Raw genomic sequence first — 57,671 nt, 5'->3', positions numbered from 1 at the left:
TGCTTCTATTTGCGCAATCATTTTCAAAGGTTCATCGTCCGTAATAAACATGTCTTGGTGAAACGAAGAAAAGCCCTTTGACTGTAGTTTATCTATAAACCGATTCTTTAAAGCACATTCCTGTACGAATAAATATATTTCTTGATGTACTTCACTCTCATATAAGATAACCTGAATAAACTCTGAATTTCTTTTGAATATAAACTGTTTAAAGTTCGGCAGCGATACTTTTTCTTCCGCTAAGAAAAAGCCTTTTGATGAAATAACGATTCTCGAAAAATGGACATGCTGTTTGCAGCTAGAAGTGTACCAATATAAGTTACTCATATAAGACTCCTTTTTTAGTTGGTTTTATAATACAATGAGAAAAAAAGATTGAAGATCGAATAGTATGAAGAAATTCTTCATTGGATAGGTTTAGTTAGCAATCATTAATTTGTTTGGAATAATTATAAGTTTATTCACTTCAATGGATTTAGTTAGTTCGTCTAATAGCAGCTTAAATACAAGGAAAATCGATAGAAACATAGAAAAGCTCAGAGAATTAGCATGGTTTAATGAGTTATATATAGATGAACGTCATCACAAAAGTTTTTATGTAAATTTAAAAGTAAGAAAGTATCTTCAAAGTCATATTTTCGTTTCACGTCTACAAAATAGTGAAAAAGGGAAGAAAAAATTTATTCATTTGTTAGAAGAGGTAGCACAATTACGCTAAAAAAATAATTTAAAACCGCATTTACTCACATTGATAAACCGTTATAAAAGTAAGTGCGGTTAACGAAAAAATCTTTAAAATGTTAAGAGAATACGTTTTAAAGGTTTTCCTTATTTTCAAAGATACGCGTAGTGGTAGCATCTAAAATCAATTTTATAGGTTGTCCTTCAAGAAATGTTTCAGCGTTTATGTGAAGTAAATGACCTTCCCAATTATTAAATTGAATATAACCTACAGGTATAGAGTTCTCTATAAGTTTAGAATTCTCTCGTTGAACTAATTCATCTATTGATTTAGTGATTGTAAAAATTGTATAGTAGTCTGAAAATAGCGGCTTTCCATCTGGAGAAAAGGTTACATTGGTAATTGAAAGACCCCTTTCGCAGAAGTCAAGTACTTGATAATTTGATAGGGTTTCACAATTAATCTCATATAAAAATGTATCTGTAAGAACATAACAAAATTTGTTTTTAGGAGAAAGGGCGACAGTGTTAGGTTTGCCTTGAAATTGACCATAAAACTCATTGTAATTCTCATCTTCGAATTTCACCCAAGTCCACTCTGCAGTCGAGAAAGGGGCAACAAAAATTTGTTCTGGATATTTTCCTGAAATGGGCTGTTTAGTAATTGTTGCAGATAAAAGCATTTGAATGTCACCTTCTTATATTTAAATTATTCAATCTGTTTATATGTTTTATTATATAGTATTTCTATAGTTATATATTTTTTATTGGCAACTAGTTAAAAGAGGGGAGGGTTCCTTCTTTTAGTCTACTGTCTACCTCAATCATTCCTTCATGTGCCTCTATTAAACTTTTCACAATTGCTTGCCTAAGCCAGTTACCGTTCTGGTGATATTAAAATTGAGCTACCAAGGTATGATAAGAAAACCCATATTATTTGCGATGGTACTATTATACTTTTAACTGTAACGGAAGATGGTAGCATTGTGATTAAATAGAAACATGGAATATTAATATAAGAAAAAAGTAAATTAAAGAATCCCCACTTCTATGGTAAATATCATATCATCATTAGAATGTGAATATTTGCACAGGAAATATAAAAAGAGCATAGCTATTTCAGCTGTGCTCTTTTTTAGCTTAGATATATATTAATCTCTCAATATATTATTTTTCGCCACTCATCGCAACTAGGATTTTTGATTGAGTTTTGTCGTTCGTTAACGTTACGAATCCATTATCAACAATTTCATCTAGTTTAATTTGACTTGTGATGATACCTTGTGGATTTAGTTGACCAGTACTCATTGCATCAATTGTTCTTTGGAAAATTGATGGTGTGTAGACAATGGAAGATAAGATATTTACACCTGTGTTTGTAAGTTGAATTGGATTCCATTCGATTGGTCTTGCAAAAATTGAGACTATCATCATGTTACCACGTGGTTTAGTTACATCAATTGCTTGTTTAAAAGTAGGAGCAACGCCCGCCACTTCAAAGGATACATCCACCCCGTCAGCAGCAATTGTACGAACTGCTTCTACAGGGTCTTCTTTGCCTGAGTTAATAACATGTGTTGCACCTAATTCTTTTGCTTTTTCTAATCGGCTATCAGATAAATCCAATACGATAATTTTGCTTGCACCTGAAGCTTTAGCAGCAATTACTGTAAATAACCCAATTGGTCCAGCACCGAACACTGCAACTGAATCTCCTAAAGTAACGCTTGCATCTTTCACAGCTTGTACAGCAACAGCCATTGGTTCTACTAATGCGCCATCTTGTAATGTTAGGTTTTCTGGTAAACGATGTAACGATGTGACAGGAACATTGGCATATTCCGCAAATCCACCGTCTCCATGCAATCCAATGAAGTTAAACCCATCATAACGATCGACATCTTCATGTTTTTTTCTATATGTTAATGTAGGGTTAATTACTACACGGTCTCCAGATTTAAAGTCAGTCACTTTAGAGCCGACTTCTTCAATAATACCAGCAAATTCATGACCCATTGTGATTGGGGCCATTTCACCTGTTAAGTCAGCTTTCGCATCAACAGGAATGAAGACAGGTCCTTCTTGATACTCATGTAAGTCACTTCCACAAATGCCTGCCCATGCTACTTTTACTTTCACTTCATCTTCTCTTAAAGTTCTTAATTCAACCTCTTCAACTCTAATATCTTTTACACCGTGCCAAACTGCCGCTTTCATATATATTACCCCCATAAATTAATTAAAATGGTGCCATAATATAACATCTTTAATAGCCATTCGGGCCTTTTCGAAATCCGACAATTCTATACACTTAATAAAGGTATAAATGGATTCATGATAGGATTCAAGTAAATTCATTTTCCATTTTGTTTGAGCTGCTACATTTGTAACAAATATAGTTTCTTTAAAGAACCGCAGCATCGCAATATTTCCTGAAACCTCAAAAAACACTTCTAACAAGTGAGCAAATGAAACAACATATTCATAAATATTCTCAGCTGACTTTTTTTGCTTCATCGATTCAAAACGAAGCATTAATTCATTTTGCAAATCGGAATTCCATTTCGGTTCACAACTGGTAAGAGCAAAATTCAAAAGGGAATAAAGGGCTTCCAAATAATCCTTCAATTCCTGATCTGAAATAGTCTTAACTCTTACACCTTTATGTTGTACTTTCTCAACCACACCATCTTTTTGCAAAAGATAAAGAGCCTCTCGGACAGGCGCATGACTTACTTGCAGCTCTTTTGCTATTTCTGCTTCTATCAATCGCTGACCTTGCTCATAATAGCCTGAAAATATGCGGAATAATAATTGTTCAGCTATTTGTTCTGAAATTGTTTTTTTTGAAATTGGATTTTCATTGAACCCCATCAAACCACTCCAATAAATTTAATCCTTTTATTTTAACATAGTTTAATGTATAGAGTAGCTAACTAAGAGTGTTATTGATTATGGATTATAAATTATAGATTATCGATAATCTATGTGTAATACTTTAATATAAAAATTCATTTGTTACAATAAAAATGTTTTGAGACTATTTTTTTGTTAGTTTCATCAATTAATGAGGGACTGTAAATAATGATATGAATTCATTATAAATTCTCATTTACAGTATTTTAAATCTATCTTGATGTGTTTTATAAGCTAAAGAAGTTCACCTTAATCGGATTTGGTTATAGACTTGATATATCTAATGAAAAAATAAGCAGTTTGAGGTTGTGTGAAGGAGACCAATAAAATTCAACAAGGGGTGTTGGAATGAGTAAAGAAAATTTCGAAATACCTGTACGCTGTAAGGGGATTGCAGTGGTTTTATTGAAGATGTTTGGTGAGGAATATAAAGTGCTTTTGCTAAAACGAGCGACTTCTATTTTGAAAGATGCATGGTGTTATATTGGCGGGAGTATTGAAGAAGGCGAGAGTGCTTGGCAATCTGCTTTTAGGGAAATTGAAGAGGAGACTGGGATCACAGAGGTTTTATTATATACTTCAAATAAATTGGATCAATTTTACTCACCTTATGAAAACTATATTTATATGGCACCGGTGTTTGTAGGGTATGTGAATGACGACCAGAAAGTAAACTTAAACTATGAACATAGTGAGTATAAATGGCTAAGTTTTAATGAAGCAATTGAACAGGTCACCTTACCAGGAAACGATGAAGTTCTTACTTTTATTGAAAAGCATTTTGTGAAAAATACTCCCTCTAAGTTATTACGTGTTAGAAATAAGTAGATTCAGAGCGAGATAAGAGAAATTAAATAGTTACTCAACTCGTGTTATGGCTGAACAAACGGATCTATTGTTGGATAAAAATTTTGAGTGATTTCGCCAATACCTTTGAAGGATGATAAGATTATCAATATATTTCAGAAAATTCATAACTTTATTGAAGTGATACTCAGGAAATGGTAGAATTCAAAGACTTCTAGTTTAACGCATAACAAACGAACAAAAGGGGTGTTATTAATGATTAATAATGTAGGCCAAATCATGTTATATGTAGACGACCAAGACAAGGCGAAGGAGTTTTGGACAGAAAAAGTAGGGTTTAGTGTGATTGCAGAGGAAGATAATGGACAAGGTATGAGATGGATTGAGATTGCTCCAAACAAGGAAGCTGAAACAAGCATTATTCTCCATAATAAGGAGCTTATTGCGACAATATCGCCTGAATTACACCTTGGTACACCTTCTTTGATGTTCTTTTCAAATAACTTTGATGGATTATATAACGATTTATCAAACAAACATGTGACAGTCGGCGAAATTGTAAATATGCCTTCAGGTAGAGTATTTAACTTTGCAGATAGTGAAAATAATTACTTTGCTGTAATGGAAAAAAGATAAAAATAAAAGAGCTAGTACGAAGAGTCTGTTGGATAACTCTTTGGTACTAGCTCTTTGTTTAACCTTCTATAGAGTGTTAGTCAATATAAGGACCATATATAGAAATTTCAATTAAACTGTTCGCCATTTCTTCTGGGCTTGTTTCATAATTTTCTTTGATCCAAAAGACGATGCTTTCAACATAAGCACCGGTTACATAAGAGATAATTAAGTCTATCTTTACACGCAGCTTTTTATCCTGTAGCGCGTAATAAATACCTTCTGTTATATATTGTTTCATAATTTCTTTTACGCCATTGATAAAGATCGCATCGGGTTGATAAACAAAGAATGTCTCATATGCAATATGCTTCGCTTGAATATGTTGAAACAACAGCATTAGGTTTTCGGGAATTTCTTTCTTAGGAATCTCAGATAAACGCCTCGGATTTTTAATTGTTAATGCTTTTTTTAATTCAGCTAAAACACTTTCATGGATATCCAAGCGAAGTTCTTGGATGTCTTTGTATAATTTATAAAAGGTAGGCCTAGTCACTTCAGCTGTATCACACAGTTGCTGAATCGTAAACTGGCCTTGTCCTTTTAATTGCAATGTTAAATACGCTTCATGCAATTTTTCTTTTGATTTCAATTGTCTTGGATCTATACGTTTCATTTATTTATCACCCAATACAATTGTATCACGATTTAATTTGGACTAACCACCTATACATTAAAGAGCAGTCCAGCCACCATCAATCACAAGCTCTGCACCTGTCATAAAGCGTGATTCTTCACTCGCTAAGAATACTACTCCATGTGCCACATCTTCAGGGTCGCCGAAGTAAGGTAATTGTGTATGCATTTTATAATATGGCATTGCATCTTCCATTGATGGAGCAGTCATTGGTGTAACGATAATTCCAGGATGTACAGAGTTTACGCGGATTTTGTCTTTACCGTATTCAACTGCAGCGGATTTTGATAATGAACGTAATGCACCTTTTGCTGCTGTGTATGGGCTTGAGCCTGCCATACCTACGATGCCGCCGATAGAAGAGATGTTAATGACAGAACCGCCACCAACTTTTTGCATTTCAGGAATAGTGTATTTCATGCCTAAAACACAACCGTTTAAGTTAATGTCCATTACCCAGTTCCACTCATCCATTTCCATAGTTGCGAAGTTTTTGCTCATCGCAACGCCTGCATTATTAACAAGTACGTCTACTTTTCCGTATAGCTCAACTGTTTTAGCTACAACAGCTTTCCATTCTTCTTCAGAGGCTACATTTTGTTTTATACCAGTGATTTCTCCACCAGCTGCTTTCACATCTGCAACTACTTCATTTAATTTTTCTTCGTTTAAGTCTGTCGCTACTACTTTTGCGCCTTCCTTCGCAAATAAACGAGCTTCTGCTGCACCCATACCATTTGCTGCCCCTGTGATAATCGCTACTTTTCCTTGTAATCTCATTGTCCATACCCTCTTTATTTATATTTTTTTGGATTGTAATAAAGCTAAAGCTCTATACTTTCCTTTCGAAAACTAATTTACATAGTGTAAATTAGTTTTGATTTATGAGATACATTTTAGTGTATCAAGTATAAAAAGTAAATGGTAAATAAAAACAAGTAATCAATCTTTAAATAAAATATAAATCTATTTATTTTAAGAATTAATGAATTTGGTTGGGAACAATGGATTAAAGAAAGTGCTTTATATATTTCATTTAATATTATTTACATATTGTAAATTATTTTTCAGCTCAGATAACACATAGATATGAGCCAGAACAACTTATTGGAAGTCAAGTAGTTGCAGTAGTAAACTTCCCTCCGAGGCGCATAGCCGGTTTTAAATCTGAAGTATTAGTGATTGGCGGTGTGCCAGGAGAAGGTGACGTTGTTCTTTTAAAACCAGATCAACCTGTTAAAAATGGTACGCCGGTTGCTTAAAAGTTCCAATAGAGTACTGCCTATAATTTGTACACATATGGAGCTTGCTTAGTTGTACACACATTCATGGCGATAGCCGGTGATGTTGGTGGTACAGTAACTATAGTGGAAACCGCTCCTCTACAAGCACAACAGGACTTCCCGAAGCCGCATCATGAACAATAGTTTGGAGGAATGTGCATGGAATATATTCAATTGGCTTTAATAATAATTTTATTTCTTATAGCTTTAAATTTATGGACTAAAGTAGATAGTTTGGAAGGTCGCATAAAAGGATTGCAATATACTCTAAAACAGTTAACTAAACAATCGGGATTGCCTGAAAATCCAGTGAATGCTACGCTACGCAAGTTAATAAAAGAAGGTGAAGACATAAAAGCGATTAAAAAGGCGAGAGAAACTTTAGGCCTTTCGCTGTTAGAAGGAAAAGAATATATTGATAAGCTTAAAGAAGAGAATTAATTAATACTATAGGTAACACAGTAACATATACCATATATCTTTTATTGCTAAGTTAAGCCATTCTTGGGCGCATAACATTCTTATCCTATATTTTTTGCTGAAGAGTAGACGTGGAAAAAATCTACTCTTTAGTATTTGTAGTACATTTATGCAATAAATATTAAAGAAAAAGTATCTTTTAAAGAGTGTTAAGGTGGATTGTTGAAGCTGTTTTAAACTATAAAAAAGGCAGGGTTGGAGGTTACTCTTACTCTGCCTTTACAAGTATATGCATGATTTTATTGTACCAAGCTATCAATCTCTGGTTGCAGCTTATTTCGTAAAACATACAGCATAATGGCGCCAACAAGGAATGCGACGGCTTCTGCAATGACTAGTGACCAGACAACGCCATGAAAGCCGTTTGTTTTATTAGCGATAAATAAAACTGGAATCAGTGTGATTCCTTGAATTATTGACATGATGAAAGCAGCTGTTCCTTGAGCCGTTGCTTGGAAAATCCCCGTAAACAAGGTTGTAATGCCTGTAATGAACAAGGATAAAAATGTCACATGCAAAATATAGCTGCCCATATCAATTAATTGCGGGTCATTTGTAAATAGGCCAATTAAGTGATCGGAAATCAAATAGACAATGATGCCGAACATGACGGCTAACGCGATAATCGCTTTAATAGTAAAACCAATCGTTTGCTTCATGCGTAATTTATTCGCTGTAAAAGAGAAGGCAATCAACGGTACTACACCCTCACATAATCCCATCAGAATAAACTCTGGAAATTGTAATAAGCGCGATGATATACCATAAGCCGCTACGGCCTGATCGCCATATTCAACAAGAAAATGGTTCAGGATGAGTGACATGGCACCTAAAAAGATACTCATTATAAAGACGGGAACCCCAATTTTTAATATGTTACTCAGAATCTCTTTGTTCGCTTTAAACCATTTTACGGAGATAGTTAAAAATTGGCTTTTATTACTCAGATGGAAGGCGTAAAATGCACTTGCAACTATATTCGAAATGACAGTAGCAGACGCGACGCCGATTACACCCCAATGCAACACGAAGATGACGAACGCATCGAGAAAGATATTTACAACAACACTGAGAATCATACCGATCATCGAGGTGATAGCTGCACCCTCTGAGCGCACGATATTTTCTAACGTGAAGAATAAAATGACAAAGGGTGAACCAAGAATCATGATCATGACATAGTCCTTAGTGAATTTGAATGATTCAGATGTTGCCCCAAGGCCATGCACAATAGAATTAATGAACGGGAGACCCGCCATGATTACAACAAGCCCGAGGACTAAACTGCTGTAAAAAGCGAAAGATGATACATGCTTTACAGAGTCATATTTTTTCTCTCCAAGTAAGCGGGAGATGAATGTGCCGCTACCCATGCCAATTAAGTTGCCTAGCGCCATAATGAATGCAAATAATGGCAAAGTTAATGCGAGTGCAGTCAACATGGCCGTATCGTGAAGTGTACCTAGAAAGTAGGCATTTAAGATGGAATAGATCACACTCATCGAAGTGCCAAGCATCATCGGCACCGCAAAATGAGCTACAGCTTTTGCGACTGGTGCTTCTTCGAAATAATAGATATTATCTTTATCCATAGTGGATCACTGCTTTCTGTAAGTATTTTGATATCTTAATCTAACGGTGTAAGGTTGAGCCTTACAGTGTTAGATGTTATCATGGGTTTAATAATCTGTAAAGAAAAAACTTACACTGTTAGATAAAAGGGTGGATGATGATGAAAAAACAGCAGCCTCAAATTTCAGAAGATAAAATTTTAGAAACTTCATGGGAGCTTCTTGGGGAAAACGGCATTGAAAAATTCAGCATGAGACGATTGGCCGATCGCTTAGGAATACAGGCACCCTCACTATACTGGTACTTCAAGAGCAAACAGAATCTCTACCAGCGTTTAGCGAATCAGATATCCAAAATCATTTTAGATGAGTTCCATTCAGAAGGGGATTGGAAGGAGCAGCTAACAGAGCTTGCGGTAACTGTGCGAAGTGTGCTGAGCCGATATCCTTGTTCTACTCAGCTCATGATGATGACGCTGCCTCACGAGCCAGACATCATTCGATTTACGAACCGTATGCTACTTTGCGTGGAATCTACTCCGCTTAAACAAGAGCAAAAAATGCAGGTAGTGACTACGCTTGTGAACTTTGTTTTCTACTTCGTGTTAGATGATTATCAACATGAGCGCAATATCTCCGTTATGCTGAAGGAACAGAGTGAGCTTCCGGGAGAGCAGATGATTAATCTTCTTAATTCAATGAGCGATAGCGATGCAGGACTGTTTCGAAGAATGTTCACGAATGGTTTGTTTGAGCTGATGGGGACGGATGAGGCATTTGATTTTGGGTTAAAGCTCATTCTATACGGTGTAGAACGGGTGATAGAGGAGCAAGTGAAGTAATCAAACTACTCTTTTCAAGCGACAAACCAAACTAATAATGCAGTTCCTACAGAGTGTGAAGGAACTGCATTCATCCTTAAGGAAAATGTACATGGCTAAAGGGGGATGGAGATGAAGAACAAATTTTCAATAGGTGAAATGGCGAAGCTTCATAATACGACCATCAAAACCTTGAGATACTATGATGAAATTGGGTTGTTGAAGCCGATTCAAACTGATTCGCACAACGGGTATAGATATTATTCAACCGAACAATTTGAGCAACTCAACACCATCCATTATTTAAAGCAGTTAGGTTTTTCTTTAAAAGAAATCAGTAAACATTTGGAGCATCGAGATATTGATGGATTTCTGGAATTGCTGCAGAAACAGAAACAACTAACGGAAATGAAAATAAAAGAGTTAGAACGAATAAACCGTAAATTTGAAACCCGAATAGAAGAGATCTATTCAGCAAGAGAGGTAAAGGAAATGGAAGTTGCTTCGATAAAGCATATAAAAGAGAGAAAAGTCGTAAGGTTAATGGAGAAGATTCAGTCGGAGCCAGAGTTAGAAGTATCCTTACGCCAATTAGAGAACATAGCCAATATGAATTCTTCTATATTTATCGGCGGTGTAGGGCTCACAGTGAGTCTCGATCATATTAAAAATAACAAATTCGATGTATATAACTCCATATTTATTCTTAGGGAAGAAGATAAGCAAAATTTATTAGAGACCACACTCCCTGAAGGGCAGTATGCATGCATCTATTACAGGGGGAATCACAGCGATTCTCCCCATTATTACAACATCCTGTTGAATTACATACAAGACCAGCGTTTTCCTATTATAGGTGATGCAATAGAAAGAACTATCATTGACCATTTTATTTCGGGAAGTAAAGAGGACTACCTGACAGAAATTCAAATTCCAATAAAGTATTGACCCTTCCCTTACAGGAGGGTTTATATTTTGGGTAAGAACATAGAGATAAGGAGAAGGAATATGTACGGTACAATCTTTAATACACTCATGATAATCATCGGAAGCTTTGTGGGAAGTGTCTTTAAGAAGGGAATCAAGGATGAATATCATACGATTCTGATGCAGGCCATGGGGTTAGTTGCCATGGGATTAGGCATCAATGCCATCGTGCAACATTTGCCTTCCAGCCAATACCCCGTGCTTTTTATTGTTAGTTTAGCGATAGGGGGATTGCTCGGCCAAAGACTTGATTTAGAAGGGAGATTCAATGCTTTAGTAAATAAATATTCTAAGGGCAATTTAGCTGAAGGGTTATCAACTGCCATCTTATTATTTTGTATTGGTACATTGTCTATAATTGGCCCTATAGAGGCTGCATTAAAGGGCAATTATACATACCTGCTTGCGAATGGAATGCTGGATGGGATCACGTCGATTGTTTTAGCCTCTACATTTGGAATAGGGATCGCTTTTGCAGGGATTGTTTTATTTCTATGGCAAGGATCTATTTATTTCATCGCGTTGTTAATGGAAAGCACCATTAATAATAGTCTTCTGAATGAAGTAACAATTGTAGGTGGTTTCTTAATTTTGGCTTCTGGTTTAAGCATTTTGGGCATTAAGAAATTTAATACGTTAAATCTGTTGCCATCACTACTGATTCCACCGTTTCTATTTTTAATTATACATTTTGTGCATTTGTAATAAGATTAATCGACGTAGTAAACTTTCGAATTTAAAACGTCTAGACAATTCAACCTTCCACCATATGCACAGCCACCATCAATTCCAATAATGCGATTATCTCCAAAATAAACATCGTTGCTTTCGTGCAAATAATTGGTTGGTGTATGTCCAAACACAACAGTCTTGTCGCCGTTATATCCGTTATGGAATTCCTCGCGAATCCATACTAATGTATAAGGTTCTGTTGACTCTATTGGTGTTTCAGGGTGAACCCCTGCATGAACAAAAATATGGGTGTCTGTTTCATAGTAGTATGGAAATTCTTTTAATATTTCAATGTGTTTGCGGATGTCATCGTTTAATTTAATGGGCTCAGGCATTTCAGTAGTCGTATACCAATATTCTGCATTGTCTTTTTCAATCGTATATCCATAGTTTTGAAGGGTTTTTATGCCACCGTTATAAAGCCATCTTTTCAAATGCATCGGATTACCATCAAAAGCATCCATCATCATCATTTCATGATTGCCAATTAAAGCAATGGCGCCCTCGCTCTTTAACTGAATCACTTTATCCAAAACGGCTCTCGAATGAGGGCCTCGATCTACATAATCACCTAATAACAGCAATTGATCTAGGTTTTTGTCATATTGTACAAGCTCTAAGAGTCGCTCGAATTTCTCTAAATCCCCATGAATATCACTTATAGCTAGGATTCTTTTCAAAACACACATCTCCTTTTAACTGTTAAAATGGTTTATTTTAATAGTAACAAATCTATTTTTACTTTTATACTAGTTTTGTAAAAATTCAATCAATATGGTTCTAAAATGAAATAGCTTTATAATCCTGCTAATTTTTAACGAATAAAGTAGACGCCCAATATGATGGACGTCTACTTTATTCACTATTCTACTGGATTATTTAAATGAGCTGCAACGATTACTGCATTGAAAGGTATATGGCACCATGTTGTTGGCTAGGGTTTTTGTGTGATAGCCATTGTTATTCAGATAGGTTAATAGCTTTGGCAAATGGCGGATGGTCTCTGGTTTATCATGCATCAGAACAATGGGGGCCTGGCCCGATTTGTCCCATGATTGGATATCGCGGATTGTTTTTTGAACGTAGCGCTGGTCTTTCAATGACCAATCTTCCGAATCCACAGTCCAGTCCCAAATTTTAAAGTGTTGTTCCCCCAATAAAAGTCGCATATCGATTGTTAGATACGGGATGCTTCCATATGGCAAACGGATGAGTTGAGAATGTACTGCCGCAACATTTTGTAGGATTTCTTGGGCTTTCACCATTTCGTTTAGCGGTGCACGGGCTGCGCCGTATAGTTTATTGGCGTCGTGTGACATACTGTGCAATCCTACCCCAAACCCTTCATTCACCATTCTTTTAATTACTTTAGGATGGGCCTTAATATTAGAGCCAATCATGAAGAAAGTTGCTTTAGCATGATAGCGGTCAAGTATATCAAGCAAATGGCCGGTTTCAAGAGTAGGGCCGTCATCAAAAGTCAGATAAACGGTTTTTCTCTTGTGTTCTTTTTTAAGGTGATTGATTGCTTTTTTATGTACAACTTCCTCATGTGCGGTTTCCTTTTTCCTTTCTTTTTGCGTTATTTTCCGGTTTTTATCCGAATTCTTCTTTCCAGCTTGTCCGGTTAGATTTGAAGAGGCAGTCGGCGATTTCTGGCTTTTCTTTTCTTGTGGTGTTGCGACCTGTTTTTTTAAAACCGCAAGATTATCATTATCTGCTGAGGATCCAATAGGGCCAATCAAATAAACGCCCAGCAGGATTACTGCGAGTATAACTCCAAAGCCTATGCTGACTTTCCCTTTCGCTCTCTTTTTTCCTTGTCGTTTCATCTTTCGAGCAACCTCTCTTTCTTAGTGTGTTTTGTATGATGGTTTGAACCTGATTTTTGAGCTATTATTCATTTACCTTTATTAATATGACTTACCAGCACTATGAAAAGTTTTGAGGAAAACAAAATGTTTGTATTTGGTGGTTTCTTTTAAAAAAGAGTTTAAGAAAAAATGGATTAAAGATAAAATAGAAAAGCTAGGTTATACTCTAGAAATAGAATGTGTTAAATTCATAAACAATGTAAATAGGATATACAGGATATAGATGAAAGGATTTGTATGAATATGAAAGAAAACTTTTGGCGTGACTTGCCACGACCATTCTTTGTGCTGGCTCCAATGGAAGATGTGACTGATGTTGTATTTCGCCATGTCGTGACCAAAGCAGGACGTCCGGATGTATTTTTCACCGAGTTTACAAACACGGATAGCTATTGCCACCCAGAAGGAAAGAACAGTCTGCGTGGGCGTTTGACTTTTACAGAAGACGAACAGCCAATGGTGGCGCATATTTGGGGAGACAAGCCCGAGTATTTCCGTGAAATGAGTATCGGAATGGCGAAAATGGGTTACAAAGGCGTCGATATTAATATGGGCTGTCCTGTACCTAATGTAGCCTCTAGAGGAAAGGGAAGCGGTCTTATTCTTCGACCAGATGCAGCTGCAGAAATTATCCAAGCTGCAAAAGCAGGAGGACTGCCTGTTAGTGTTAAAACAAGGCTAGGCTACTCAGATCTAAATGAGTGGGAGGACTGGCTAACGCATATATTGAAGCAGGATATTGCCAACCTTTCGATTCATTTGCGAACAAGAAAAGAAATGAGTAAAGTAGATGCCCATTGGGAGATGATTCCGGCAATCAAGGAATTACGTGACCGTATTGCACCTGACACAATGCTTACCATCAATGGAGACATTCCTGACCGACAAAAAGGTCTTGAGCTTGCTGAACAATATGGAATAGACGGCATCATGATTGGTCGCGGTATCTTTAAAAATCCGTTTGCGTTTGAAAAAGAACCAAGAGAGCATAGCAGCCAGGAGCTTCTAAATCTTTTAAGATATCAGCTAGATTTGCACGATCAATATCAAGAACTAGTGCCACGTTCCATTTCGGGACTTCATCGTTTCTTCAAGATCTATGTCAAAGGATTTCCTGGTGCTGGCGAATTGCGAAATCAATTGATGCACACGAAATCTACGGATGAAGTGCGTGCGCTGATTGATGGTTTTGAAGTAAAGAATGTTGATTAGAAAGCAATAGCCAAACCTAAAAAAGGAAAAAGATTATCTCAGCCCGTGATTGAGATAATCTTTTTTAGTTATTAACGTTGCCTAGAGAATCTATACTATATTAGGAATAAGGGGTGTTACATATGGATGAAAATGTATGGAAAGAATTTAAAGAAGCCATTGAAGAGGGACAAGAATTATCATTTGATTATAAGAATGAAGAATGGTGGATTAGTAGGGTACCTGAAGAAAAGAGTTTTCTTCTTACACGTTCGAAAGATTCTTTTACCCAAGCATTTCATTCAGCAGAAGAGTTATTCCTACATGGTTTAATTGATGGAAAGCCATTTATTGAAAGAGTAAAAGACTTATAAGAACTATGATAAAACGAATGTTTTTGAAAACTTCCTTACTAGATTAGGTAGCCCAACAGCAATCAATTCTGGGGAAAGGGATGTTACTAAATTTCACCATATATGTTCTTGACAATCCATTCAATAATGTTAAGATAATATCGAATGTTGCTAAAACTTCATATGATTTACCACTAGGGGTGCCATTAGAATGGCTGAGATCAAAGTGTGACTTTGAGACTCTTGGAACCTGATTTGGTTTATACCAACGTAGGGAAGTGGCACGGCAGAAATTTTATTTTTTGTACATATAATTTCTAATACCCACTTTCTTTGCGTAAAGGAAAGTGGGATTTTTTTATTCCATTTTCCTAACACTATTTTTGGAGGGATTATGATGAAATTTTCAGAGCAGTTACGACAAGAGGCAGATTCTATTTGGGAAGCAAGTTTTCAGCATCCTTTTGTGACAGGTATAGCTGATGGCAGCTTGCCATTAGAAAGCTTCCGCTATTACGTGTTGCAGGATTCTTATTATCTTTCTCATTTTGCCAGAGTGCAGGCATTGGCGGGAGCAAAGGCACCCGATTTGCACACAACGGCCCGCATGGCTATTCACGTACAGGGTACAGCTGAAGCAGAATTGAGTCTGCATGCTAATTTTTCAAAGCAATTAGGAATTACTGAAGCTGAAATCGCTGAGTTTAAGCCTGCTCCCACTGCCTATGCGTACACATCTCATCTATATCGAGCGGCATTTACTGGTCATATTGGTGATATTATTGCAGCGCTTCTTCCATGTTATTGGTTATACGATGAAATCGGTCAGCGTTTAAAGGGAAATACGCCAAATCAACCAATTTATCAAGAGTGGATTGCTGCATACGGTGGCGATTGGTTTCATGAAAAAGTGGTGGAGCAAATTCAGCGAATCGATGAGATTGCTGAGAGGGTAACAGAATCAGATCGCATGCAAATGCTCGAGCATTTTATGATCAGCAGCCAGTACGAATATTCATTTTGGGAGATGGCTTATCAGCATGAAGAATGGCCAATCGTGAATAAGGATTCGATGGTGAGAGGCTAATGAATCGAGAGCTACACATTGTTTCGACAGGCAGACAGCCCATTCCTGAAATGATTGGAATCGCCAAGGAAATTCATCCATACATCGACGCTTTCCATATCCGTGAAAAACAAAAAACTGCGAGAGAACTAATGGAAATCGTAAATCAATTAAAGGCTGAAGGGGTTCCTTTGGATAAAATCCTCATCAATGATCGACTGGATGTCGGAGCGGTCACTAAGGTGAAGGGGGTTCAACTAGCTAATCATAGCTTGGATATCGCAGTTGTGAAGGATGTATTTCCAGGATTGCGGCTAGGATGTTCCGTTCATACCGTAGAAGAAGCGATATATGCGAGTGAATGCGGTGCAGATTATGTGATATATGGACATATTTTCCATTCACAATCCAAGCCGGACAAAGAACCGCGAGGCCTAGAAAAATTAAAGGAATTAACTATGAACGTAAAAATTCCAGTGATTGCGATTGGCGGAATCCAATTGGAGAATGTAGAACAAGTTTTGGAAGCAGGCGCACAAGGGATTGCGGTCTTGTCAGGAGTAATGCTGGTAAACGATCCTGTACAGGCAGTGAAAAAGTATACTGCAAAATTGAGGTTAAGGGAAAGTCCTTTATCAAAATAAATTGATTAGCACACGTAAAAGGAAGTGAGTGGATGAAGCTTCAAATAAATGGCGAGCTTCTTGAAGTTCCCGCACACATAAGGGTTGCGTCAGATGTGATTCATCACTTTGGGTTAGAATCTAAGGTTTTCATTATGGAATTAAATCATAACATTTTAGACAAAAGTCGCTATTTCGAAACAGTTATATCAGATGGCGACAAAATAGAGATTGTACACTTTGTTGGAGGTGGATGAAATGTTGAAAATTGGGCCATATGAATTTCAATCAAGACTTTTATTAGGAACAGGAAAGTACCCAAACTTTGATATTCAGAAAGAAGCCGTTGAAGCTTCAGGAACGGACATCCTTACTTTTGCCGTTAGAAGAATGAATATTTTTGAGGCGAGCCAGCCGAATTTCTTGGAAAAAATAGATTTAGCGAAGTATAAACTGCTACCCAATACTGCAGGAGCCACTACGGCTGAAGAAGCGGTTCGCATCGCCAAGCTGGCAAAGGCATCTGGCTTATGTGACATGATTAAAGTCGAAGTCATCGGTTGCCCAAAAACACTGTTGCCTGACCCGTTCGAAACATATAAGGCATCTGAAGAATTATTGAAAGAAGGATTTATTGTCCTTCCTTATATCTCGGATGATGTATTGCTAGCTAAAAGATTGCAAGAATTAGGCGTCCATGCAATCATGCCTGGCGCTTCTCCAATAGGCTCTGGTCAAGGCATTATCAACCCGCTTAATTTAAGCTTTATTATTGAGCAGGCAACTGTACCTGTTATTGTAGATGCAGGTATTGGTGCGCCATCTGATGCGGCTATTGCTATGGAGGCAGGAGCGGATGGCGTCCTCTTGAATACTGCTGTTTCTGGTGCTGGTGATCCCGTGAAAATGGCGAAAGCAATGAAGCTTGCCATTGAAGCAGGTCGCTTAGGCTATGAAGCAGGTAGAATAGCGAAAAAAACCTATGCAACGGCTAGCAGTCCAACCGAAGGAATGAGTATCGGGTGAGTGAGCGTTATTCAAGGCAAGAATTATTTACGCCTATCGGCAAAGAAGGCCAGAAGAAAATCAGGCAAAAGCATGTACTTGTAATTGGTGCAGGGGCGCTCGGAACGGGAAGTGCAGAAAGTCTCGTACGTATGGGGGTTGGTAAGCTGACCATAGTTGATCGAGATTACGTAGAGTGGAGTAATCTTCAAAGGCAACAATTATACGATGAGGAAGATGCCAAGCAACGCGTACCTAAAGCTATTGCAGCTCATAAACGATTATCACAGTTAAATAGTGAAGTAGAAATCCATGGCCTTGTTCAAGATGTTTCAGCAACTGAAGCAGAGCATCTTATAAGGGATGTGGATCTTATAATGGATGCCACAGATAATTTTGACACGCGCATGATCCTAAATGATGTAGCACAAAAATATATCATTCCATGGATTTATGGTGCTTGTGTCGGAAGCTATGGCATAAGCTATTCCATTATCCCGGGGAAAACGCCTTGTTTAAATTGTTTGCTGGAGACGGTGCCGATTGGTGGATTAACGTGTGATACGGCAGGTATAATCAGTCCCGCTGTCCAAATGGTAGTGGCTTATCAAATCACTGAAGCGCTAAAGATTTTGGTTGAGGATGATTGTTCTTTAAGGAATCAGCTTATATCCTTTGATTTATGGAAGAATCAACATACTTCTATCAAGGTCGATCAGTTAAAGAAACAGAGTTGTCCATCCTGTGGCGATCATCCAACTTATCCTTACCTAGAACATCAAAGCCAATCAAAAGTAGCTGTATTGTGTGGACGCGACACGGTTCAAATTCGACCGTCTCATAGAATCACAGTGGACTTAGAAAATGTAGCAAACCTACTATCTAAGCAAGCGGACTCAGTCGTACGAAATCCATATCTTGTTTCATTTAAAATGGGCGATTTTCGTCTCGTCCTATTTAAAGACGGACGGGCGTTGATACATGGCACGAAGAATATTGAGGAAGCTAAATCATTTTATTATCGTTATTTAGGATAGCTAAGGAATATGTTTGTGGGGTATAGATGCCTAATCAACAGTTATACTAATCAAAACTGTAACAGGGAAATTCTTAAGAAAAGGGCGATAGAATGGTGGCAATATGTGAGTTATGTGGGCGAGATGGAGTGGAAGTGACCATCCATCATTTACTTCCGAAAGAGATGGGCGGTACTTTTGGTGATACTGCCAAACTCTGCATACCATGTCACAAACAAATACATGCCCTTTATACAAATAGCGAAATTGCAGCTCGATTATCCACATTATCAGAATTACGTGCAGATCCAGCGATAAGACGTTTCATCAAATGGATTCGAAAGCAGCCCTCTAGCAAGATGGTGAGGAATAAAAAGGTGAACCGGAGAAAATAGAGGAGCATGCTGTTTTGAGTAGAACAGCATGCTTTTGTTATGACTTGATGTGGTATCAAAGTTCGACATCTTCTGGATCAACCCATTCACCAGTAAGCAAATCAAGTGCATTTCCTGCATCAGGGATTTCAAAATATGAAGGAATGCCAATTTCTTTACCGTTCGCTTGGTTGAAGCATTGATAAACCCAACGACCGATTTCTACAATACAGGATTCCTCCACCCCCTCTTTTTCATAGAACTCTTCTAATGTATCTGACCACTCTTCCTCCAACCATTCATCTACTAAAAATTCATCAAGTAAATCGATAGAACCCGCGAAACCTTCATCTACCTCTTCTTCAAAAACCTCATCAAACATATCTTCTCGAGTAGATAATCTGAAGTAGAGAGTAGGTTCACCTATACTACTTTCAATAAATATAGCGTTTACCTCTTCCGCAAAACTCATCTCTACTAAACTGCCTATTTTCTCCACCAATTCATTTGTCTTTTTAGACAAATTGGAACGAATCATCTCTAAATAGTTTTCTACAATGTATGGCATATAATCACCCCTTAAACAAATATACAATTAGTATAACATTCCATTTATGGATGTAAAATGTATGATGCTAGGAATCTTTATAAACAAGTTATAATACCTTATGATTTAGTGCATTAATATACCTCTTATAGCAGTATTAATAGTGTTTTTACGGTGATTTAAATTATCTTTTCTTTTACCTTTGTCTGTTTCAAGCAGACGAAACCACCACAAGTAAGTCTTCTTTAAAATAATTGCTCACTGTGTCTCAGATCGTTATTTTCTAATAAAAAAATAGCGACAAACACTAGATTAACAGTGTTTGTCGCTGTTTGAAATATTTCCAAGCTTACATTTTAAAAGATTTAGTAGATTTGCTTTGTAAAAATTACTTACCCTTTTCCACATGCTCTCGCTTCACAAAAAGCGATAAAATAAGCCCCATGATTGAAAGGCCAAGGATAAAGATGTACGCATGTTTTGTTCCTTCTGCCATTAATTCACCTGGTGTAGCGTTTGGAAATTTCTCCATATGCAATGTTTGGCCATTTACCAATAATGTAATTGCCAACGCTGTTCCGATACCACCAGCAATTTGTTGTAATGTACTCATTACTGCGGCACCATCACCATATAATTTGCGCGGTAATTGGTTTAATCCATTTGTTTGCGCAGGCATGATAATCATGGAAATACCGATGAAAAAGATAGAATGTGCCAAAATTACTTGCCAAATTGGTGTATCTGCAGAGATCGTAAAAACAAAAAGTAAGCTTGAAATAAACGCTAAAAGATACCCAAGTGGCAAAAATTTCTTTGCACCATACTTATCAAATAGCTTTCCTACAAAAGGAGAACAAAAAGCGTTCAGTGCACTACCAGGTAAAAGAATCATCCCAGCTACTGTCGCACTAAATAGTAAAGATCCTTTTAAATACATCGGTAATAAAATGGCTGATGATAATATGAGAAGCATACCGCTGAATAGTAACAGCGCTCCTAATGTAAACATCGGGAATTTAAACACTCTCAAATTAATCATTGGCTGCTTCATTTTCATTTGACGAATACTAAATAATATAATGGACACGGCACCTACAATAAATGGTGCATATACCGAAACGGAGTTAAATGATTTTTCCGCAATATTACTTAAACTATACATTAAACCGCCAAATCCAAGTGTGGATAACAGGATAGAAAGCAAATCAATAGCAGGTTTTGTAATCTTGGATACATTATCAATCTGTTTAAGCCCGATAATAATTAAAGCTACATAAAAGATAAGACTAATCCAGAAGATATAAGCCCAATCCAACGAATCAACAATAAGACCAGCTAAAACAGGGCCAACAGCAGGTGCTGTTGTAATGACAAGTCCCATTAATCCCATCACAGCTCCACGTTTGTAGATAGGGAAAATAAGTAAAATAACATTCATCATTAATGGTAAAATAATGCCTGTTCCAAGAGCTTGCACGATACGACCAATTAGTAAAACTGTAAAACTAGGTGCTACTGCAGCTAAAATGGTTCCTACAATAGAGAAGGTTAATGAACCAACAACTAATTGTTTTGTTGTAAACCATTGAATGAGTAGGGATGAAACAGGTACGAGAATACCAATTGTTAATAGATAGCCCGTCGTAAGCCACTGGGCAGTTGCTGGTGACACACTAAAATCTGACATAATATTAGTTAGTGCCATATTCAAGGCGGTCTCACTAAAGAGTCCGATAAATGCGGCAAACATAAGTACAGAAGCCATAGCTTTAGGGCTACGTACTGGCACAACTTGAGATGAAGACATAAAATACTCCTTTCTTTCATAAAAAAATAATTAGACCGGTCTATATAATTTTACGATAAATAAAGTCCCTTTTTACTGAGACAGTAGTAAAGGGATCATCTTATTCACGTGATGTAATGGCTCACTTGATTTTTTTGTAAAACATAGCGTAACGCCCCCTTCAATTAAGGCACTAATTGTTTCACTAATCAAACAAGCACGATCTTCACTATAGCCACTCATTCTTAATTTATCGTAAAAAAGTTTTTCCCAAATTATAAAGGTTTCTTCACAGGCCTGGCGTAAATTCTCATTGACAAATACAGTTTCCATCGCGAGTAATCCGAGTGGGACGTTTTTAAATTGTGTTTTTCGTTCTATGTCTTTAAATCTTTCCGCAATAGTTCCAATATGATATTGAAATGCTTCGACTGGGTCATCGTAAGTGGCAAGATTTTCTTTAATGGCTGTTGAAATCGTCTTTGCAGATAAGTTAATCGCTTCAATCGCTAATTGCTCCTTACCATTAGGGAAATGATAATATAACGAACCTTTTGGAGCTCCACTCTCTTTAAGTATTTCACTTAACCCCGTAGCATGATAACCTTTCAAATGAAAAAGCAAGGTAGCTGCTTCTAAGATTTTCTCACGGGATGTTTCTTTACTAGACATAGATCATACCTCCATCAAATTATAACGAACGGTCTATATAATAATAAAAGTGTCGTTTGGTGTTGTCAATCTAAATTTATTACTACGTAAAAAGCAATCTAAAGGTGAACTTCTCTCACTTAACGAGTATGTGCATTGCTATTTTTATGTCAAATAGCTAATATAGAAAACCAAAAGCAGAACAGATTAACAGAACTAAAAATAACAAGGAGGAAATGTATGAGAGAAATAACTTTATCAAACGGAAAAACCGTAAAAGTTGAATGTCTAAGCTGTGCAACTGTGGACTTATTGAGCCAGATGGTGGTGTCGTAATTGAAACCGAATATTTTCATGCCCATCAAGATGTTGCATATCCAATAAAAGGATTAATCATATTAGCGTCTAAACGCCATATTAAATGCTTTGATGAATTAACTGAAGCAGAAAAATTGGATTACATAAACTTACTGACAAAAATAAGAAAAGCTCAAAGGGAAGTGTTAGGTATAGAAAATGTTTATTACTTTTACAATGAAGACACAACTCACCATTTTCATACCTGGATGGTTCCGCGGTATGAATGGATGTATCAATTTGGGCGTTCAGTAGAATCTGTCAGACCTGTGCTACTTCATGCTCGCAACAACATGAATAGCGGAGAAAATATTAAGGAAGTAATGAATGCAATTAATGCTTTGGGTAAAGAATTGAATAAATAGTATGATACAAAAAATTATCTAAAGATTGTTATCCAGGTAAGTGATAACAATCTCTTTTGATTTCTATAGAAATCCCATTCTAACCTCACTTCCATTCCGACTCTCCTCCTCATAAAACTCCATCACTTCCACCGTAAACCGTTCCAGCTTTCTATCTAGCTTTTTATACATATAGCCAAAGGGGTTGCGGATGAATTGCTTCTTGGTCTGCTGAATGGTTTCTTTGAAGGCTGTAAAGCTGATGTCTTCGAGCTGTTGTTTGCGGACTTGGTAGATTTCCCATTCCAGCAACGGTTTTAGTTGCTTGTACACGACATCTACAAACTTCTTTGTTTCTGAGGTGTTGCCAGTTGTTGATGAAAGATAATGAAAAATTCTATTACGCAGAGATGTATTTAACATCGGGTATGTGTGTTTACCGTATTGATGTTTAGGATTAGAAGAAAAAGATGGTTCCTGTTCCAGTTGCACTGCTTCTACCTTACTCTCGCAAGGGGTTTCAGCTTCTTCTTGATGTGCCACGACCAATGTGTCATCACAAGGTAAAATAGAAAAGATGTTGGCGCCTTTGATGCCATTCATCTTTTTTGTTTGGATGCGTTGGATAATTTGAAACTCTTCTAAACGTTTGAGCGTGCGGAACACAGTTCTTACAGAAATGCCTAAAGCACTTGAAATTGTTTGTGCCTTTAAGTGGCAGGCACCTGGATAATCCAATGCATGCGAAGCCATTTTATAGAGAACGGCCTTATCGGATGGGGTCAAATTGTAGTAATGCTTGCGGATGTGTTGTTCTACTTGCTCGTCCATTTCTTGTACAGTTGTAAAAGATGTATAAGGTGCTAAATATTCAAAACGTGCCATGTTTTTTCCTTCTTTCTGCTTTTATAAAGTAAATAGAAGAAAGTAGGGAAAAGGGGACATAAAATAAAAAATATTTTTGTTTACAATATAAAGAAGAATGTACAACAATTTGTTGTACATTCCTCAATTTAATGTGTGAGATGCGAATTTATTTTACATAAGATGATAATCTGAATGGGATGAGATGGTATTTGAATGAATGGGTTGACATTGTTTATACATTTTTTTAAATGTTTTGTGCAAGAGCGTTATCACGACCACGTATTTTATTAGATACTGCTTTAATTCTTACAAAATCATTTACTACGTATTGAATGTGATTAGATAATGCTTCTCCAGTAGTAACTATTTTTGTTTTCGCTAGAGCATCTTGTTTGTCGTGCTGTTTACCGCTCTTTTGTTATTGTGTATCTCACACATTAGTATTCTATGAAGTAAACGGTTTTCGATCTGTACTCATGTCCGTGATTCTTAAAATAATTTGAAGGATTGGTTTACCAATGGTACAGAAAAAAACTCGCCGATTGTGGCGAGTTTTTTTATTCAAGCATGTTATTCAATTGTATGTTTCATGGCATTGTACATATTGGCTACATGCTCATCTGACTTATCTCGTGGCATGCGGAGTCGTTCAACGGAAGAGCCGTACCCGATTTCTTGTTTGCCTTCTCGTAAGCCCTTGAAAATGCCATCTGCGAATTCATCTAATGGCTCACCATTTGTATGCAGTCCGGCACCGCCTAGATCTGTGTTGACTGCTGGGGGGGCAACTTCAATCACTTCTATACCTGTTTCGGCAAGCTGGTGACGCAAGCTCATCGTAAAGGAGTGGAATGCTGCCTTCGTAGCTGAATAGATTGGCGCGATGACCATCGGGGTAAAAGCTAACCCAGATGTAATGTTGATAAAAGTAGCTTCTTCTTTTTTAGCGAAATAGGGTACAAAAAGCATGGTCATATGGAATGGCGCTTCAATGTTGGTGGTGATTTCTTGATTGAAATAAGCCCAATCGTTCTTTGCATCTGCTTTTAATATGTTAAAGCGTTGTTGCATTCCTGCGTTGTTCACTAACACATTCACTTCGGGATAGTTTTCTGTTACCCATTCGAATAGGGAAATGCGCTCAGATTCCATGCTTACATCGCTTTGATGAATGATCAGCTCTGGGTACTTTTCTTTTGCCTGCTGAAGAACATTTTCTCTCCGTCCTGTAACGATGACTTTGTTTCCTGCTTTTAAAAATCGTTCTGCAAAAGCTAAGCCAATTCCAGAACTTCCGCCTGTGATAAGGATTGTATTTCCTGAAAGTTTCAATGTAATTCCTCTTTTCTAATAGCATGTGATTCTGATAAAAATACAGGATCCTGTACTGACGATTTTTCAGTAGCCCATGGTAGTATATCCTAATACTACCCACTTACTATAGGGATTAACATCGTTCAAAGGCTAAGAAATTTAATAAACCTCCTTTTCTTATTAACTTAGTAAGAATTAATGGCATATTCTATTGACAATGGTTCATATTATGGGTAATATTCATTTTAAGTTGAAATTTCAAAAATCAAATAATTCGATCTATCCAGAGAGGTGGAGGGACATGGCCCTTTGAAACCTCAGCAACAGGTTCTACTAATGTAGTAGAATACTGTGCTAATTCCATCAGGCATATAGCTTGGAAGATAGGAGAAGACAAACTTGTTTTGTTAAAAGTCTCTTTCCCTATCTCGGGAGGAGACTTTTTTATTTGTATAATTAGCTTTGGGAAAAGGAGTGGAGAAATGAAGTACGGATTTTGGTTGCCTATTTTTGGTGGTTGGTTGAGAAATGTAGAGGAAGAAAATATGCCGCCCACGTATGAGTATGCGAAAACAGTAATTCAATCAGCAGAAAAATGGGGATATGATACAACATTAATCGCAGAACTATATTTAAATGATATTAAAGGCACTGACCAAGATTCGTTAGAGGCATGGTCTACGGCGGCAGCTTTGGCAGCAGTAACAGAAAAAATTGAAATCATGGCAGCCGTTCGCCCCGTATTTCATAATCCTGCTGTAACTGCAAAAATGGCGGCAACTATTGATCATATTAGCAAGGGACGTTTCACATTAAATGTAGTTTCGGGCTGGTGGGCAGAAGAGGCGAAGCAATATGGCGGCGTTTTTACCGAACATGACGAGCGCTATGATAGAACGGCCGAGTTTATTGAAATATTGAAAGGCTTATGGACGGAAGATACATTTTCTTATCAGGGGAAGTTTTATCAAATAGAGCAAGCAAAGCTTTCGCCTAAACCAGTGCAATGTCCTCATCCAATTTTATATGCTGGCGGGGAAAGTGAAAAAGGTAAACAAATCATTTCATCGCTATGTGATGCCTATGTCATTCATGGTCATACAGTGGAGGAAGCGAAGGCTAAGATTTCTGATATGAAAACGCGTAGAGAAGAAGCTGGTCGTGAGCCCTTTAAAACTCTTGGAATGGCAGCCTATGTGATTTGCCGTGATACGGAAGAAGAAGCGCAAGAAGAATTAAAGCGAATTACAACGGTGAACAATCTAAGTGGATATGCAGGCTTTAAAGACTTTACATCTAAGTCAGAGCTTGAACATCAAATTCAGTTACAGGATTATTCAGTATCTAATCGCGGAATCCGACCAAATTTAGTTGGCACACCTGAGCACATTGCGAATCAAATCATAGCCTTTGAGGGAGCAGGAGTTAACTTGCTACTATTACAATGTTCTCCACAGCTAGAGGAACTGGAGCGCTTTTCGAAACAGGTTATGCCGAAAGTGGAAGAATTAAGGTCCACAATCCTAGAAAACAAAAGCAGGGGGCAGGAATATCATGTCTAAAATATACGTAATTCATGAGAATAGTGAATGGACAGAGCATCTATTTAAAAGATTAGAAGAGTTAGAACTTCCTTATGAAGATTGGAATCTTGTAAAAGGGACAGTTGATCTTACATCTACTCCACCTGAAGGGATTTTTTACAATCGCATGAGTGCTTCATCTCATACACGAGGCAACCGATTTGCTCCAGAGTTAACAAGTGCTGTTCTCTCTTGGTTGGAGCACCATGGCAGAGTAGTGATCAATGGAAGCCGTGCCCTTCAGCTAGAGGTAAGTAAGGTCTTACAGTACTTAGAACTAGAGAAGTACGGCATCAAAACACCGAAAACAATTGCTGCAGTAGGAAGAGAAGAAATTCTGAAAGCAGCGAAGGAATTTGGCACAAAGAAATTTATAACAAAGCATAACCGAGCTGGAAAAGGGCTTGGGGTACAGCTTTTTACGTCTGTAGATGCCCTGCAAAACTATATTGATGGGGATAGCTTTGAGGAACCAGTCGATGGAATTACATTGCTGCAGGAATATATCGAGTCTCCTGAGTCTTTTATTACACGTAGTGAATTTATTGGTGGAAAGTATTTTTATGCTGTTCGGGTGGACACTTCTGAAGGCTTTGAATTATGTCCTGCCGATGCATGTGCAATTGATGATCTTTTCTGCCCTGTTGGAGAAGAAAGCGCCAAACCTGCAAAATTCCAGATTAGAGAAGGCTTTGAACATCCTATTTTTGAGAAATATGAACTTCTGCTAGCAGCCAATGATATAAAAATCGCAGGTATAGAGTTTATCCAAGATAAAGAAGGCCATATTTACACATATGATATTAACACGAATACCAATTATAACAGTGAAGCGGAAGCCAACAAAGGTATTTATGGAATGCTTGAAATAGCTAAGTATTTAGGTGGAGAGCTTAAAAAATTGGAAGTGACTGTATAGGCTAGCGAGTTAATATTTGATCCGTATGATCAAATCAATTGGACAATAAAAACGGCTGAGGCCGTTTTTTTTGCCTTTTCAAAGAAAATAATCGTATTACAAGTTTTAAACGGCACTAATTTAGTCGCTTTGCGAGGACTAACGCTTTTTCTAGGGGTTTATCTGAAGTCAACGTTTTTAGAAGAAGTTAAATATAAAATTGCAAGTTTCTTAAACTGATTTTGATTATATGATGTTTTAGTATATTTTCAATGGATTTATAAACTATTGTTTGAATATCTTGCGCATGTTATGAAAATAACCGGGTTTTTTCCATAGCTGACATTGTATAATGAACGTATTATTATTCCAACTCACAGTATGACAGGGAGGAGTTGCTATGCGAAAGATAACCGAGCTACTCAAAAAACCGTGGTTTTTAGGGAGTATAGTTGTTCTGTTCGTGGGTGCAATATGCTGGAACATCCCTATTGAGAAAAGAAAGTATGGGATTTCCCAAAGCGGTTTAGTAACAGACTACACGGGCCTTCTTCCTGAACGTGTTGAAAAGGTCGTAATTGCAAAAAACCGAAATGATTTGCAAAGGATTGTAAAAAAAGCAAATAAGAACGGCCAGAAGATCTCAATTGCTGGGTTGCAGCATTCGCAAGGGGGTCATACATATTATAAAGATGGTGTTGTTCTCGACATGCGGACTTTGAACAGGATACTAGAAATTAACAAGCAGGAAAAAAAGATTCGAGTAGAAGCAGGAGCTACTTGGGAAAATGTCCAAGAGGCAATACTCCCATATGGTTTAGCCTTGAAAGTGACACAGTCTCAGTCCATTTTTACAATTGGAGGTTCCCTTTCAGTAAATGCGCATGGGCGGGATATCCGCTTCGGTCCTTTAGCAGAAACAGTCAAAGAAATGACGTTATTAACCCCAAAAGGTGAAATAAAGAAAATTACTCGGGATGATCCAGGTGAATGGATGAAGTACGTATTTGGCGGATATGGATTATTCGGTGTAATTTTAGATGTGACATTAGAATTGACGGAAGATGATCTATATACCATCCATACACAAAAGTTGAAGACTAGCGAGTATGAATCCTATTTCAATCGATTAATGAATCAAAGTAATACAGCAATGCATTATGCCCGAGTGAGTGTGGCGCCAAGCTCCTTTTTAGACGAAATGTATGTCATCGATTATAACTACACTGGTAAACAGGCGCAGAAAACTTTACTCAAAAAAGAACAAGGTGTCCGTCTATCCAAACTCGCCCTTGATTTGGGACGAAGAGGCGGTACTTTAGAGGATTTATTTTGGAAATCACAAAAAATATATATCAGTTCACTTGATGGAAAAGAGATTACGCGGAATAACGCCATGCGCTCGGAATCTACATTCATGGAATATACGAAGCCTGGTCGGGTGGAAGTGCTTCAAGAATTCTTTGTACCAGTTCAAGCCTACGAAGACTATATAAATGAGTTAAAGCAGGTTATTCCAATGAACGACAAAAAAGAGGATTTCAAAGTTCATAACATTACGGTTCGATATGCGGCGAATGACAACTTAACGTCGTTGAATTACGCCAAAGAAGATATGTTTGGTCTTGTAGTACTAATACAGCATGGATTAAAGGAAAAAGAAATAGAAAACGCCACATCGCTCATCCAGAAGTGGACAAACTTAACGCTCAAATATGGAGGGACCTATTACCTGCCTTATTACCGGTATCAAACAAAGAAACAATTTAGGAAGTCTTATCCTAAGTGGCAAAAGTTTGCTGACGAAAAGCAGAAGAGGGATCCAAATCACGTCTTCCAGAATTTGTTTTATGAACACTACGTAAAGTGAAGGAGTAGAACATGAATCATAAAAATGCAGGCGTAATCCCGCTTGTGGCAACAGTAGGACAGGCCATTATTTTTCCTTATTATATTGTTTGGCTGAAGGAAGTATCGTTGACATTCACTTTATTTGCCTGGTTCTTTGCTGCATTTTCGTTTGCGGCTGCTTGGGGGTACCAAATCTTTCAGTCGAAAAAGAATAAGGACCAGTCTTATATCATTTTGGTGTATGCAGGAATGGGCGTTGTGTACCTTCTAGTGGGCAGTATCAATCAGTGGTCTGAAAGCCTTCCTTACGCGGTAGTGCTGTTGCAAGTTTTTCTTGGTGTATTACAAGGTTACTTTCGTGCATGGCATTCTGAACAAGAAACATATCATTTACATGCTGTTCACCATTATTTAATCGTCGGGTTCATGATGATCGGTTTTACCTTTATTAAAATAATTTCTCCCGTTGTATATATTACAATTTTTGGTTTTTTGTTGTGTTTGTGCAGCTTGTGGGAGCTTATTTGTAAAAGAAAATTTCGCTTATCTAAAAAGGTTTAATCGGGTCAATCGTCTTTGCTTTAAAAGTAAATGAAATGGTTACGAATGGGGAATTGAGCTCAGATCCTGGCATAGGCGTTGTTCGCTACGCAGATGCGGGTTACGATATCTCCATCCAAACAGCGAAAGAAAAAAATGTACACATCCCGATACTGATTAAAAAGGGATAAAAACATAGCTAGATAATAAAAGGTATGCAAGAAAAAATCTGCACTGCCTTTTTTGATGAAATAAATTACCTAATGAATGAAATATATGTTTGACTATATGGTTACTATACACCTTAGGATATAAGTAAGGAGAATAATAAGTAACTAGGAAAATGGCTTGGCTATTTTAAAAGCAACAAACATTTTAGAAATTGAATGAAAAAGGAGATAGAAGAGGAAATTTTATGGTGAAATCAATGAAAGATCAAAAAATGGTTATTGTTATATTGTTAAGTAATATTTTTATAGCATTTCTCGGAGTTGGATTGATTATTCCAGTCATGCCATCATTCATGAATTATATGCATTTGTCGGGTGGTTCTATGGGGACCCTCGTAGCTGTATTTGCGGTGTCGCAATTGATTGTTTCGCCTTTTGCAGGTAGGTGGGTTGATAATCTGGGAAGAAAAGTCATGATTGTCTCAGGGTTATTTATTTTCAGTTTATCAGAGCTTATTTTTGGATTAGGTACGAACATTTTCATTTTATATATATCAAGAGCATTGGGCGGGATTAGCGCGGCATTTATTATGCCTGCTGTTACAGCATATATAGCGGATATTACAAGTCTTGAGGAAAGACCAAAAGCAATGGGCTATGTGTCGGCTGCGATTAGCACTGGATTTATTATTGGACCGGGTATCGGTGGGTTTATTGCTGATATGGGCATTCGTATGCCATTCTTCTTTGCTGCAGCGATCGCACTCCTTGCAGCCGTTTCTTCAACCTTCATATTAAAGGAACCCATATCTAAAGAAGAACGCAAAATAAATTTATCAAAGGGTAAAGAGACTACATTCTTTAAAGATTTAAAGGAATCAGTCAAGCCTATCTACTTAGTTGCATTTATTATTGTCTTCGTTTTGGCGTTTGGCTTATCTGCCTATGAAACCATTTTTAGCTTGTTCTCAGATCATAAATTTGGTTTTACAGCTAAGGATATTGCAACGATTATTACGCTTAGCTCAATTGTCGCTGTCATCGTTCAAATTATGCTATTTGGAAAACTGGTTGAGAAACTCGGAGAAAAAGGGCTGATCCAGCTTTGTTTAATCGTATGTGCTATTTTAGCCTTCGTTTCTACTATGATTTCTGGATTTATAACCGTCCTGATTGTCACTTGTATCATATTCCTAGCCTTTGATTTATTGCGTCCAGCACTAACTACATCTTTATCTAAAGCAGCGGGCAATCAACAAGGGTTTGTCGCTGGGATGAACTCGACGTATACAAGTCTAGGAAATATATTTGGCCCCGCTCTAGGTGGTTTCTTATTCGACATCAACATCAACTTTCCATATATTATTGCCGGAATATTTATGCTGATAGGCTTAGGCTTTACGTTGATATGGAAAAGCAAGAGCGGCGAAGATGTATCAAATGAGTCTCGGTTGAAAGAAGCCAATTAATAACCAAAATCAATTCGACTATACGTAGTGCCTTTGCCAATTACGAAGGTTAATATACCAAATTCCACACTCAAATAATTATTCTGTAGCCCCCAATTCGAATGGGGGCTTTTTTGTATAGTATAATTATGAAATTTTAATCCTTTTTAAGCCTAGTAGACAAAACGTTAAAATAGTCTTTCACAAATTCTCTAAATTGCTGTGCAGTCTCTGACAGATAGTTGCTTTTAGACCAAGCTAGCCCGATTGTCCGTAGACAATGTGGCTCTGTAATGCGAAGGCTATGTGGGAATTGACCAAATTGATGAAGCAAAGTCATTTCTGGAATAAAGGCAATGCCTAATCCTTGTTTCACCAAGTCACCAATGACCGTAGGATCATCACCTTCAAAGGCGATATGAGGAGTGAACCCTGCTTCGTAGCAAAACTGGTCCGTTAAATTACGAAAACCATAGCCAGTATGCATTTGTATAAAGGATTCATTTTTTGCTTCCTCTAGTTTAATCGTATCTCGATTTGAAAAAGGATGCCCAGGTGGTACGATGAGATAGACTTCTTCCGTGATCAGCGGTTCCCATACGATATCTGGGGCGTCGATAGGAATGGAAGATAGGCAATAATCGATTTTCCCTTCCACTAATTGTCCCTTTACGAAAGAGGAGGGCTGTAGAAACTGCTGGAATTTTACATTCGGATACTGAGATAAAAAGCTCTTTAGAAGATCAGGTAGAACGCGTGGAATGGTAACAGCCAGTGTAATCTTGCTTTCCTGCTGATTGGAGAGCTCTAAAATTTCCTTCCTCCCTTCATTTAACTCCAAAAATACTCTATCAACCCGTTTTAAAAACAACTTACCAAACTCATTTAATTTGATCTGACGATGTTCTCTGTTAAATAGAGGTGCACCCAAATCTTCTTCCAATCTTGATATCGTTTTACTGAGGGAGGGCTGGGCAATCTGCAGCTTTTTAGCCGCTTTTGTCATATGCTCTAACCTTGCAACAGTCTGGAAATAATGTAGCTGTAATAGTTCCAAAGATGGTAGTCCTTCCATATATAGATTTAAAGCTATCATTTGATAATTAATAATGTATTATACAACATGCATAAAAGTAATTACTATAAGTAAGGTGAAAAAAATTGAGGATGTGATAATACTTGAAGGGCTTACAATTGATTAAGCGCGATTTTATGGCAATGTGGAAGCATTCTCATGGACGTATTGCATTAATTTTTCTTCTAATTGTACCTTTAATCTATGCCGGATTCTTCTTAGCAGGATATTGGAATCCCTATGGCAAATTAGATAACTTGCCCGTAGCGGTAGTAAACAAAGATACTGGTGCTATGATGGGCAAAGAACATATCAAAGCAGGTAAAGACTTTGTAAAGGAATTAAAAGAGAACAAGGAATTGGACTTCCACTTTATGTCGGAGGAGAAGGCCAATAAGGGGCTGAAAGATGGGGATTATTATATGGTGATTACCGTTCCCGAAGATTTTTCAAAACACATTAGTACCCTAATGGACAAACATCCAGTTCCTGCACAACTTCTGTCAAAGACAAATCCAGGCGGAAATTTTGTAGCTTCGCAGATCAGTACAACTGCAATAGAAAAAATAAACGAGAAGATTTCAAACAGTATTACCAAAACATATGCAAAAGGTGTGTTTGATAAATTCCAAACACTCGGCAAAGGTTTAAAGAAAGCTGGAGACGGAGCAGATGAACTTCACACAGGCATAACGAATGCTAAAGATGCCGTTGCAAAATTGAATAATGGATTTGGCCAGCTTGACCAAGGCATGAATCAATTGTCCACAGGTAGCCATAAGCTTCTCAATGGGGAAGAGACACTTTCAGCTGGTGCAGACAACTTGGAAAAGGGTTCACTTTCATTAGCAGATGGCACCAAAAAACTGTCGGCAGGCATGAATACGCTGAAGACTGGTGAGCAGCAGGTTGCTAACGGGGCAAAACAATGGTCCTCTAGCAATGAAAAACTGCTTCAAGGACAAACAAAAGCAAATGACACGGCAAAGCTTTTGCAACAGCAAATGGATGCCTATACAAAATCGCATCCTGATGCGAAGAAGGATCCAGCATTTCTAAAGATGCAAGCAATGGCAACTGGACTTGCACAGGCAACTGGCCAGCTTGAGGTAGGACAAACTCAGCTTGCACAGGGGGCTGAAAAGATAACTGCTGGACAGGAAAATGTTCATGCAGGAATGCAAAGTTTTTCTGCTAATTTGGACAAAGCAGCATCTGGAGCGAGTGAATTAGCAGCAGGCACAACTAAATTTAGCAATGGCTTCGAAGAATGGAGCAAAGGCTATACGACATTAAATAGTGCGATCGATAAAGCGGCCGAGGGAACAAAACCGTTTAAAGAAGGCACAGCTAAACTAATGGATGGAATGGGCCAATTATCTGATGGCTCTAGTACCCTTTCCTCTAAATTGAAAGTCGCTGCTTCCAAAACAAGTGGCATCTCTAATAATGATGCGTTAACGGATATGTTTTCTGAGCCAGTAATATTGAAGGAAACAAGTCTTTCCAACGTGCCTAACTATGGATCGGGCATTGCGCCTTACTTCCTATCACTTGCTTTCTATGTGGGCGGTATTATGGCATCAAACATCCTACCGCTTGGCAGAAGAAAAGAACGAATTGTAAATGGTACGCATCATTTAATCAACAAATTGGGGCTTGTCTATACGATTGGTTTTATACAGGCAATGATTGTGGACGCCATTGTATTAGGCATCATTAAGCTAGAGGTGGCAAGTGTTCCACTGTTTATACTTTCTAGTGTAATTGTTTCCTTTACCTTTATGACATTTATTTTAATGCTGGTTACTGTATTTGGTTTAGTAGGGAAATTCCTAGCCGTGACTTTCCTTGTTTTCCAACTAGCAACCTGTGGTGGTACATTCCCAATGGAACTTGGAACGCCAATATTAAGTAAAGTAGGGCAATGGATGCCTATGGCTCATTCGCTCAAGAGTATGCAGGAGGTCATTTCTCTAGGAAATTGGCATGAACTGCAATCTCAATTACTTTACTTAGTCATTTACCTTGCTGCAGCTATTTTGATTGCATGGGTGGCAAGCCATATTCAACATCGTGAAAAACCGGCTGAGGAAGTCGTAACTTCATAAGGAAAAGGGAGGGCATATGCCTTCTCTTTTTTGTTATATTGAAACAATCGTGAGATTATATGAGAGGAGTGATGTATAGTAATTTAAGATTTAAAGTTAAATCCTATCATAACGTCAGCAATAAACAATCGACTAACTTCTCAATAAACTGATTCATCTACTCTACAAAATATTTAGTTTTGGATTATAAGTATTTATGTATATTATCTATAGAGTGAAAGCTTATAAATGAGTAAGTAATCGCCATTCTGCACTAATATAATGTTGAATTATAAAAATAAAAACGAAAAAAAGCTATAATAGAAGTGATGTACCAATTTAACGGGGGGCAGGCAATGAACAAAGAAAAACAGCTCTTAATGAATTTCAATGATGTATACAACAAAATCGTGATGCTTAATAAGCCAAAGATGGAAGAGAGCCTGAAGGGGCATAAGCCTTCTGAAGTGCATTGTATTGAATCAATTGGAAAAAACGGCAGTGCAAATGTAACGCAGCTTGCAGAATCCCTTTATATGACGAGAGGTGCCATAAGCAAATTAACGAAGAAGCTATTAGAAAAGGGCCTAATCGAAAGCTACCAAAAGCTTGATAATAAAAAAGAAATTTATTTTAGACTTACTGAATCTGGGAAAGAAATTTTTACAATACATGAAGAGTTACACAATGAATTTCGAGAGCGAGATAAAGTTGTATTTGAACAACTAACCGAGACGCAATTTGATAGCATGCTCGGTTTTTTGGAAACCTATAGCAGGCATTTGGACGAAGAAATAAAGAAACAAGACGTACCTCATCACTAAATGCTTATTCATAAATCTTATTGTAACAGTCTGATCCATCGATCAAGACTGTTTTTTTAAATTATATTTTTGTTGACTAGGAAACAAAATAATGTTATTTTTGTTTCTGTGGAAACTAAAATAATTTAAAGGGGCTTAATATATGAACAAAAACATATCACAGAAAGCAGGAATACCTAGAGAAATTCTTACAGCTGCTTGGGCAATTGCGCTTGGTGCGATTGCTCCAATGCTTGACTCTACCATGGTAAACATTGCAATTGACAAACTAACAAATGATTTTCATACAACACTTGATACTATCCAGTGGGGGATTACAGGATATATACTGGCTCTTGCAATTGCCGTTCCCGTATCTGGCTGGCTTATGAATAAATTTAACGGAAAGAAAATCTTCATCGGGGCAGTTATTGCCTTTGGTCTTATTTCTGTTTGTGCAGGGCTGAGTTGGAATATTTCCAGCTTTATCATCTTTCGATTACTGCAAGGGTTCAGTGCAGGGATTATTACAACGCTTATGTCAACATTATTGGTCAAAACAGCCGGCACAGAAAATTTAGGGAAAGTAATGGCCATCGTCAGTGCACCAATGATTTTAGGTCCAATTTTAGGTCCTGTGATTGGCGGTTTTATAGTCCAAGGAGCATCATGGCATTGGATTTTCTTTATTAATGTGTTTATCATTTTGATTTCTGTTCCGTTTATGCTAAAAACAATTCCCGATTTCGAGCCATTCAATAAAGAGAGCAAACTGGATGCATGGGGGATTGTCAATTTGTCTGTCATGAGTGCGACATTGATTTACGGTGTAACAAAAGCAGCAGCCTATGCATCATTCTCCAATGAGAAAACTATCTTTTGGATTGGGATAGGTTTTGTTTTTGGTGGAATTTATCTCTTATATAATCGAATGAATAAAAATCAAACTGTGCTTCCGCTGAATTTATTTACACATAAGAGTTTCTTAGCCTCAAGCACTGGTTTGTTTTTGGCGAATATTGCTATTATGGGACCCATGTTAATACTGCCGTTGTTTTTTCAACGAATATTGCATTTTACAGCAATGGAAGCAGCGCTTGCATTAATCCCACAAGGAGTGGGAATGCTTGTTGCGCGTCCAATAATCGGGAAAATGATTGATAGGATTGGAGCTAGAAACGTTGTTATCGTTAGTCTTGTTCTTTCTCTATTTGGAACCTTTCCGCTTCTCTCTATTACGGGTCAAACAAGCCTGGTTTGGATTTCTATTATATTATTTATTCGTGGAACTAGCGTTGGTGGAATAATGCTTCCATTAATGAGTGACGCTTATACGGGTCTCGACGATAAGGAACTTCCAGAAGCAGGCGTTGGCATCAATATGATTGAAAATATTGGTTCAAGCTTTGGTTCGGCATTAATTGCAACAGTTGTGGCAACGACCGTACAAGGTTTGCAACCAACACTCAATAATGAATTAAAAGGATATCATGCTGGTTTTTTGGTTTCCGCACTAGTCCTTATAGTCATTTTTATTCCAAGCATCTTCCTTACACATAAAAGGAAAGGATGATTAGAAAGAGCTCAGGTGGAGACACAGAAATTCATGTGCATAGTGAACTCGGAAAAAGGATTGAAATTACCGTTATTCTGATACAATAGTTTATGAAAAAGCAACTGAATGATTCAGTTGCTTTCTTTGTATATTCACTTAGAGAAAAGGATGATAAACCAACAGATAGCTGATTAAAGTCATGGCGCCGATAGTTGCTATATACATAAGTTTATTGTTTGCTTTTTGATAAAACCAGCTGCCTATTAGGATTAAACTAATGAGATCGAAAATCAGCTGAAATAAAAAAGTATGATGATTGTATAGATAGATGCCCACAGCTAATGTTTCCGCAACTAACCCACTAACAGGCAATGCATATAAAAAACTGCTGATCCTATTCTCTTTGTTCCAATAGTAGAGTACGTAACTAATAGCACTACATACTAAAGCAAAAATGCTATACAGTATAAAAAGATTCCATTGAAATTCTTCTTCGTAGAACCTTGGAGTGAAAAAGCCGAGTATATATATTAAAAGGTAAAAGCTTACATTCATACCCATTAAGTATACGAATACATTAATAGCCGCATTTATATTTGAGACACTAAAGTAGATGACCAACGTTACTGTGACCATCCAGAAGCCATATAAAGTGGCGATTGAACTTAGACTCCAAAGATTATTATAAGGAAAGAAGTCTGTTAACCTAGTGATAATCCCTGTAGCTAGTCCTATACAGACAAAAAGAATGTAGGATTTTAAATGATGTTGGTTATTTGTAGAATGTATCGCTACTGCCATTCAATTGCTCCTTCTTGTGTAATAAGCTGTATTCATTCCTTATATGACATAGGCTGCTTTACTTTCCCACTCAACTGAAAAGTCAGCAAATACGCGAATGCACCGATGAGGGTAGAAAAAGCCAATAGATTAAAAGTCCATGTGTAGCCAATCCAAGCAGACAGCGGAATAGCAATAGGTGCAAGCGCTCGACCAATCGTGAAGCGAAGGCTGCCTGCCGCAAAGTATTGACCTCTCATATGCTCCGGTGAGATTTTGGCGATAAAGCTATCTTGAATACCTACGACAATTAGTTCCGCAGTTGTGAAAACAAACATGCCTAAAATGATCACCCAAATACTGGCCGTATATCCGAAGATCAGCATAGCAACGCCGTATAAGCAGGAAGACATGATAAATACATTGCGTTCCTTATATTTCGTCATCCATTTTGAAATAAATACGGTAAAGAGGGCAACGAGCAGTCCATTTTCGGCAACAACCCAACCGAATGCCTTCTCTCCTGAAGCTTTAAGGGACCAATCACCGAAAGAAAACAGATTCTGTACTGGAACCATTTCTTTCATATAAACGGCGAGCAATAGATCCATTTGCATAAAAGCTTGCGCTGCGAATATGCCGCCTATGATAAATAACAAAAAGACCTTATCCTTAATAATGACCTGATAATCCTTCAATTGCTCTTTTATCACAGTGAGCCAATTACTAGCTTGCTCATTGGATGTGGATGCCCCTTCTAGAGATGCCGGCGTTGTTTCTCTGATGAATGCATAAATTAAAAAAGCGACAAAAAAGCTGGCTGCGGCACTTGTGATTAAGAGTCCAAATCGATGATCGAAGAAAAAGATGCCGCCTAGTATGGGGCCGATTACCACGGAGATATTGATAGCTGTATAGAAGACAGCGAACACCTCGCTGCGATGCTTTTCAGGAACCACATCGGCTACCATCGCATGGCTGGCCGGCATATAAAAGGAACCGAAGAAACCAAGTATGGAGAAGCAAATAAAGCTGAGCATAGCCGATTGAAGCCATGGTGAATTGGCTAAAGCAAAGGCAATGAAAGCAAGCCCTTGGCCGAACATCGAGATGAACATCATTCTTTTTCGGCCAAATTTATCGGCGCAATAGCCGCCAATCAAATTGGTGAAGACGCCTACAAGCTGAGAGACGATAAGTAAGATGCCTGCGAGCCCTTTTCCCAGTCGGTCTGAAAAATAAATGGCCATATACGGCAAGAACATCCAAAGCAACATGTTAGTTAGAAATTCACCGTAAAGCCGGACCTTCAAATTGCGGTCCCAATCCTTCCATTTCATATGTAATTCCCTCAATTCTATGATGTTTACAAATAGGGATTCCTTTCATTATTTCTATTAATTAAAAATTTTCCCACTTTTAAAAGTTACCATTTCCTTTCCCTACATACAACCGTTTTTAAAGAGGTCAGATTTCTCTACATGCTAAAGAAGGGGAAAACAAAACCCCTTCTTTCTATTATTATCCTTAGTACTCAGAGTGAGTGCATAGGAGATTTCATATGAACTGGGACAACCTAAAGCAATTTGTAAAAATTAGCTTCATAGCTTTCTTACTTACTCTATTCTTATTAAAGTTGCATGTTTATCTTAAATGCCAACGTTATAGTATTGCGAAAAATAAAGAGTAGGGTATGATGTGAGTACTTATTAAGTATGGACACCAAAAACCCAATTCATTATAATTACAAGACAACACTAACACTGTTAGCAATGAAGAGTAGACGCGGAAACGTCTACTCTTTTTTATCACTGTTTTCGTAAATATTGTTCCTTTAAAGAATATTTAACTTTACACTAAAAGGAAATTTAAGATATATGTGTTATAAGTATTGAGGTGATAAAATTGTTTAACATTTTTTTAATAACTCATATACTTACAGGGATGATTTGTTTAATAAGCGGGATATTTGCAATGTCTTCTAAAAAGAAGAGGGGGAAACATTCTGTATCTGGTGAGATATATCACTGGTCTTATGTTCTTGTATTTATAACAGCTTTGATTATGTCGATAATTCATTGGGAAAAAAGCCAATATTTATTCTACATCGCTCTGTTTTCTTATGGGCTTGCTTTATTGGGCTATTTAGCGGTCAAGAAGAAGTGGGAAAATTGGATAGGTGCTCATATTGGAGCAATGCTAGGTTCTTATATAGGTATTGTAACTGCAACTTTAGTAGTTAATATTCCTAGTATACCAGTTTTAAATGAACTGCCTATTTTGTTATTCTGGTTTCTACCTACAATAATAGGAACTCCGCTCATATTTAAAGTAGGTAATAAATACGCTCCAAAAATTAGAAGATAATTGTTAAGTACTCCTTATTAACTAACGCTTAATAGCGGTACCTGCTTCCGCTGTTTCCGTGTATGAAGCCGCACGTAGAACTGCTCCAGAGCAGTATGAATGATTTTATTATTGAATCAGCTTTTAACCCAAAAGGGACAAAATTCACTTTCATTTTTGAGTGATTTTTATCTTTTTATATACTCATTTTCTTGATATGCTCTGGGCAATTGCTTTGACCAGATTGCTGATATATATGCACAGGCCAGGCGTATTGCAAGCAAAGCAGTTATTTGGGATTGTATGGCTGAAGATAGGGAAGAATAGGAGTTCTTTCTAGAAAAGCATTGGGAATTAAAGTGCCTAAAAAACCATTCTAAGGTTCAGAGGAAACGAAGAGAGCATTTTATTTAGAATGCCAAGGGATAACTTACGTTGCAGTAAACCTATTCATCCTAGTACAAGAATGAGCGTTGTTTAATATGTTATACTTTTAAAAAAACTAGAAGTGAGGAACTTATGGAGACAAGCAAGAAACAAAGGACCAATAAACTAAAAATATTTTTTCGAGGATTATTAGTTATTTTAGGGGGATTTATAGCTGCCTATGGACTAGAAACAGTATTAATTCCAAACCACGTATCAGATGGAGGGGTGACTGGGCTAAGCATCGTGGGTTCTGAGCTTTTTGGACTACCATTGGGAGCTCTCATTGCAATCATAAATATCCCTTTTATTTGGTTGGGTTATAAACAAATCGGAAAAACTTTTGCCCTATTTTCGATTATTGGCATTGTTTCATTATCGTTTGGCACCATCCTATTTCACCATACGCCGGCAATTATTCAAGGGGATACTTTGTTAATTACGGTTGTTGGTGGTATTATTCTTGGTTTTGGGATGGGACTAGCCTTACGTAATGGCGGTGCATTAGATGGAATTGACATGCTTGCCGTACTTCTATCGCGAAAATTACCATTTGGGACAAGTGATTTCATTCTCTTCTTAAACGTGTTTGTATTTATAGTCGTTTCAACCGTATTTGGTTTACAAGGAGCGATTCTTTCGGCTATTGCATACTTTATAGCTTCTAAAGTAGTTCACATTGTGGAGGAAGGTTTGAGTGGTTCTAAAACCTTTAAAATTATCACAAGCCAACCTGAATTAATGGTAGAAACTATACGCGACCGCTTAGGTAGAAGTGCAACGTTTAACGAGGTTTATGGAGGGTTTTCCCACGAAAAATTTAAAGAAATCAGCTGTGTCATTAATCGCTTAGAAGAAACCAAACTAAAGGAAATTATAAATGAAATTGATCCAAAATCTTTTGTTACTGTTTATGAGGTATCAGAAGTGAAGGGCGGTAATTTTAGAAAGAATGATATTCATTAGAAAAAAATTTCTCAACATTACACTTAGACTGTAAAGGGCAGTATCTTTGAATGAATTATTCCATAATTGACGCGATTGTGGACGAATAAGAATAGAAAATGGACAACCTTTCTCGCAAAAAGGGTTCTCTTAATGTAAGGTAAAATCCAGGTCTGCAAGCTGTTTTTAAGATAACTTTATTTTAAAACTACAAAAAAGACAAAATTCACTTTCAGCTACGAGTGAATTTTGTCTTTTTATATTATCATTTTCTTGATATGCCTTGTGCGATAGCCTTTCCTTTTAAATAGCCACACGAAGAACTTGCTGTCCCATGATAAAGTAGCGATCTAATTCGAGTCACCAGATTACCACAATCACATTTACACATAAGGTTTTATCTTCAGTTAATAGAGTCAGATGGCCAATTTTTTGTTGCAACTTTACTCATATTGCTTCATTGTCCAGTATTTAATAACGTTAAACAATTCCGTGTTTTTCTCTTTTGAATTTCCTAAATAACGAAATCTGACAGAAGATAGAACCGATTATGCATTGTAAAATCGTTAAATAATATATTAATGTGGCGATACCTGCTGACTCATAATCAGAAGGATTATCAGGCATGCCATGTTTTAAGGTTATTCCTGTATTTAAAAAGTAAAAAAACAAGCCTACAGCATTTCCTGAAACAATAAAAATTATATTCATCCACCAGAACTGAGCATTTTCTTCTTCAACTTTTATTGAATAATTAATTATAAATAAAATGAGAGGTGTTATTAAAATTAAATCAAATTCTAGACTTTTTAACTCTGCCGAATTTGTTGCTTTAGAAAAGATAAATAATAATAAGTGTAGAACAAATAAGGGTAATACATTCACTAAAAATAATTGTTTTATATACATATCTTTTATCCTTTCTATTTATTTCTTATATTTTCTATTTGAACCTTAGTTAAGGCATTAGATTTTAATATAACATTCGAAGACATTTGCATACAATTAGTAGTCAGTACATTGTATTTTAACTTACTTTTTTAACTAATTTTTTTTGCGTAACGATATGATGCAGAAAAGTCTCCTTTAATAACTTTTTTCTTAGTTTTAAATTTTATAAGGTCATAGTAGTAATGTTTGCTATAATTAAGAATATACTGACTTTTGTGAATAAAATAATGAGGAGTGTGTTTAATAATGATTTCTTTTCCGAAACCAGATGTTTCTCAGTTTTTAAGAACGTTTTCGATTGAAGATTTTGCGGTCAGCCCTGATGAAAAGCAGATTGTTTTCAGTACCAACTTGAGTGGAAAGTACAATTTATGGGCGATGGACTTGCCTAATACATTTCCTTATCCTCTGACAACGATTGATCAAAGCTGCCAGGCACTCTTGTATGATAAACAAAGCCAATTCATTATTGCTGGATTTGATTATGACGGGAATGAAAATACTCAATTCTATGGGATTCCTCTAAAAGGCGGGGTAATGAAAGAAATCGTTCATGAAGAAAATACGCGTAATTTCCAACCGTTGTTATCTGAAGATGGGAAAAAACTTTTTTATACATCATCTAAAGAAAACCCTTCTTACTTGAATTCCTATTGTCTACATTTAGAAACAGGGGAAGAAACGAAGGTTTTAGAAGGGAATGGAGGAGCGACCTATCTGATTAGTCAAAGTCCAGATGAGTCTTCGTATCTTTATTTAAAAATGTTTGCGAATACTTATATGTTGATGTATGCAAAACGTGGTGATGAGGATATCTTGCTCACGCCTCCAACGGATAAGCAACATACTGTAAGTGATGGCGTGTTTGTATCAGATTCAGTGGTCTATTTGTTGACGGATTATGAAGCGGACTTCACATACCTGGCTTCTTATAATCTAGATACGCACGAATTTAAAAAAATAAAAGAAATAGAAAACGAAGGATTTAACAGCTTGCAATATGATAAGGAACGAAAGCTTTTGTATATTGCTAGCGAAAAAGGTGTAGAAGATCATCTGTATGAATACAATTTGGAAAATGGAGAATGGAATCAGCTCGAGGCTCCTGCTAGTGTCATTGAAAAGCTAGTTGTAGCGAAATCCGGGACATTGTATTTGTTAGGAAGAGGCGCAACAAATCCTCGCAATATTTATAAAAAAGTAGAGGACGAGTGGGTATCTTTAACAAACTACACTGTGCCGGGTGTAGAAAAGGATGATATGCTCGAGCCTGACGTGATTACATACCCGTCCTATGATGGGCTTGAAATCGAAGCATTATTTTTCAAGGCGAAAAAAGAAAATGACAATGGTGAAATTATCTTCTGGCCGCATGGCGGGCCGCAAGCATCAGAACGGAAATTTTTCAGAGCTTCTTTCCAATTCATGTTGAATCAAGGATTTAGTATATTTGCGCCAAACTTCCGCGGTTCTTCAGGTTACGGATTAGAATTCATGAAGATGGTGGAAGGAGATTGGGGTTACGGGCCACGCCTCGATAATGTCGCAGGTTTGGATTGGCTTATCAACAATGGGTATACAGAAAAAGGGAATATCTTATTGATGGGCGGAAGCTACGGCGGTTATATGGCATTGCTTTTACATGGACGCCATGCGGACTACTTTAAGGCTGTTGTCGACATTTTTGGTCCTTCTGATTTATTCTCGTTTATTCAATCAGTGCCGGAAGACTGGAAGCCAATTATGGATCAATGGGTAGGGAATCCAGAGAAAGATAGAGAAAAGCTAATTGAATACTCGCCAATCACCTATCTAGACACGATGACCAAGCCGATGCTTGTCATCCAAGGTGCAAACGATCCTCGCGTCGTAAAAGAAGAATCCGATCAAATCGTCAAAGCCTTACAGGAAAAAGGCCGCGATGTGGAATATATGTTGTTAGAGGATGAAGGACACGGCTTCTCGAAAAAAGAAAATGAAATTGCCGTATACCAAAAGATTCTCTCGTTCTTTAATCAGTTTATTGGGGTGAAAGTTTAACATTTACAGGTTAAGAGAAGTGCTATAGCACTTCTCTTTTTATGTGAATAATTTCAAAAGGTGTAATTAGCTTCATTACCTATTTAACAAATATGCTTTTGTATGTTAATTTTTGTATGATGTATAGTACTGTTAATATAAATAACAAAGCAGTTATTGAAAGTATAAGCAGTAGAGGAGTGATTTTATTGAATTTATTATCTAAAAAATTTTTGGGAAACTCTATGTTTGAATGGTTAATATTCATTCTTGTTTTTCCTATCGGTGTGTATATTATATTTATCAAGCATAGTCCTCTCGGCTTTATCTTTTTGGTAGCAGGCACGACCTTAATTGTTCTTTTTGAGGCTGCAGTGAAAAGAAAAAAAGCCAAAAGCAAGATTAATTAAGTAAAACCTAATACATGACCTCTTTGACTTCAGATGGCAAAGTACTAAATGATCTATTTTTTGCTATGCCTATTTACCAAAAGAAGCAGAAGGAGTAATTAGATATATACCAATAAACTTATGATGCAATTTCAAATACAGGGCTTATTTAGTGGGAGAAAGCGAACCCTTTTATCTTTATTTCATAATTTTAATAACTTTATATTTTTTATTAAAAAAATGAGGTATTTTGCTTAGGTCCTGTATAACCTATAATGCTCATTGACGCCTATATGCCCCTTTTTTAAAATTAATTTATAAATTTTTTACAATTGAGGAATTAATCTTAAGTTGTTTTATAAGGTGGTGTAGCAGGTGAAGATTCTCTATGAAGAGTCAAAGTGGAAGAGTATAGCTTCGGCACTTGAAAAAGTGAATGAAGCACACAAATATGACAATAAGTATGAGCATGCAGATGACCTATTTAAGGACTCGAAGAGCGAAATAGCAGACAAAGATATCGATAGAGCCATTTCTTTTAGCCCCCAGACATACCAACCAGAAGCGAAACCCATACGCGAGAAGTACAAAAAATTATATAATTATGCCAAGGGAATTGGTAAAATTATAGATGAAAAAGTAGACGAACCTTTCTATAAAAGCATCGATGAATATATGCAAAAGATGGCGGATATGAATGTTTCTGCATACTCAACAGCGAATACGATTAACGTTCAGACAGGTCCCTTTTTTAATAGACACGATAAAAAGGAAATCAAGCTAACGGATTTATATGAAGCCGACACGGAGTATTCTGATCATCTGAAAGCTGAATATAAGGCATGGAAGCTACAAAATCCAGATGTCAAAGCTTCACAGGAGGATTATGAAGCAGCCGCTTTAAATAGTGGGGCCTTTGAATATGAAGGAATCCGTGCGGGTCAAGAGAAAAAGGAATTTTGGTTTAATTTAATTGCTACAGGAGTGGTGGTGGGCTTAACGATTGTCTGCCCACCCGCTGGGCTCGTGGCAGGCGCTGCCTATACGGCTATTGATGTCGGAGGAGCCATCACGGGAGAAGATCTCATATCCGGAAGAAAACTCTCTGATAACGAACGGCTAGTAAGGGGGGCATTTGCGATTGTACCGGGTGCCGGCGCAGTTGCGGGAAAAGCCTTATTAAAAAATATGCCAGCTCTTGCGAATGTAATGAAATCAGCCTATAAAACAGTTGAGAATGCAGGGGGATCTGCATTAAAGTCGACGCTGGAACATGCGAGGAATCTAGGAAAAGCCCATGGCGATCAGCTGAAATTTACCCTGAAGCATCCAGTTCTCGCTGCAGTCACATCAAAGACAGGCCAACAAACAGTCCGCCAATCCGCCAAATTTATAGACAATGCCCTTCGCCCAATTGAAGTCCGTGCGGTTCAAACAAACGCTGGGAATGTAGTTACTGGTGTAGAGCGAGGACTTCCATCTGGTAAACTCCCTGCGAAAGCGGATGAGTATTTAGCGATCAAGCAGGCGGAGAAGGATGGGGTATTGGCTGGTAAGGGTGCGGGTAGGGATATAAGTAAAATAGAAATCGGGAGGGCCGATTTAGATATTCTACGTAAAAAATTAAATGTACCTGAGACACATACAATAGCTGTGGGAAAAACTGATATATCAGAATTAAAAGGCAAGCTTTTTGAGGGGAGTTCAATTAAGGTTCGAAGAGAAGCTGGATTACCCGATTTAGATGTGATAATGCCCAATAGAGATATAAGAGCTCCATATGATGGAAGTAATCCGCGTCATATACAATTTATGAAGCACGCTGAAGAAGGAGTTATTAATGAATTTGATATTGAAATCAAAAAATTAGGCATTGATCCAAATAAGGTAGAAGGAACTCTTGCGATACATCAATCAAATCCAAGAGGTGTTTGCTCGATATGTACTCAAGGAATGACTAATCCAAAAAAAGAAGCAGGAATATTTATGCAGTTGACTAAAAAATATCCCAATTTAACAATTGAAGTAACAACTGAAGTTAAAGAAGGTATAAGGGTATCTGGAAAGGAAAGTTTTATTCTTAAGAATGGAAAATTAATTAATTAAATGAGGGATTTCATGTTAGAAAAATTTGTAAAGTTAGAAGCAGATAAGCAAGTTGCATTTTTATTAGGATTAAGTGAAACAATTGTTGATTTGTTAAATACTTCACCAGCGTATAAGGATATAAGTAAAGCTTTGGAAGTTTGTTGGGGATGGCTTGAAAATAAGGAGTACTCTGGAGATGATATATATTTTTTATTAGACGATGGTACAGAATTTACAGGGTTATTTATGCAAATGCAAGATGAAGATAATGCTTTAAAAGGATTAGTTTGGGGTTGTATTGTAGATGCAATATCTTTTACAAATTGGAGAGCTTATCAGTTTGATAATGAAGAATATTTACCTGCACCCATAGAAAATGTAGACGAAAGTATATTACAACAGTTTCTAGATGGTTTTTATGAGATAAAAACTATAAATATAAGAGTTGTTCAAGAATTCATTAATTATTTAAAGGATATTAATACGTCGCTAAAAAAAGATGATATTCTAAAATTTTTCGAAAAGCAACAATAAATTTTAAAGCACATGATTATCTAAGATAATCATGTGCTTTTTTGCTTTTATTCCTAAGAATTCTTTCTTGTCAGAATCTCATATCTAAAATAAGAGGAATGAAAAAATTTTTACAATTGGTATTAAAGAATATTTAGTTATTTATTACCTAATTTCAAAAAGTATTTAAGTAAATTATCATTGAAATAGAGCGAAAGAATATAATCCTTATTATTCATTTTATCTATCTCTCTTCTTGCTCTTTAAATAATCGAAGAAACCTTTACCATAACTTAATTAGGATTATTATATTATGGTGAGATAGTGAAGAAGTAAATATTTGCGGTGAAAATAATTGTGATGGCTAGTTTAGAAACTTAAATTACGGCTTGTTGTATAAGGGATTACAGTATAAAAATTGTCTATTCTCGAAAGAATGAGTCATTATTTGTCTAATCATAGAAAGAAAAAGTATAAGTCTAAAGAATTAAAGCCTTCAGGAGTACTCATCTGTCATCATCCTTATTCCATTAATGCTAAAATTTAGCTTTTTATTTGTTATAATAGAAATATATTAGGAGGTAGACTGATGAAAAAAGTATTTAGCATGATTGGTTTATTGTTATTAATCAGTATTTTAATGGTAGGATGTGGAGCGGCACAACCAAAAGATACGGTAAAGGATTTTTTCACTGCTTTTAAAGATGGAGATTTAAAGAAAGCTAGTACATATGTGAAGGGCGATATAGATCTTACTAGAAACGGAGATGCGGCTGAGAATAAGAAAGTGTTAGAAGCGATCTCCAAAAGATTTTCTTTTGAAGAGCCGAAAGAGGTTTCGAACGAAAAAGATAAAGCTGTTGTATCTGTCAAAGTAAAATCAGTTGATGTAAGTGAAGTCTTTAAAAAGGTGATAGAAGAAATGAAACCTCAACTTAGCAGCGGCAAAATTACGGATCAAGAAGAAATGAATAAAATGGTGAGTGAACTATTAATTAAGCATATGCAAGATAAGGACATAGATTTAGTATCAAGAACAGAGAAACTGAATCTTAAAAAGAACAAAGACGGAGAATATAAAATCTTGAGTGATGATAATTTCCGTAACGCATTTTTTGCTAATCAAGATAAGGTACAAGGTATATTGCAAGGCATGGAGTAAAAATTTTATGCTCCATTAAAAAAACGGCTATAAACGCCGTTTTTTTTTAATGGAAAATTGTAGTTTACTTCGATCTATTTGGATACATAGGGATTCCCAGTTATCCAAAAACGCCATGGATAATCCTTGGCTTCGCCAGAATTCCCGATGCCGATACGTGGGCCAGAGGAGATATCCTCTGGTAATATTCCTGCTGCAATATAGAGAGGTGGTTCAGTAAAGAGGCCGCCATAGTCATTCATAGTTATGCCAAGAGCTTTTGTTAATTTGCCTGGGCCGCTCGTCAATTTTCTTAAATCTGTCATTCCTCTCCGTTCTTTCATTAATTCAATTCCCGTATGAGGTTCTACTGCCCGAATGAGGATGGCTTCGGGCTTATCCGTGCCGGAGCTTACGACGTTTACCAGTGTATGGGTATGCATTTGGTACGTATAAATATGGCCGGCTTCTGAATACATGATTTCAGTTCGTTTGGTGCGTCTACCGCCAAAGCTATGGGCTGCACGATCACCGGGTCCCATATAGGCTTCGGTCTCAACAATATAGCCGGCAGTGGTTCCTTCATTTGTTTCCTTTACAAGTAAGCAGCCAAGCAAATCTCGGGCGAGCTCCAGAGTGTTTTTTTGGTAAAATTCAATAGGTAGGATCAACTTGTCCGCCTCCTTTCTTTATATTTTTTCCCTTTGCACAATAAAAATAACAGGTTACGTACATACCAATTTAATAATAAATAAGGAGAAAATCCAAATGATTAAAAACAAAAAATCTTTCATCGCTGCCTGTATTCTTTTAGTAATTTGTATGAGTTTATTTTTTCCATTTCCAAATAACAAAAAGCTTGGAGCTCGTTCGGTCTTTATGTCTTTTCCTATTCAGAATGAAAATGGTTATGTTTTGATGGGCATTGTAGGGACAATTTTATTCGTTATAGCTATGATTTTGTTCGCCCGGTCTCTGAGAAAATATCATATACGAACAATTCTAGTAGTTGTTATTATATATTCTCTTTTGCCGTTGCCTTTGATTGCAGTCTATCAGAAGACAATCGCAAGCGGAATTGCTGCAGTTTCATACGATGGAAAGGGTACCTGTAATTTTGAATCCCCGATTAATGAGCTATTGAAAGGGAAGTGTGATCTCTCACTGTATAATCACAGCAGTAAAAGAGTCATCATTGAATTAGAGTTTTTAGATGAAAGTACAGAACCGATGGAGTCATCAGTAATGAATATAAACGGGCCTTTTAGGATTGTACTAGAACCCAACCATAAAAAAAGAGTTCATCTTAAAGAGTTGCTTGATGTTTCCGACTTGTCCGAGTACATAGAAAGTGGGACTTCAAATGAAGTTCACTTTAAGATAAGTGACAAACATAAAACACGTATTTTTTAGTTAAAGGCCATAAAGATGAAATGTTATTTTTGTGAAAATAGTCTCTATGATGGTTATTTAAAATAGTAATAAAGTTATTTGTTTACATTTAAAATTAGGTCATTGTATAATTATATATACTTATAAAAAATAGAGGATTTTAAATATCATGGTAAATTCTTCGTTCTACTTTTTTAATGTTTATAGTGTATTATTGACCATTTGCCTTTCTTTTTTAGGCTGCTACCTTGCCGTTGAATTTAGCAGAAAACTAAGAATCACTATATATAAATTTAAAAAAATGATTCTTTACTCATTTATTTTAGGCTTTACTTTTTGGTTTGCGAACCTGTTAATAGTCTTTTCGGTTGGTGCTCCGGTAGCTAATCAATACGGCTACTTTTTGTTGAATTTTTTGTTTAGCTGTATCGGTGCCTTTGTGTCTTTATATGGGGCTCAAAGGGAAATGGAGACAGAGATACAATACATTGCTACAAGTCTGTCATTAGGATTGTTTATTATATTTGCAGACTATGGTGCATTTACTGTTTTATATCATCAATACATAGAAATGAAGCCTGTTTTTGTAGCAATGGCCTGTTTGCTGATTTTCGGTATGTCCTTTTCTTTAGTACGTTTTTTAATTCAGATTACGAGAGAAGAGATATATAGTCTATACACAAAATGGAAGTATATCGGTTGTTTAATGGCTGGTATATCCTTAGGGATTATTCCATATCTCACATTGATATCATTTTTTGATTTTTCAAGTGTACATGCAGGACAGCAAGAGCAACAGTTCATTCTTTTGCCTTTTATCTTATTAATTGGAGCTAACATCTTTTTAACGCTTATTCCAGATTTATTTGGTGAAGTAATTCTCAAAAAAAATGTGGAGTCATATAAATCGCTGTTCAATCATAATCCGGATGCTGTTTTTTCGGTTGATTTAGCAGGCAATATTCAAGATGTGAATGAAGAGGCATCTCGTTTGTCTGGATACAGTATTGAGGAATTATCAGGTATGTCCATTCAAGCGCTCATCAATGAGCCTGAAAAAAACATGTCCAAATTATTTAAAGAAGTGATTAATGGCAAAGTGACGCTGACAGAATCAAAGCTCTTACGTAAGGATGGCAGCTATGCAGATGTCTCCATAACGGCGGTCAGAATGATTATTGATCATATGACCATTGGCGCCTATGGCATTGTACAGGATATTACAGAGCAGAAAAGGGCACAGGAGAAGCTTACATATATTGCTTATCATGATGATCTAACAGATCTTCCGAATAAACGAAGCATGGAAAAAAGAGTAGGTCAGACAATTGAAGAAAATGCGCACTTTGGTTTAATCTATATTGATTTTGATCGATTTAAACGAATTAATGATAATTATGGACATAAGTACGGAGATATGGCATTAAAAAAAATGTCTGCTCGTTTAAATGAGTTAATGCCTTCAGATAGCCTACTTGCAAGAATAGGGGGAGATGAGTTTTTAGCTTTTATTCCCCAAAAGCATGATATAGAAGAGCTTGCAAAAGAAATTCTATCGGCTTTTTCTTCGCCTATTAAGGTACATGACAATGAATTCCAGATTACCTGTAGCATTGGCATTTCCTGCTACCCAGAAGATGCAACTACGCTAAAGGATTTATTCATTTTCGCAGATTTAGCCATGTATCAGGCGAAAGAAAATGGTGCTAACAACTATATTCGATACAGCAAAGAAATGACTGGGCATGTGTTAAATAGGCTCGAGCTTGAGAATGATTTGAGAGATGCGTTAACAAATCATTCGATTATGGTCTATTATCAGCCGAAATTTAATAGCCAAAGCAATCGTATGATTGGAGCAGAAGCCCTAGCAAGATGGCAGCATCCGAAATACGGCTATATTCCACCGAATATATTTATAAGAATAGCGGAGGAGTCGCAGCTCATCATTGAATTGGAAAGAGAAATTATCAAGATAGTCTTCGGACAAATTCGTAGATGGCTTGATGAAGGAAACCAAGTGCCGAGAACGTCAATTAACTTATCATCAGTGCAATTTTATCGTGATGATTTAATTCCTTTTTTGCAACAAGCATTGGAAACATATCAAATAAGCAGTGAGTATATTGAGTTTGAATTAACAGAATCGATTATTCTAAGAGACAGGGTTAATGTAAATGAACGTTTTGATGAACTCATTGACATGGGCTTTGAACTATCGATTGATGATTTTGGCACAGGCTACAGTTCACTCAGCTACTTGCATAAATTGGCGATCAACCGTTTAAAAATTGATAAAAGTTTTATCGATGATTACCAAGAAAATGCGGAGGTTATTGCGACGATTATCTCCCTGGCAAAACAACTGAAGCTGAATGTGATTGCAGAAGGAGTCGAAACGAGGGAACAAATTGATTTCTTAAGCGACCTATCCTGCTATGACATCCAAGGGTATTACTTCTCACCACCACTTCCAGTCTGTGAATATGAAGGGAAGTTGCAAACTCTTAAACAATCTATAAACGAATGAAATATTTGAAAAATGAAACACCTTATTGTTTAGCTTTTGAAGCAAAACAATAAGGTGTTTTTAAAACTCAGCTCATGGCAACTTGAGTATTCTTTTTTGTAAAAGCTTTTAATACAAAAAAGAAATATAGAGTTGCGATGAAATAGATAAAGGATGTAATACTGAAAACAGCTGCATAGCCCCAGTAAGAGCCATAAGTGACAACCAGTGTTGTGGAAACAGGGCCCATAAAAGCCCATCCTAGGTTGAAGGCCATCTGGTTTGCAGAATTAGCAACGCCTTTAGAACGATCGTTCACTAACGACATCATCAAAGACATTTGAATGGGATTACCTGCATTCATAAGGGCTTGCCGAAATAGAAAAGCAATCGATGCTACAAATAGGTTTCCGGTGAAAGCTGTGATGAGTAAAAAAGGTAGAGATAGCATTTGCAAAAGCACAACTGCTTTCACCTCGCCGAACCTCTTGACCACTGCGGGTCCTACAAACATAGCGATGGCGGTTCCTGCTTGGCCAATGGATAAAATTAGGCCAATCGCTGAGTTGGATGCATGGAAACGGTCCGCAAAATATAGATTCAAATAGGGAATGACAAGACCAGAACCTGTTCCAATCAATAGTTGGGAAAGGAAAAAAATTAAGATTATCTTGCGATTTCCGGCACCTATCGGTTCCCTTAATAAAGGCGGCTGTTCAGCATCCTTTAAAGGCTCTGCTAATTTAGTGAAAGGAATCATGGCACTTGCAAAAATGATGGAGCCAATCAACAATGCCAAGCGAATAGCGGTAATATCTTCAACAAGTAGTTTGAATACATCTGTTAAAAAACCGCCTAACAAGTTGCCGATAACATTCGCCGCTGTGGTAATGGCAAAGTGAAAGCTGAATAAATGTACCCGCTGATCTACTGTTGAATTTTCTGCAAGCATGGGAATCACCATAACCTGAAAAAATGCCGTAGCTCCACCTAATAAAAAGGCGATGCTTAATAAAAGGCTCGCAGATTCTAAAACGGATCGTAGCAGCATAAATATACCTGCTGCGGCAAGGCCAAAGAGCAGTATTTTTTTTCTGCCTTTACGATCGCCCATTATGCCGGCTGGCAAAAGAAATAAAGCCGTGGCAAGTGATGTGAGAGAGATAACCTGCCCGTTCATCGTATCTTCATAGCCTAGTGACCGAATATAGAAATTATAAATAATCGCTGTAATGCCTAAACCAATTTGGATAAAGATATTTCCTAACAATAGTAATTTAATATTTCGGTTATACGACTTGAAAAAAGTAATGGATTCACGCAACATAATATAATTCGCCTTTCTAATAATTCGTTAATCTAAATATAATGCGGCTGATAAAAATTGTAAATACAAAAATTTTAAAATAGACTGAAAAATCAATGGACGTTAGACTGAATGTGTATAACAAAATTAGTAAAGTGGTAAGGGGAGCGGATGGGAATGGAATTATTGGTCATAAGGCATGGACAATCAGAGGCGGATATTCTGGAGGTGCACGAAGGAAGAGCTGATTATAACTTGACCGAACTGGGAGAAGATCAGGCTCGAAAAATGGCTAGTCATGTACAGGAACATTTTCCACCGGACATTATCTTGGCAAGCACGTTGAAAAGAGCCAGTCGTACAGCTGAAATTTTACAAGAAGCGATTGGTTGTGAGATTAGTTATTTTGATGAATTAAGAGAGTTTGATAATGGCGTTTTAGCAGGACTTTTAAGGAAGGAAGCAGCCGTGAAATATCCATTGCCATCAGGGGGAAGGCCAGCCCATATTCCAATACAAGATGGGGAATCAGCAATCGAGTTACGTTATCGGGCTGAGAAGATATTTCACCAAATCACACACGACTTTAAGGAATCAGAAAGAATTGCATTCGTATCCCATGGGATGCTGATTTCGAATTTCCTGGAGGCCTATCTCAATCTGCCAGTTCAGTCGAAATTTCAATTCCACACGGGGGATACAGGAATTCATTTGCTTGAATTAAAGGGAGATACACGTGCAGTAAAGTTCATGAATAATCTGGAGCACCTATATAAGGGGGATATACATTGTTAAAAACAGGAGACATCATCCATTTTGAACGGACTTTTACGAAGAGAGATGTAGAGATGTTCACAGCATTATCCATTGATGAGGGCGACCATCATACACAGCCTGATGAACTTGGAAGAGTGGTGGTTCAAGGTTTGCTGACTGCTACTATGCCCACAAAAATAGGTGGAGAATATAATGTACTGGCACGCACGATGAACTTTGAGTTTTACAGGCCTGTCTTTACTGAGGATACGATTCAGTGCCAGGTAAAGATTGAGAAAGCAGAGCCGGATCATGCAAACAGGATCGCTATATTGGCGAGTTTTCTTTGCACCAATCAGTTGGAGAAACAAGTTTTGAGTGGCAGCTTTTCTGGTGTTATTTTAACAGAATAATGAGCAAGCCTAGTGTCCCAGACGTGATTACGCAGGGACACTTTTCTTTATTCATTCGTTTGGTAGAGTCCTCCTGTATAAACAGCCGTGATAGTTTTCGCGATCTCTTCCACTGTACCTTGCTGTTCATTGCGGACAATTTCCCACAGGTACATTTCATTTGTATAGAACCAGCTGCGGGCTACAAGCTTGTGGTTGAGTTCTGCTTTGGCTAGTCCGTATTTTTGAGCGTATGCAATATCCTCTGAAATTCGTTGGATGAACTTTTCGCGGATAGCATTCCACTTTGTTGAAATGGAGGACGAAATGCCAATGGCTTGCTCGAACAATTGCAGCATGTTACGTTCCGTTTCAGCCATTTTCAAAAAATCCATTGCCTGTGAAAGGATAATATCGCGTGCTTCTTCCTTTGAATTGGGTGAAAATGAAACTTCCGCTATTTGATAGAACTTTTCCATTACATGGTCCATTAAGACGATGAGAATTTCTTCTTTCCCGCTGAAATGGACGTAGGCAGTGCCATAGCCGACCTCTGCTTTTTTTATAATTTGGGAAATGGTTGCATTTTGAAAGCCTACTGTTAGAAATATTTCGCGAGCAGCTTGGAGGAGCTTTTGTTTTGTTTTGATAGAACGTAAATGGCGTTTGTCTTGAACCTCTTCTTTGTTAGTCATCAGATATGCCTCCTCATATTCTTTCACATTAGCATATAAAGAAATACTTTAAAAGGAAAGATGTATAATAGTATAAATTTTCAGAATATAATATTGACGTGATGTCATATTTATTGGTATAGTCTTTTAAAAAGATGACAAGAGGGAGGATTTACAATGACAAAGTCAACTTTAGAATACGCGAAACAACTAGATGAAAGAGATACATTAAGAAGATTCCGAGAAGAATTCTATCTTCAACCAGGTACTATTTATATGGATGGGAACTCTTTGGGTTTACTTTCAAAAAGGGCGGAGCGTACGCTTTTCGAGTCAGTGGAGGATTGGAAAAAATACGGTATCGACGGATGGACACAAGGCCAACATCCGTGGTTTGAACTATCTGAGAGATTAGCAGAAATGCTGGCGCCGCTAGTAGGGGCGAGAGCAGATGAAGTGATTGTCACCGGTTCAACAACGGTCAATCTGCATCAATTAGTAGCAACTTTTTATCAGCCTGAGGGGAAACGCACAAAAATTATTGCGGATGAACTGAATTTCCCAACAGACATATATGCCCTGAAAAGCCAGCTTCGCATTCATGGCTTTGATGCTGAACATCATTTAATCGAAGTGAAAAGTAGGGATGGCCGTACAATTGAAGAGGAAGATATTATTGCTGCAATGAGCGAGGAAGTGGCATTAGTGATTCTTCCAACTGTGCAGTATCGCAGCGGTCAACTTTTGGATATGAAAAGATTGACAGAAGAAGCGCATAAACGAGGAATTTTAATTGGCTTTGACGGTTGTCATTCAGTTGGCTCGATTCCGCATGCTTTTAGTGACTGGGATGTGGATTTTGCCTACTGGTGTAACTATAAATACTTGAATGGAGGCCCGGGGGGTGTGGGCGGTTTGTATGTAAACCGGAAGCATTTTGGTGCAGAGCCTGGCTTGGCTGGATGGTTTGGTTCGAGAAAAGATGTTCAATTTGACCTTTTGCATACCTTTACTCCTGCAGACACTGCCGGCGCCTATCAAATCGGGACACCGCATGTGTTGAGCATGGCACCGCTTTTAGGCTCACTCGAAATGTTTGCAGAAGCGGGGATGGAACAGATCCGAAAGAAATCACTCGAAATTAATGAATACTTCATGGAGGTAATTGATGCAGAACTAGCTGATTTTGGTTTTGAAATCGGAAATCTCCGTGATGATGTCCGTCGCGGCGGCCATGTTTGTCTCGAGCATCCGGAAGCTGCCCGTATTTGCAAATCTCTGAAGGAACATGGGGTTATTCCAGATTTTCGTGCTCCGAATGTGATTCGCCTTGCACCGATTGCCCTTTATACATCATTCGAGGATGTGTGGAATGTAGTGCAGATTTTAAAAGAGATTATGGATGAGAAGCAATATGAGAAGTTTACCAATGAGCGAGAAACAGTTGCATAGATTGTCAGATTTATATATGTTGGAATGAATAAGGAATACCACAGTGTTATGACTAACCTGTAAAGGAAAGGCGGATTCATATGGAAAAAGGTTTAAAGAGGGAGCTGAAAACCAGGCAACTGACAATGATTGCGATGGGATGTGCAATTGGGACGGGGCTATTTCTAGGGAGTGGGCTCGCCATTAGTACGGCAGGTCCCGGCGTCCTTCTCAGTTATGCATTGGGCGCGTTTATCATTTTGTTGCTTATGGGGTGCTTAGCTGAAATGACTGTCGCCCATCCTTCATCAGGTTCGTTTGGGTTGATTGCAGAGAAATACATTCATCCTTTCGTAGGCTATCTTGTCCGGTATTCCTACTGGATCGCAAATGTGCTGGCTGTTGGAGTAGAAGTAAGTGCCATTGCTGTTTATATGAAGTACTGGTTTCCCCACGTGCCGGGCATGGTCTGGATTCTGCTTTTTGGTGTAGTGCTGATTTATGTAAATGCAACGAGCGTAAATACATTCGCAACGTTTGAATACTGGTTTTCCATGATTAAAATTAGCGCAATCATCGGTTTTATTTTATTGGGGGCGTACATCTTGCTCGGGCCATCTGGCGGCTCTTCGACAATAG

The 57,671-nt window shown here is 37.3% G+C and carries 57 protein-coding genes, 3 pseudogenes and 2 riboswitches (2 of these 62 running past the window's edge); of the genes and pseudogenes, 39 read left to right on the top strand and 21 right to left on the bottom strand.

Annotated features, from left to right (window positions below):
- The 4 genes from F0527_RS13465 to F0527_RS13445 form a co-directional block, all read right to left on the bottom strand.
- Nucleotides 1-327, bottom strand: partial view of a hypothetical protein gene (locus tag F0527_RS13465; RefSeq protein ID WP_150285253.1) — the 5' portion only. It extends 312 nt beyond the left edge of the window; the window shows 327 of its 639 coding nt (coding positions 1-327); the start codon lies at nt 325-327; the stop codon falls past the left edge of the window.
- Between the two features lie 488 nt (nt 328-815).
- Complete coding sequence (locus tag F0527_RS13455; protein WP_150285252.1) at nt 816-1,364, bottom strand: hypothetical protein; 549 nt, start codon at nt 1,362-1,364, stop codon at nt 816-818.
- Nucleotides 1,365-1,848: 484 nt separating this feature from the next.
- A complete protein-coding gene (locus F0527_RS13450) occupies nt 1,849-2,898 on the bottom strand; it encodes a 2,3-butanediol dehydrogenase (RefSeq protein ID WP_150285251.1) in 1,050 nt (349 codons plus the stop codon).
- Nucleotides 2,899-2,916: 18 nt separating this feature from the next.
- Nucleotides 2,917-3,555 carry a GntR family transcriptional regulator gene (locus F0527_RS13445; protein ID WP_150285250.1) on the bottom strand — a complete coding sequence of 213 codons (639 nt, stop codon included), beginning with the start codon at nt 3,553-3,555 and terminating at the stop codon, nt 2,917-2,919.
- Nucleotides 3,556-3,945: 390 nt separating this feature from the next.
- Between F0527_RS13445 and F0527_RS13440 the strand changes: the two genes are divergently transcribed.
- Entirely contained in the window at nt 3,946-4,425 is a 480-nt protein-coding gene (locus F0527_RS13440; protein ID WP_150285249.1) for an NUDIX domain-containing protein, read from the top strand.
- Nucleotides 4,426-4,659: 234 nt separating this feature from the next.
- On the top strand, nt 4,660-5,040 hold the full coding sequence (locus F0527_RS13435) for a VOC family protein (RefSeq protein WP_150285248.1): 381 nt from the start codon (nt 4,660-4,662) through the stop codon (nt 5,038-5,040).
- 76 nt (nt 5,041-5,116) lie between these two features.
- Here the strand turns inward: F0527_RS13435 and F0527_RS13430 are convergent, their stop codons facing one another.
- Both F0527_RS13430 and F0527_RS13425 read right to left on the bottom strand, forming a co-directional pair.
- Nucleotides 5,117-5,695 carry a TetR/AcrR family transcriptional regulator gene (locus F0527_RS13430; RefSeq protein WP_150285247.1) on the bottom strand — a complete coding sequence of 193 codons (579 nt, stop codon included), beginning with the start codon at nt 5,693-5,695 and terminating at the stop codon, nt 5,117-5,119.
- 57 nt (nt 5,696-5,752) lie between these two features.
- A complete protein-coding gene (locus F0527_RS13425) occupies nt 5,753-6,496 on the bottom strand; it encodes an SDR family NAD(P)-dependent oxidoreductase (protein WP_150285246.1) in 744 nt (247 codons plus the stop codon).
- A 287-nt stretch (nt 6,497-6,783) separates the two neighbouring features.
- Here F0527_RS13425 and F0527_RS13420 point away from each other — a divergent pair.
- The 3 genes and pseudogenes from F0527_RS13420 to F0527_RS13415 all read left to right on the top strand — a co-directional run.
- Nucleotides 6,784-6,978: pseudogene (locus F0527_RS13420) on the top strand (tRNA-binding protein); the annotation flags it as partial.
- A gap of 27 nt (nt 6,979-7,005) precedes the next feature.
- A complete protein-coding gene (locus F0527_RS17135) occupies nt 7,006-7,143 on the top strand; it encodes a hypothetical protein (RefSeq protein ID WP_190323499.1) in 138 nt (45 codons plus the stop codon).
- A gap of 15 nt (nt 7,144-7,158) precedes the next feature.
- Complete coding sequence (locus F0527_RS13415) at nt 7,159-7,440, top strand: hypothetical protein (RefSeq protein ID WP_150285245.1); 282 nt, start codon at nt 7,159-7,161, stop codon at nt 7,438-7,440.
- Between the two features lie 278 nt (nt 7,441-7,718).
- Here the strand turns inward: F0527_RS13415 and F0527_RS13410 are convergent, their stop codons facing one another.
- Nucleotides 7,719-9,071: an MATE family efflux transporter gene (locus F0527_RS13410; RefSeq protein WP_150285244.1), complete on the bottom strand. Its 1,353-nt coding sequence runs from the start codon at nt 9,069-9,071 to the stop codon at nt 7,719-7,721.
- Nucleotides 9,072-9,211: 140 nt separating this feature from the next.
- Here F0527_RS13410 and F0527_RS13405 point away from each other — a divergent pair, with 140 nt between their 5' ends.
- The 3 genes from F0527_RS13405 to F0527_RS13395 all read left to right on the top strand — a co-directional run bounded on the left by F0527_RS13405 (nt 9,212) and on the right by F0527_RS13395 (nt 11,563).
- Nucleotides 9,212-9,892, top strand: a complete 681-nt coding sequence (locus F0527_RS13405) for a TetR/AcrR family transcriptional regulator (protein WP_150285243.1) — start codon at nt 9,212-9,214, stop codon at nt 9,890-9,892.
- Nucleotides 9,893-10,003: 111 nt separating this feature from the next.
- Nucleotides 10,004-10,819 carry a MerR family transcriptional regulator gene (locus tag F0527_RS13400; protein WP_150285242.1) on the top strand — a complete coding sequence of 272 codons (816 nt, stop codon included), beginning with the start codon at nt 10,004-10,006 and terminating at the stop codon, nt 10,817-10,819.
- Between the two features lie 60 nt (nt 10,820-10,879).
- Entirely contained in the window at nt 10,880-11,563 is a 684-nt protein-coding gene (locus F0527_RS13395) for a DUF554 domain-containing protein (protein WP_150285241.1), read from the top strand.
- 5 nt (nt 11,564-11,568) lie between these two features.
- Here F0527_RS13395 and F0527_RS13390 read toward each other — a convergent pair whose 3' ends face one another.
- Nucleotides 11,569-12,270 (bottom strand): metallophosphoesterase family protein, encoded by a 702-nt coding sequence (locus tag F0527_RS13390; RefSeq protein ID WP_150285240.1) that lies wholly within the window; start codon nt 12,268-12,270, stop codon nt 11,569-11,571.
- Between the two features lie 195 nt (nt 12,271-12,465).
- A complete protein-coding gene (locus F0527_RS13385; protein WP_150285239.1) occupies nt 12,466-13,422 on the bottom strand; it encodes a polysaccharide deacetylase family protein in 957 nt (318 codons plus the stop codon).
- A gap of 285 nt (nt 13,423-13,707) precedes the next feature.
- Between F0527_RS13385 and F0527_RS13380 the strand changes: the two genes are divergently transcribed.
- From F0527_RS13380 to F0527_RS13345, 8 genes are all read left to right on the top strand, one after another.
- Entirely contained in the window at nt 13,708-14,676 is a 969-nt protein-coding gene (locus tag F0527_RS13380; RefSeq protein WP_150285238.1) for a tRNA dihydrouridine synthase, read from the top strand.
- A 122-nt stretch (nt 14,677-14,798) separates the two neighbouring features.
- Entirely contained in the window at nt 14,799-15,029 is a 231-nt protein-coding gene (locus F0527_RS13375) for a hypothetical protein (RefSeq protein WP_147197758.1), read from the top strand.
- 165 nt (nt 15,030-15,194) lie between these two features.
- A riboswitch (TPP riboswitch) is annotated at nt 15,195-15,302 on the top strand.
- A gap of 103 nt (nt 15,303-15,405) precedes the next feature.
- Entirely contained in the window at nt 15,406-16,095 is a 690-nt protein-coding gene (gene tenA, locus F0527_RS13370; protein ID WP_150285237.1) for a thiaminase II, read from the top strand.
- Nucleotides 16,095-16,718: a thiazole tautomerase TenI gene (gene tenI, locus F0527_RS13365; protein ID WP_150285236.1), complete on the top strand. Its 624-nt coding sequence runs from the start codon at nt 16,095-16,097 to the stop codon at nt 16,716-16,718. The genes tenA and tenI overlap by 1 nt, the downstream gene beginning before the upstream one ends.
- Nucleotides 16,719-16,750: 32 nt before the next feature.
- A complete protein-coding gene (thiS, locus tag F0527_RS13360; protein WP_150285235.1) occupies nt 16,751-16,954 on the top strand; it encodes a sulfur carrier protein ThiS in 204 nt (67 codons plus the stop codon).
- A gap of 1 nt (nt 16,955) precedes the next feature.
- Nucleotides 16,956-17,723: a thiazole synthase gene (locus tag F0527_RS13355; protein WP_150285234.1), complete on the top strand. Its 768-nt coding sequence runs from the start codon at nt 16,956-16,958 to the stop codon at nt 17,721-17,723.
- Nucleotides 17,720-18,739, top strand: a complete 1,020-nt coding sequence (locus F0527_RS13350) for a thiazole biosynthesis adenylyltransferase ThiF (RefSeq protein ID WP_150285233.1) — start codon at nt 17,720-17,722, stop codon at nt 18,737-18,739. The genes F0527_RS13355 and F0527_RS13350 overlap by 4 nt, the downstream gene beginning before the upstream one ends.
- A 92-nt stretch (nt 18,740-18,831) precedes the next feature.
- Nucleotides 18,832-19,113: an HNH endonuclease gene (locus F0527_RS13345; RefSeq protein WP_147197769.1), complete on the top strand. Its 282-nt coding sequence runs from the start codon at nt 18,832-18,834 to the stop codon at nt 19,111-19,113.
- Between the two features lie 55 nt (nt 19,114-19,168).
- On the opposite strand, the gene F0527_RS13340 is transcribed toward F0527_RS13345, so the two are convergent.
- The 3 genes from F0527_RS13340 to F0527_RS13330 form a co-directional block, all read right to left on the bottom strand.
- On the bottom strand, nt 19,169-19,660 hold the full coding sequence (locus F0527_RS13340) for a hypothetical protein (protein ID WP_150285232.1): 492 nt from the start codon (nt 19,658-19,660) through the stop codon (nt 19,169-19,171).
- A 367-nt stretch (nt 19,661-20,027) separates the two neighbouring features.
- Nucleotides 20,028-21,449 (bottom strand): MDR family MFS transporter, encoded by a 1,422-nt coding sequence (locus tag F0527_RS13335; RefSeq protein ID WP_150285231.1) that lies wholly within the window; start codon nt 21,447-21,449, stop codon nt 20,028-20,030.
- 72 nt (nt 21,450-21,521) lie between these two features.
- Nucleotides 21,522-22,100, bottom strand: a complete 579-nt coding sequence (locus F0527_RS13330; RefSeq protein WP_150285230.1) for a TetR/AcrR family transcriptional regulator — start codon at nt 22,098-22,100, stop codon at nt 21,522-21,524.
- Nucleotides 22,101-22,319: 219 nt separating this feature from the next.
- On the opposite strand from F0527_RS13330, the pseudogene F0527_RS13325 reads away from it, so the two are divergent.
- Nucleotides 22,320-22,801, top strand: a pseudogene (locus F0527_RS13325) (HIT family protein).
- 63 nt (nt 22,802-22,864) lie between these two features.
- Here the strand turns inward: F0527_RS13325 and F0527_RS13320 are convergent.
- Nucleotides 22,865-23,665 (bottom strand): helix-turn-helix domain-containing protein, encoded by an 801-nt coding sequence (locus tag F0527_RS13320; protein ID WP_150285229.1) that lies wholly within the window; start codon nt 23,663-23,665, stop codon nt 22,865-22,867.
- Between the two features lie 552 nt (nt 23,666-24,217).
- Nucleotides 24,218-24,979, bottom strand: coding sequence for an SDR family oxidoreductase (locus tag F0527_RS13315; RefSeq protein WP_150285228.1), 762 nt, complete (start codon nt 24,977-24,979; stop codon nt 24,218-24,220).
- 258 nt (nt 24,980-25,237) lie between these two features.
- Nucleotides 25,238-25,351, top strand: a riboswitch (SAM riboswitch).
- A gap of 92 nt (nt 25,352-25,443) precedes the next feature.
- Here F0527_RS13315 and F0527_RS13310 point away from each other — a divergent pair.
- From F0527_RS13310 to F0527_RS13290, 6 genes and pseudogenes are all read left to right on the top strand, one after another.
- A complete protein-coding gene (locus tag F0527_RS13310; RefSeq protein WP_150285227.1) occupies nt 25,444-26,523 on the top strand; it encodes an LLM class flavin-dependent oxidoreductase in 1,080 nt (359 codons plus the stop codon).
- On the top strand, nt 26,516-27,463 hold the full coding sequence (locus F0527_RS13305; RefSeq protein WP_150285226.1) for an ATP-grasp domain-containing protein: 948 nt from the start codon (nt 26,516-26,518) through the stop codon (nt 27,461-27,463). Before F0527_RS13310 ends, F0527_RS13305 begins: the two co-directional genes overlap by 8 nt.
- Before the next feature lie 379 nt (nt 27,464-27,842).
- Complete coding sequence (locus F0527_RS13300) at nt 27,843-29,312, top strand: FAD-binding oxidoreductase (protein WP_223823609.1); 1,470 nt, start codon at nt 27,843-27,845, stop codon at nt 29,310-29,312.
- A gap of 11 nt (nt 29,313-29,323) precedes the next feature.
- Nucleotides 29,324-29,854, top strand: a complete 531-nt coding sequence (locus tag F0527_RS13295; RefSeq protein ID WP_150285225.1) for a hypothetical protein — start codon at nt 29,324-29,326, stop codon at nt 29,852-29,854.
- Between the two features lie 53 nt (nt 29,855-29,907).
- Nucleotides 29,908-30,024: pseudogene (locus tag F0527_RS17270) on the top strand (hypothetical protein); the annotation flags it as partial.
- Between the two features lie 224 nt (nt 30,025-30,248).
- Nucleotides 30,249-31,472: an MFS transporter gene (locus F0527_RS13290; protein WP_150285224.1), complete on the top strand. Its 1,224-nt coding sequence runs from the start codon at nt 30,249-30,251 to the stop codon at nt 31,470-31,472.
- 136 nt (nt 31,473-31,608) lie between these two features.
- On the opposite strand, the gene F0527_RS13285 is transcribed toward F0527_RS13290, so the two are convergent.
- Nucleotides 31,609-32,508 (bottom strand): LysR family transcriptional regulator, encoded by a 900-nt coding sequence (locus F0527_RS13285; protein ID WP_150285223.1) that lies wholly within the window; start codon nt 32,506-32,508, stop codon nt 31,609-31,611.
- Nucleotides 32,509-32,630: 122 nt separating this feature from the next.
- On the opposite strand from F0527_RS13285, the gene F0527_RS13280 reads away from it, so the two are divergent.
- The 3 genes from F0527_RS13280 to F0527_RS13270 all read left to right on the top strand — a co-directional run bounded on the left by F0527_RS13280 (nt 32,631) and on the right by F0527_RS13270 (nt 36,992).
- Nucleotides 32,631-34,637, top strand: a complete 2,007-nt coding sequence (locus F0527_RS13280; protein WP_150285222.1) for a YhgE/Pip domain-containing protein — start codon at nt 32,631-32,633, stop codon at nt 34,635-34,637.
- Nucleotides 34,638-34,972: 335 nt separating this feature from the next.
- Complete coding sequence (locus F0527_RS13275) at nt 34,973-35,440, top strand: MarR family transcriptional regulator (RefSeq protein ID WP_150285221.1); 468 nt, start codon at nt 34,973-34,975, stop codon at nt 35,438-35,440.
- 142 nt (nt 35,441-35,582) lie between these two features.
- Nucleotides 35,583-36,992 carry an MDR family MFS transporter gene (locus tag F0527_RS13270; protein ID WP_150285220.1) on the top strand — a complete coding sequence of 470 codons (1,410 nt, stop codon included), beginning with the start codon at nt 35,583-35,585 and terminating at the stop codon, nt 36,990-36,992.
- A gap of 138 nt (nt 36,993-37,130) precedes the next feature.
- On the opposite strand, the gene F0527_RS13265 is transcribed toward F0527_RS13270, so the two are convergent.
- Together F0527_RS13265 and F0527_RS13260 are read right to left on the bottom strand one after the other, a co-directional pair.
- On the bottom strand, nt 37,131-37,775 hold the full coding sequence (locus F0527_RS13265; protein ID WP_150285219.1) for a hypothetical protein: 645 nt from the start codon (nt 37,773-37,775) through the stop codon (nt 37,131-37,133).
- Nucleotides 37,776-37,807: 32 nt separating this feature from the next.
- Nucleotides 37,808-39,094, bottom strand: a complete 1,287-nt coding sequence (locus F0527_RS13260) for an MDR family MFS transporter (protein ID WP_150285218.1) — start codon at nt 39,092-39,094, stop codon at nt 37,808-37,810.
- Between the two features lie 559 nt (nt 39,095-39,653).
- Between F0527_RS13260 and F0527_RS13255 the strand changes: the two genes are divergently transcribed.
- A complete protein-coding gene (locus tag F0527_RS13255; RefSeq protein ID WP_150285289.1) occupies nt 39,654-40,121 on the top strand; it encodes a DUF2306 domain-containing protein in 468 nt (155 codons plus the stop codon).
- 498 nt (nt 40,122-40,619) lie between these two features.
- The gene (locus F0527_RS13245; protein WP_066789928.1) at nt 40,620-41,492 is read left to right on the top strand and encodes a YitT family protein; all 873 of its coding nucleotides are present in this window, start codon (nt 40,620-40,622) and stop codon (nt 41,490-41,492) included.
- 459 nt (nt 41,493-41,951) lie between these two features.
- Here F0527_RS13245 and F0527_RS13240 read toward each other — a convergent pair whose 3' ends face one another.
- Nucleotides 41,952-42,380, bottom strand: coding sequence for a hypothetical protein (locus tag F0527_RS13240; RefSeq protein ID WP_150285217.1), 429 nt, complete (start codon nt 42,378-42,380; stop codon nt 41,952-41,954).
- Between the two features lie 288 nt (nt 42,381-42,668).
- Between F0527_RS13240 and F0527_RS13235 the strand changes: the two genes are divergently transcribed.
- The 5 genes from F0527_RS13235 to F0527_RS13215 all read left to right on the top strand — a co-directional run bounded on the left by F0527_RS13235 (nt 42,669) and on the right by F0527_RS13215 (nt 48,593).
- Nucleotides 42,669-44,462, top strand: a complete 1,794-nt coding sequence (locus tag F0527_RS13235; protein ID WP_150285216.1) for a S9 family peptidase — start codon at nt 42,669-42,671, stop codon at nt 44,460-44,462.
- Nucleotides 44,463-44,650: 188 nt separating this feature from the next.
- Nucleotides 44,651-44,851, top strand: a complete 201-nt coding sequence (locus tag F0527_RS13230) for a hypothetical protein (RefSeq protein ID WP_150285215.1) — start codon at nt 44,651-44,653, stop codon at nt 44,849-44,851.
- A 354-nt stretch (nt 44,852-45,205) separates the two neighbouring features.
- Nucleotides 45,206-46,936, top strand: coding sequence for a pre-toxin TG domain-containing protein (locus tag F0527_RS13225; protein ID WP_150285214.1), 1,731 nt, complete (start codon nt 45,206-45,208; stop codon nt 46,934-46,936).
- Between the two features lie 12 nt (nt 46,937-46,948).
- Entirely contained in the window at nt 46,949-47,452 is a 504-nt protein-coding gene (locus F0527_RS13220; protein ID WP_190323497.1) for an Imm6 family immunity protein, read from the top strand.
- Between the two features lie 568 nt (nt 47,453-48,020).
- Nucleotides 48,021-48,593: a DUF5105 domain-containing protein gene (locus tag F0527_RS13215; protein WP_150285212.1), complete on the top strand. Its 573-nt coding sequence runs from the start codon at nt 48,021-48,023 to the stop codon at nt 48,591-48,593.
- 74 nt (nt 48,594-48,667) lie between these two features.
- Here F0527_RS13215 and F0527_RS13210 read toward each other — a convergent pair whose 3' ends face one another.
- On the bottom strand, nt 48,668-49,243 hold the full coding sequence (locus tag F0527_RS13210) for a DNA-3-methyladenine glycosylase (protein WP_066789915.1): 576 nt from the start codon (nt 49,241-49,243) through the stop codon (nt 48,668-48,670).
- 97 nt (nt 49,244-49,340) lie between these two features.
- On the opposite strand from F0527_RS13210, the gene F0527_RS13205 reads away from it, so the two are divergent.
- Both F0527_RS13205 and F0527_RS13200 read left to right on the top strand, forming a co-directional pair.
- The gene (locus F0527_RS13205) at nt 49,341-49,985 is read left to right on the top strand and encodes a hypothetical protein (RefSeq protein ID WP_150285211.1); all 645 of its coding nucleotides are present in this window, start codon (nt 49,341-49,343) and stop codon (nt 49,983-49,985) included.
- Between the two features lie 445 nt (nt 49,986-50,430).
- The gene (locus F0527_RS13200) at nt 50,431-52,494 is read left to right on the top strand and encodes a sensor domain-containing protein (RefSeq protein WP_190323494.1); all 2,064 of its coding nucleotides are present in this window, start codon (nt 50,431-50,433) and stop codon (nt 52,492-52,494) included.
- A gap of 67 nt (nt 52,495-52,561) precedes the next feature.
- Here the strand turns inward: F0527_RS13200 and F0527_RS13195 are convergent, their stop codons facing one another.
- Nucleotides 52,562-53,800 carry an MFS transporter gene (locus F0527_RS13195; RefSeq protein WP_150285209.1) on the bottom strand — a complete coding sequence of 413 codons (1,239 nt, stop codon included), beginning with the start codon at nt 53,798-53,800 and terminating at the stop codon, nt 52,562-52,564.
- A gap of 156 nt (nt 53,801-53,956) precedes the next feature.
- On the opposite strand from F0527_RS13195, the gene F0527_RS13190 reads away from it, so the two are divergent.
- Both F0527_RS13190 and F0527_RS13185 read left to right on the top strand, forming a co-directional pair.
- Entirely contained in the window at nt 53,957-54,574 is a 618-nt protein-coding gene (locus F0527_RS13190; RefSeq protein WP_150285208.1) for a histidine phosphatase family protein, read from the top strand.
- Nucleotides 54,568-54,948: a hotdog family protein gene (locus F0527_RS13185; protein WP_150285207.1), complete on the top strand. Its 381-nt coding sequence runs from the start codon at nt 54,568-54,570 to the stop codon at nt 54,946-54,948. Before F0527_RS13190 ends, F0527_RS13185 begins: the two co-directional genes overlap by 7 nt.
- Nucleotides 54,949-54,995: 47 nt before the next feature.
- Here F0527_RS13185 and F0527_RS13180 read toward each other — a convergent pair whose 3' ends face one another.
- Complete coding sequence (locus tag F0527_RS13180) at nt 54,996-55,622, bottom strand: TetR/AcrR family transcriptional regulator (RefSeq protein ID WP_150285206.1); 627 nt, start codon at nt 55,620-55,622, stop codon at nt 54,996-54,998.
- 156 nt (nt 55,623-55,778) lie between these two features.
- On the opposite strand from F0527_RS13180, the gene kynU reads away from it, so the two are divergent.
- Together kynU and F0527_RS13170 are read left to right on the top strand one after the other, a co-directional pair.
- A complete protein-coding gene (gene kynU / locus F0527_RS13175; RefSeq protein WP_150285205.1) occupies nt 55,779-57,053 on the top strand; it encodes a kynureninase in 1,275 nt (424 codons plus the stop codon).
- Between the two features lie 125 nt (nt 57,054-57,178).
- Nucleotides 57,179-57,671 carry the start of an amino acid permease gene (locus F0527_RS13170; RefSeq protein WP_370454683.1) on the top strand. The gene runs 869 nt beyond the window's last position, so only the first 493 of its 1,362 coding nucleotides appear in the window; the start codon lies at nt 57,179-57,181; its stop codon lies off the right edge, out of view.

It is taken from the genome of Rummeliibacillus sp. TYF-LIM-RU47, assembly GCF_008638315.1.
Classification (GTDB): Bacteria; Bacillota; Bacilli; order Bacillales_A; family Planococcaceae; genus Rummeliibacillus; species Rummeliibacillus stabekisii.
This window is presented reverse-complemented; position numbering and strand designations above follow the sequence as displayed.

What these genes read in the sequence shown, in the direction of transcription:
- F0527_RS13455 (WP_150285252.1), bottom strand. Translation starts at nt 1,364, where the DNA reads ATGCTTTTATCTGCAACAATTACTAAACAGCCCATTTCAGGAAAATAT.
- F0527_RS13450 (WP_150285251.1), bottom strand. Translation starts at nt 2,898, where the DNA reads ATGAAAGCGGCAGTTTGGCACGGTGTAAAAGATATTAGAGTTGAAGAG.
- F0527_RS13445 (WP_150285250.1), bottom strand. Translation starts at nt 3,555, where the DNA reads ATGGGGTTCAATGAAAATCCAATTTCAAAAAAAACAATTTCAGAACAA.
- F0527_RS13440 (WP_150285249.1), top strand. Translation starts at nt 3,946, where the DNA reads ATGAGTAAAGAAAATTTCGAAATACCTGTACGCTGTAAGGGGATTGCA.
- F0527_RS13435 (WP_150285248.1), top strand. Translation starts at nt 4,660, where the DNA reads ATGATTAATAATGTAGGCCAAATCATGTTATATGTAGACGACCAAGAC.
- F0527_RS13430 (WP_150285247.1), bottom strand. Translation starts at nt 5,695, where the DNA reads ATGAAACGTATAGATCCAAGACAATTGAAATCAAAAGAAAAATTGCAT.
- F0527_RS13425 (WP_150285246.1), bottom strand. Translation starts at nt 6,496, where the DNA reads ATGAGATTACAAGGAAAAGTAGCGATTATCACAGGGGCAGCAAATGGT.
- F0527_RS13415 (WP_150285245.1), top strand. Translation starts at nt 7,159, where the DNA reads ATGGAATATATTCAATTGGCTTTAATAATAATTTTATTTCTTATAGCT.
- F0527_RS13410 (WP_150285244.1), bottom strand. Translation starts at nt 9,071, where the DNA reads ATGGATAAAGATAATATCTATTATTTCGAAGAAGCACCAGTCGCAAAA.
- F0527_RS13405 (WP_150285243.1), top strand. Translation starts at nt 9,212, where the DNA reads ATGAAAAAACAGCAGCCTCAAATTTCAGAAGATAAAATTTTAGAAACT.
- F0527_RS13400 (WP_150285242.1), top strand. Translation starts at nt 10,004, where the DNA reads ATGAAGAACAAATTTTCAATAGGTGAAATGGCGAAGCTTCATAATACG.
- F0527_RS13395 (WP_150285241.1), top strand. Translation starts at nt 10,880, where the DNA reads ATGTACGGTACAATCTTTAATACACTCATGATAATCATCGGAAGCTTT.
- F0527_RS13385 (WP_150285239.1), bottom strand. Translation starts at nt 13,422, where the DNA reads ATGAAACGACAAGGAAAAAAGAGAGCGAAAGGGAAAGTCAGCATAGGC.
- F0527_RS13380 (WP_150285238.1), top strand. Translation starts at nt 13,708, where the DNA reads ATGAAAGAAAACTTTTGGCGTGACTTGCCACGACCATTCTTTGTGCTG.
- F0527_RS13375 (WP_147197758.1), top strand. Translation starts at nt 14,799, where the DNA reads ATGGATGAAAATGTATGGAAAGAATTTAAAGAAGCCATTGAAGAGGGA.
- tenA (WP_150285237.1), top strand. Translation starts at nt 15,406, where the DNA reads ATGAAATTTTCAGAGCAGTTACGACAAGAGGCAGATTCTATTTGGGAA.
- tenI (WP_150285236.1), top strand. Translation starts at nt 16,095, where the DNA reads ATGAATCGAGAGCTACACATTGTTTCGACAGGCAGACAGCCCATTCCT.
- thiS (WP_150285235.1), top strand. Translation starts at nt 16,751, where the DNA reads ATGAAGCTTCAAATAAATGGCGAGCTTCTTGAAGTTCCCGCACACATA.
- F0527_RS13355 (WP_150285234.1), top strand. Translation starts at nt 16,956, where the DNA reads ATGTTGAAAATTGGGCCATATGAATTTCAATCAAGACTTTTATTAGGA.
- F0527_RS13345 (WP_147197769.1), top strand. Translation starts at nt 18,832, where the DNA reads ATGGTGGCAATATGTGAGTTATGTGGGCGAGATGGAGTGGAAGTGACC.
- F0527_RS13340 (WP_150285232.1), bottom strand. Translation starts at nt 19,660, where the DNA reads ATGCCATACATTGTAGAAAACTATTTAGAGATGATTCGTTCCAATTTG.
- F0527_RS13335 (WP_150285231.1), bottom strand. Translation starts at nt 21,449, where the DNA reads ATGTCTTCATCTCAAGTTGTGCCAGTACGTAGCCCTAAAGCTATGGCT.
- F0527_RS13330 (WP_150285230.1), bottom strand. Translation starts at nt 22,100, where the DNA reads ATGTCTAGTAAAGAAACATCCCGTGAGAAAATCTTAGAAGCAGCTACC.
- F0527_RS13320 (WP_150285229.1), bottom strand. Translation starts at nt 23,665, where the DNA reads ATGGCACGTTTTGAATATTTAGCACCTTATACATCTTTTACAACTGTA.
- F0527_RS13310 (WP_150285227.1), top strand. Translation starts at nt 25,444, where the DNA reads ATGAAGTACGGATTTTGGTTGCCTATTTTTGGTGGTTGGTTGAGAAAT.
- F0527_RS13305 (WP_150285226.1), top strand. Translation starts at nt 26,516, where the DNA reads ATGTCTAAAATATACGTAATTCATGAGAATAGTGAATGGACAGAGCAT.
- F0527_RS13300 (WP_223823609.1), top strand. Translation starts at nt 27,843, where the DNA reads ATGCGAAAGATAACCGAGCTACTCAAAAAACCGTGGTTTTTAGGGAGT.
- F0527_RS13295 (WP_150285225.1), top strand. Translation starts at nt 29,324, where the DNA reads ATGAATCATAAAAATGCAGGCGTAATCCCGCTTGTGGCAACAGTAGGA.
- F0527_RS13290 (WP_150285224.1), top strand. Translation starts at nt 30,249, where the DNA reads ATGGTGAAATCAATGAAAGATCAAAAAATGGTTATTGTTATATTGTTA.
- F0527_RS13275 (WP_150285221.1), top strand. Translation starts at nt 34,973, where the DNA reads ATGAACAAAGAAAAACAGCTCTTAATGAATTTCAATGATGTATACAAC.
- F0527_RS13270 (WP_150285220.1), top strand. Translation starts at nt 35,583, where the DNA reads ATGAACAAAAACATATCACAGAAAGCAGGAATACCTAGAGAAATTCTT.
- F0527_RS13265 (WP_150285219.1), bottom strand. Translation starts at nt 37,775, where the DNA reads ATGGCAGTAGCGATACATTCTACAAATAACCAACATCATTTAAAATCC.
- F0527_RS13260 (WP_150285218.1), bottom strand. Translation starts at nt 39,094, where the DNA reads ATGAAATGGAAGGATTGGGACCGCAATTTGAAGGTCCGGCTTTACGGT.
- F0527_RS13245 (WP_066789928.1), top strand. Translation starts at nt 40,620, where the DNA reads ATGGAGACAAGCAAGAAACAAAGGACCAATAAACTAAAAATATTTTTT.
- F0527_RS13240 (WP_150285217.1), bottom strand. Translation starts at nt 42,380, where the DNA reads ATGTATATAAAACAATTATTTTTAGTGAATGTATTACCCTTATTTGTT.
- F0527_RS13235 (WP_150285216.1), top strand. Translation starts at nt 42,669, where the DNA reads ATGATTTCTTTTCCGAAACCAGATGTTTCTCAGTTTTTAAGAACGTTT.
- F0527_RS13220 (WP_190323497.1), top strand. Translation starts at nt 46,949, where the DNA reads ATGTTAGAAAAATTTGTAAAGTTAGAAGCAGATAAGCAAGTTGCATTT.
- F0527_RS13215 (WP_150285212.1), top strand. Translation starts at nt 48,021, where the DNA reads ATGAAAAAAGTATTTAGCATGATTGGTTTATTGTTATTAATCAGTATT.
- F0527_RS13205 (WP_150285211.1), top strand. Translation starts at nt 49,341, where the DNA reads ATGATTAAAAACAAAAAATCTTTCATCGCTGCCTGTATTCTTTTAGTA.
- F0527_RS13200 (WP_190323494.1), top strand. Translation starts at nt 50,431, where the DNA reads ATGGAGACAGAGATACAATACATTGCTACAAGTCTGTCATTAGGATTG.
- F0527_RS13195 (WP_150285209.1), bottom strand. Translation starts at nt 53,800, where the DNA reads ATGTTGCGTGAATCCATTACTTTTTTCAAGTCGTATAACCGAAATATT.
- F0527_RS13190 (WP_150285208.1), top strand. Translation starts at nt 53,957, where the DNA reads ATGGAATTATTGGTCATAAGGCATGGACAATCAGAGGCGGATATTCTG.
- F0527_RS13180 (WP_150285206.1), bottom strand. Translation starts at nt 55,622, where the DNA reads ATGACTAACAAAGAAGAGGTTCAAGACAAACGCCATTTACGTTCTATC.
- kynU (WP_150285205.1), top strand. Translation starts at nt 55,779, where the DNA reads ATGACAAAGTCAACTTTAGAATACGCGAAACAACTAGATGAAAGAGAT.